The sequence below is a fragment of the Gilvimarinus gilvus genome (assembly GCF_030518155.1).
In the GTDB taxonomy this organism is placed as follows: Bacteria; Pseudomonadota; Gammaproteobacteria; order Pseudomonadales; family Cellvibrionaceae; genus Gilvimarinus; species Gilvimarinus gilvus.
On record NZ_JAULRU010000418.1, the window covers coordinates 288,358 to 336,881 of the forward strand.

A 48,524-nucleotide genomic window follows, 5' to 3' on the forward strand; every position below is an offset into this window, starting at 1 on the left:
CATCCACTCTTGCACAAAAATCAAATAAATCTTTAAAAGGGCCACCTTCACTACGCGCCGCAATAATGCTGTCCACCGGCCCTTCACCCAGCCCCTTAATTGCACCAAGCCCATAAATAATATTGTTGTCATCGTCGACGGTGAACTTGAGTTCGCCACGATTCACATCCGGCGGCAAGAGTGTCAGGCCCATATTGCGACACTCTTCAATAAAGGTAACCACCTTGTCGGTCTTATCCATATCCGAACTCATGGTGGCCGCCATAAAATGAGCCGGGTAATGTGTTTTAAGCCACGCGGTCTGATAAGAGACCAGAGCATAGGCGGCCGAGTGAGATTTGTTAAAACCGTAGCCGGCAAACTTTTCAACCAGATCAAAGATCTTCATTGCCAGCGTTGCATCAATTCCCTTGGACTTGGCACCCTCTTCAAAGCTTACCCGCTGCTTTGCCATCTCTTCGGGTTTTTTCTTACCCATTGCACGACGCAACAAATCAGCGCCACCGAGACTGTAACCGGCAAGCTCCTGCGCGATCTGCATCACCTGCTCTTGGTATACGATAACGCCATAGGTTGGCTTTAGTATTGGCTCTAAGAATTCATGCTGGTATTTCGCGTCGGGATAAGCCACCTCGGCCTTGCCGTGCTTGCGGTTCACAAAGTCGGTAACCATGCCCGAGTCGAGCGGACCTGGACGGAACAAGGCCACCAGGGCAATCATGTCTTCCAGGTTATCGGGCTTCAGCCGTTTAATCAGATCCTTCATGCCACGCGACTCAAGCTGAAACACCGCCGTGGTTTCCGCGCGCTTCAGTAATTTGAACGTCTCGGCGTCCTGTAAGTCAATTTCTTCAATGATTAGTGGGGGGAGGTCTTGTTTACCGCGCTGAGCATTAATCATCTCCATGGCCCAGTCGATAATCGTGAGTGTGCGCAGCCCCAAAAAGTCAAACTTTACAAGGCCAGCCTCTTCCACATCATTCTTATCGTACTGGGTGACCAACCCTTTACCGTTCTCATCACAGTACAGGGGGGAGAAGTCGGTCAACTTGTTAGGGGCAATCACTACACCCCCGGCGTGCTTACCCACGTTGCGGGTTAAGCCTTCAAGCTTAACCGCCATTTCCCAAATTTCCTGGGCGTCGGCATCGGTCTCTAGCATTTCACGAAGTTGTTCGACTTCTTCCAATGCGGCTTTCAGAGTCATGCCTGGTGTCGGGGGTATCAACTTGGAGAGCTTATCGGCCAAGCCGTAGGACTTACCCAATACCCGGGCGACATCGCGTACCACAGCCTTTGCCGCCATGGTGCCGAACGTAATAATCTGACTTACCGCCTCGCGCCCATACGCGTCCGCCACATAACTAATGACGCGATCGCGGTTCTCCATGCAAAAATCAACGTCGAAGTCAGGCATGGAAACCCGCTCAGGATTCAAAAAACGCTCAAACAGCAAGTCGTATTGCAGTGGATCAAGATCGGTAATTTTCAGGGAGTAAGCGACCAGCGAGCCCGCACCAGAACCCCGGCCAGGCCCGACAGGAATGGCGTTATCTTTTGCCCACTGGATAAAATCCATTACGATTAGAAAGTACCCGGGAAACCCCATCTGTAGGATAATATCAAGCTCGAAACGCAAGCGGTCCAGATACAATGCCCGCTTACTGTCTCGCTCAGGATCATCGGCAGCAAGGATCTTTTCAAGCCGTGCCTCAAGGCCGTCGTGGCACACTTTTTCGAAGAACTGGTTTTCCGTCAATCCTTCGGGAATCGGGTATTGTGGTAAAAAATACTCACCCAAATGAATATTGACGTTGCATCTTTTAGCGATCTCTACCGAGTTGGCCAGTGCTTCCGGTATATCACTGAACAGTTCCTGCATTTCTTCGCCACTTCGCAAGTACTGCTGATCACTGTAGCGCCGCTCACGACGTGGGTCATCAAGAGCTCGCCCCTCTGCAATGCATACGCGAGCCTCATGGACTTCAAAGTCATCCGCACTTAAAAACCGAACATCATTAGTCGCTACCACCGGGCACTGCAGATCAGTGGCTAACTCAACGGCCTGATGCAGATAATTTTCTTCGTACTCGCGGCCAGTTCGCTGCAGCTCGAGATAATAACGACCCGGGAATTCGGCCATCCAGCGTTCAGCTGTGGCTTTGGCTTGAGCTTTGCGACCGGCTAACAGGTCCATACCCACATCACCGATACGGCCACCAGACAACACGATAACCCCTTCGCCATGCTCCGTTATCCATTCGCGCTGAACAAAAGCCTCCCCTTGTTGCTGACCTTTCTGATACGCCAAGGAAATAATTTTAATGATATTTTTGTAGCCTGCGTCATCCATTGCAAGCAGCGTAACTAAAGAAGCCTTAGCCTCACTATCGGCGCCCATTATAAAGAAGTCGCTTCCCACAATAGGCTTGATGCCGGCGCCCTGCATAGCCTTGTAGTACTTGATTAATCCGTAGAAATTGGTCTGGTCGGTAATAGCGCAAGCTGGCATAGCCTGCTCTTGCAAATGAGCGGCTAACGGCTTAATCCGAATAAGGCTATCGGACAGTGAATACTCTGTGTGCAGTCGAAGGTGAACAAATGGAGTCGTCATAAAATTCGCTAAAACATCTCTAGCTGCTCAATTAGCCGCTTTACCGGGCCAAAAGAAGTGCGGTGAGTCGGACACGGCCCAAGCTTTTCCAAGGCGGCCATATGCACTTTAGTAGGGTATCCCTTGTGGCCGGCAAAACCATAGCCTGGATACTCTGTGTCCATAGCAATCATTTCGCGGTCTCGCGTGACTTTAGCGAGTATTGAAGCTGCACCTATTGAACTGACTCGTGCATCGCCCTTTACCACACATTCAGCACTGAAAGCCCAGTTAGGAATTTTGTTGCCGTCCACTAATACATGCTTGGGCTTAATGGTCAATCCTTCAACCGCCCGCTTCATTGCCAATAAGCTCGCCTGCAGTATATTAATACTATCAATTTCCTGTACGCTTGCCCGTGCTATACAGAAGCTCAGTGCTCTTTGCTGAATAACATCGAACAACAGCTCGCGCTTTTTTTCTGTTAGCTTTTTAGAATCACCAAGCCCCTCAATGGGCCGTACAGGGTCAAGTATGACTGCAGCTGCGACCACATCACCGGCCAATGGACCACGCCCTACTTCATCAACACCGGCGCACAAATCCCCGTTATAAGCGCTGACAAATGGCTCCATTAGGATTGTCCCTCGATTAATTCCACTAGAGCTGATGCCGCGCTGGCATTCGCATCGCACTTGAGTGTGTGATGTTGCCGCTTAAACTCGTCGATAAGCTCACTGGTTAGTTCAGGCGCATCGAAATACCGCAAAACAGCCTCAGCCATTTGTTCCGGTGTTGCATCAGACTGCAACAATTCGGGTACAAGTTCGCGATCGGCCAATAGATTCGGCAAAGCGACAAATCGCACAAGCGCCATTGCTTTCATAATTTGAAAAGACAGCCACGCCATTTTGTAACTGACAACCATAGGCTTTTTTAGCAGCATGGCTTCGAGCGCTGTGGTACCCGAAGCGAGCAACACCACATCGGCTGCAGCCATAACCTCTTGCGACTGTCCCTGTACCAATTTTACCGGCAGTTCGCTGTGAGGCCCTAACATTTGATGCAACTGTTTATAGCGCTGACCGCTGGCCGCTGGCAATACAAACGTCAGGCCGTGACGCTGTTTGAGCATCAATTTAGCGGCCTGAAAAAAAAGTGGGCCGAGTCGCTCCACTTCACTATGGCGACTGCCGGGCATTAAAGCCACCACGGCCGACTGCTCATCCAACTGAAGCTGTTGGCGCGCGGATTTCTTATCAGGCTGCATAGCAATTTCGTCGGCTAAAGGATGACCTACAAATTTAACCGGCACTTGATGTTGCTGATAAATGACATTTTCAAAGGGCAAAATGGTCAGCATAAGGTCGACAGCGCGTTTTATTTTTTTGATACGCCCAGAGCGCCACGCCCATACTGATGGACTAACGTAATGCGCCGTTGTCACCCCGGCCTTACGCAGTTTTTCTTCAAGCGTTAAATTAAAATCTGGCGAGTCGATACCAAGAAATAAATCCGGTTTGTGCTCAGTGAAGTGTTCAAATAAAAATCGACGGATTTTAAGTAGCTCAGGCAATCTCATTAAGGGGTCGACTAAGCCCATGACAGCCAAGCGATCTTGTGGAAAAAAAGAGTGAAAGCCTTGCTCGAGCATTTTGGGGCCGCCAATCCCTGAAAACTCGACATGCGGATAGTGATGCTTTAGCGCTTGTATTAAGCCAGCCCCAAGCAAGTCGCCAGAGGACTCTCCCGCGACTATAGCTATACGAACAGGTTCAGTCATAAAAATATCAGCGGACAATACCGCGCTTAGATTGTTGCAGTGAATCAATCAACATTTGTACATCAGAGCACTCTTCGGCAAGTACTTGTAGTTGCGCCAAGGCTTCGTCAACCGTTAACCCACGCCGGTAAATGATCTTAAAGGCCCGATTAATGGCCATGATCTGCTCTTTGCTGTAGCCACGACGCTTCAGACCCTCAGAGTTTATACTCTTAGCACCAGCCGGCGCTCCATTGACCATAACAAACGCAGGCACATCTTTGCCTATGGCACTTCCCATACCGGTGAAGCTGTGAGCTCCGATATTGCAATACTGATGAACAAGGGTAAAACCACTGAGAATGGCCCAATCACCGACATTCACATGACCCGCCAATGCCGTATTGTTAACAAGGATACAGTGATCGCCCAAAACACTGTCATGACCGATATGGGCATATGCCATAATCAGGTTATTATTGCCGATTGTTGTCTCTGACCGATCCTGCACCGTGCCGCGATGAATAGTAACACCTTCACGGATAACGTTATTGTCGCCAATAACTAGCCGCGTAGGTTCACCGTCATACTTCAGATCGGGAGTGTCTTCACCAACGGACGAAAACTGAAAAATCTCATTGTCGCGGCCAATAATAGTCGGGCCTTTTATCACCACATGTGACGCAATACGGCAACCCGGCCCAATACTTACCCCGGCACCAATTGTCGTCCAGGGACCGACCTCGACATCATCGGCGACGTCGGCATCAGGGTGTATAATTGCTCTGGAATCAATCAAGGTGGAATTAAACCCCGCAACCAAAGGTAGCTAGACCTTGCGGTCAGCACACAAAATAGTAGCCGATGCGGCCAATTCACCATCGACCGTAGCCTGGCAGGAAAACTTCCAAATGCCCCGCTTAGACGACACGACCTTCGATTCTAGTGTGAGTCGGTCACCAGGTATAACTTGTCGCTTGAAGCGAACATCATCAATACCTGCAAAAAGATATATAGAGCCGTCTTGTGGCTTCTTGTCCATCGTTTTGAAACCCAAAATTCCAGATGCTTGCGCCATAGCCTCAAGAATCATGACTCCTGGGAAAACCGGAAAATCTGGAAAATGGCCGTTAAACACATCCTCATTTACGGTAATATTTTTATAGGCGACAATCGACTCGCCCTCCACCAGCTCAACGACACGATCCACCAACAGAAATGGATAGCGGTGTGGTAGATACTGGCGAATTTCATTTACGTCCATCATTATCTTACGGCCTTTGCGCCATTGGCGCTCTTCAATGACCGGATTTAACCGGTGGATTAAGACTTTTCATTTTTGTTTTCCAGAGCCTTAACTCTGGAAGCCAGTTCATTCAACTGATTGAAGCGAACGGCATTTTTACGCCACTCTCTGGAAGGAGCGGCGCTGGTACCAGAGGAATAATTACCTGGCTCCAGTATTGATTTAGTCACCATCGTCATCCCTGTAATGTGCACATTGTCGGCGATTTCTATATGCCCTACAACGCCAACGGCACCGGCAAAGGTGCAGTTTTTTCCTACAACAGTGCTGCCAGCAAAACCACAATTGCCTGCTATCGCGGTATTCTCGCCAATGACGACATTGTGAGCAATATGCACCTGATTATCGATAATGACACCATCACAGATTACCGTATCGTCCAACGCACCGCGATCGATTGCCGTAGAAGAACCAATTTCTACCTGATTGCCGATCCTGACGGTGCCAAGTTGATGAATTTTGCGCCACCCACCTCGCTCCCGATCAGGTGAAAATCCGAAACCATCGCCACCAATAACCGTATTGCTGTGGACAATGCAGTGCTCGCCTATTATGACATCATGGTAAACACTAACGTTGGCAAAAAGTCTCGTTCCTGCACCTATTTGTGCTCTATCGCCAACCACAACACCGGGCCCTATACTAGCGCCGGCACCGACAACCACGTCTTCGCCAATCACAGCGTTCGCACTAATCTCGGCACCTGCATCTATCCTCGCCGTTCCCGCAACAACCGCCGATGCGTGGATACCGGCACTCACGGTATAACTTGAGTCAAACAACCGGGTTAATTTGGCGTAGGCGAGATACGGGTCCTCTACGATTAAGAGGTTGCCGGAAAACATATCCGCATCCTGCTCACGTAAGATAACAGCCCCGGCCTTACAGGTCGAAAGCTGTTGACGAAAACGTGATTGGGCGAGAAAACCAATTTGGTCATTTTTAGCGCGCCCCAAACCAGCAATGCCGGTTATGGTTAAACCGGCATCTCCTCTTAACGTCGCGCCTACTGTTTCCGCAATATCGCGGAGCGTATAACAAGTCACTCGTTTTTCCAGTATTGTATTACTCGGCGCTATTGAGACGCTCAACCAACTTAGCCGTAATATCGTGATCGGCGTCGGCGTGGAAAACAGACTGCGCATTGATAATCATGCCAATTTTTTCGTCTTTGATGAGCTGCTCGAGAATTGGAGGGATTTTTGGTGACAATTGTTGTTGAACACGCTGCAATACTTGTTGCTGTTCTGCTTGCATTTTTTTCTGCGCCAGCTCGTAATCGGCACGCAAGTACTCCACTTTTTTACGGTGCTCGGCCATTTTTTCTTCAGACCAAGTCATGCTGTCTTTTTCAGCTGTTTCCTGTAGCGCCTTCAGATCGGCAACTAGGCTCTCCACCTTGGCACGCAAAGCAGTGAACTCGGCATTTTTTTGCAGGCTCTCAACGGTATTTTTTGCCAAGTCACTGGCCATCATTGCGCGCTGCATATCCAGCGTAACCACTTTACCTTCAGCCAAAGCGCCAACACTTGCCGTCATAAGTGCCGTCGCCAGTAAAATTCGCTTAACTAAGTTCACAGTAAATCCCCTTAAAATTTTCGTAAAAAATGAATTTAAACTTTTCGTATTACCCTAAAACGACCGGCCGAGCGTGAAGTTAAAGGATTTCTCATCGTCGAACTCGTTTTTCTGTAATGCTTCAGATAACGAGAAAGTCATGGGCCCGAACGTAGAGATCCAGGTCAGACCAATACCCGCTGATACGCTCATTTTCTCCATAGCAAAGTCGAAGCAGTTTACCTGAGTTGCGCCACAATTGGTGTCAAAAACATTACCTGCATCAACAAAAAATGCTGCCTGGAACGAACGTTGATCTTCAATAAACGGTAGCGGGAAAATAACTTCAGCACTGGTCTCGATCAAGAAATTCCCCCCAAAAGAGCGGGTTTGATCGGTAACAGTACCACTGCGGCGCGTAATTAACTCGCCAGGTCGGCATGTAGTGCCGGCAAAGAAGCCTAAGGTCGGGTCCTCACACAAAACACCGTAATTGCCACTTTCCTCACCACTATCGACAAAGCCATCACCGTTCCTGTCATCCCACAACATTTCAGGCAGGAAAGAGGTTTCAGCGTAGGTTCCGCGAGGCCCTAAACTATTTCGCTCAAAACCGCGAACCGAGCCAAAACCACCGGCATAGAAGTGCTCAAAAAAGGGCAACTCTTCAGTTTTGCCATAGGAATCCGCCCAACCTAAATTCGTTCTTAAGCGCAGCGTTAGGTGACGCGTTAGCGGTTTAAACCACTGTGCATCATAAGTGATTTTGTAATATTCAAGATCGCCACCAGGTAATGCGAGCTCAACACCTAAGCGCTGCGATGAACCGCGTGTAGCAAGAATACCGCGGTTAAGTGTTGATTTAGCCCAAGCCAGGTTTGCCGTAAAGTCGTGGAATTCGGTACCGTGCACATCGAGGAAACCGGGCTCGCCACGAACACCGTCGACATCACTATCGAAGTCCGTCGGTATCGGCGAGGTATCGTAAACCATTTCCGGATTGTCGCTAACGTCCTGATTATCCAGCAACTCTATCCAATCGCTCTGTGAAATATACTCCAAGCCGGGCTGATACAAGGGCGTATTAATAATTTCCCGAACCGAGTAGGTGCTTGGCTTTACTTCAAGGTTGCGAAAGCCTACGTCAAAGCTTAACCGCTCGATATCGGAAATCGGATATCCAAACTGCACATTGCCACCGAAAACATCGGTACTGTAACCCGCCACATTCACCCGAGCATAATCACTCGCCTGATAGAAAATACTGAACCCTCTACTCACCCCGTCGGGGGTAAAATACGGGTCGTTGTAATTAAAGTTGTAACCCGTTTGGTACTGCGAGTGGCTCGCCGAAATACCCACCTGCTTACCCGTACCAAACCAGTTATTCTGCTGAATATTGCCTGACAGCAACAGTCCAGAATACTCAGCATACCCCACCTGTAATCCCATACTGCCCGATGGCTGCTCTTCGACACTGAAATCCACATCCACCTGGTCGGGAACACCGGGTACCTCAACCGTATCTACGTTGACCTCTTTGAAAAAACCTAAGCGCTCAAGGCGAACCTTGGAGTGTTCGATTTGCGCAGTGGAAGCCGATCCGCCCTCCATCTGCCGCATTTCGCGGCGCAACACATGGTCCTGTGTCGCGGTATTACCGCGGAAATTAATTCGTCTTACATAAGCTCGCTTTTTAGGATCGATAAAGAAGGTAACTTTTACCGTCTTATCTTCGTCATTGGGCTCGGGAATACCCTCCACTTCGGCGAACGTATAACCTTCATTACCCAAGCGGTTAGTAATATATTCAGATGATGTGGTCATGAGGGTCTGCGAAAAGGTTTGTCCTTCACGCATTAGAATCATGCGGCGAATGAAGCGCTCATCAATAGCCGGGTCCCCAGCCAAATCCACTTCGCTCACTGTATATACATCGCCTTCGCGAATGTTGAGCGTCAAATAAACTTTAGATTTATCCGGACTCAGTGAAACCTGAGTGGAGTCAAGACTAAATGCCAAGTATCCGCGATCGAGATAATAAGACTCTACCCGTTCAATATCACCGGTGAGTTTTTCTTTGTTGTATTTGTCATCGCCTGTAATCCAGGAAAACAAACCGGTTGTTTGCAACTCAAACAAATCGAGTAACTCTTCGTTGCTAAAATCGCTGTTACCAATTATGTTTATTTTTTTAATACGCGCGGTTTCACCTTCATCGATCGTCACCAGTACCTTTACCTGATTGCGCGGTAAATCTTCCACCTCCAGATCAACCGATGCGCCATAGCGGCCCTGACCAATATACTCGCGCTCAAGCGCCTGACTGATCATGTTCAAGGTTGCGCTCTGGTAAATCTGCCCCTCGGACAAGCCGTTCTCAGTCAGGCTTTCCATGAGCTGCTCAGTCTTAATGACCTTATTACCTTCGATGGTTATCTCATTGATTGCTGGTCTCTCTTTGACCATCAATACCAACACGTCGCCATCGCGACCAATCGATACGTCGGTAAACAGGCCGACCCGAAATAAATCTCGAATAGCGCGCTGAATATCGACATCGCTTAAGGTATCACCCACGCGGATAGGAAGTGCGCTAAATACGGTTCCTGCGGAAACCCGCTGCAACCCCTCTACCCTAATATCGTTAACCCGGAAGGTCTGCGCTTGAACGACCATAGAAAAGGCAACAACAGCGATAAGGCCGATCAATCGTGTAACAACTTGTGTCATATAATTCTTTCTATTTTTGAATTTCTTGTCTGCAGCAACACAGAGCCCAGGCCCACCGGCTTACTCGCTGGTGGCATCATGCTTTGTTTCCGGAGTTAGAGCCTCATAATGTCGTTATAAAGTGCTAACAGAGTCAAGCCCACGACCATAACCAGTCCAAGCTGGTATCCCACCACCTGCACCTTCTCTGATACCGGCTTTCCCTTAATCAACTCTGCGATGTAGTACATTAAATGACCACCATCCAACACAGGAATAGGGAGGAGGTTGAATACACCCAACATCACACTGAGCGCTGCTAGAAAGCGCAGAAAGCTGCGCCAGCCGTTTTCTGCTTCAGAACCCGCAACCTTAGCAATGGTGATGGCTCCACTCAAGTTTTTTGTGGAAATCTCTCCGAAAATCAGCTTCTTAACAGACATCAGAACAAAGGCAGAAGTTTCCCAAGTTCGGTCAACAGCGGCAATAAAACCGTTAACCAAGCCGTACTCCCAATGGCGGATAAACTCTTCTGGCCACTCATAAGGCGCGAACCCCATACCGACTCGGCCAAAAGACTCACCATTTTCGCTGACTTGTTCCGGCGTCATCGTCAGGTTAGTCCGCACTCCAGCGCGCAGCACCTCAACGTCGAATGTCTGGCCGGGGCGTGCTTTGACGAAATCAATCCAGTCCTGAGCACTGCCAATGGGGGCAATACCAGCCCGGACAATTTGATCGCCTGACTCCAACCCGGCTTGTTCAGCGGGCGAACCGGCCAAAATTTGCCCCGCTATTGCCGGTACCTCAGGAATATAAGGTTTGACACCCAAACCGGCCAGCGGTTGTGGATCTTCAGCGCCGCGCAGCCATTGGTCAAGCTGAACTTCAGACTGATATTGTAAATTTGAACTGGGGTATTTAACGGTGAAGCTAATCGGCCCACTCTCACCCAGGCGGCGCAACAGCTGCTTTTGTACCTGTTGCCAAGACGGCGTGGCCATACCATCAACCATCATCACTTCTTGCCCAACTTCCAGATTCGCCGCTTCAGCAACAGAGTTTGGGGTCACCTCACCGATGATAGGCGCCACTCCCCGCTCACCGCTCACCACCAGCAACAACCAAAAAATTAGTACAGCCAATACCAAATTAGCCACAGGCCCGGCCAGTACCACCGCGATGCGCTGCCAAACGCTTTTGTTGTTAAACGCTAAATGCTTCTCGCCAGCGGCGACAACCCCCTCGCGCTCGTCGAGCATTTTGACATATCCGCCCAGGGGTATTGCAGAGAAAGCGAACTCGGTGCCATGCTTGTCGCGCCGACTGAACAACACCTTGCCAAAACCGACGGAAAATCGCAGCACCTTGACGCCACAGCGCCTGGCCACGTAGAAATGGCCGAACTCGTGTATTGTCACCAAGACCATGATGGCAACAAAAAACCAAAAGACCATTTGTACTATGTTCACGTCGACCTCATTGTTTGCCACCTAAATGCTCAATGACCTCTTGAGCTCGCCGGCGCGAGCAGGCGTCGGCGCTTTGGACAACAGCCAAATCCGCCGGTTCAGTTGAATCAAATTTCTCAAGCACCCTGGCAATTACCCGGGCTATATCGTTAAAACGCAACCTATTTGCCAAAAAGGCAGCGACGGCCTCTTCGTTGGCCGCATTTAATGCGGCGGGCATAGTGCCACCCGCTTGGGCTACTTGCCTGGCCAAGGCCATACAGGGGAAACGCTCTTCATCCAGCGCCTCGAAATCAAGCCGGGCATTCGCCACAAGGTTGAGGCGCTCGACACCCGACACTAAGCGCTCGGGCATACCGAGAGCGTGAGCAATGGGCGTGCGCATATCTGGGTTGCCCAGCTGAGCCAAGACCGAGCCATCGACATATTCTACCATTGAGTGGATGACACTCTGTGGGTGAATCACTACCTCGACATCGCTCGCCGACGCGTTAAACAGCCAGCACGCCTCGATAAATTCCAGCCCTTTATTCATCATGGTCGCTGAATCAACCGATATTTTAGGCCCCATATCCCAGTTCGGGTGATTACAGGCCTGCTCTGGTGTTACCTGCCCCAACTGAGCAACCGGCAGATCCCGAAAAGGGCCACCGGACGCGGTCAGAATAATTTTACTCACGCCGAGCTGGGGCAACGCGATGCCCTGGCCCAGCGACACGGTCAAAGGCAAACACTGGAAAATCGCGTTGTGCTCGCTGTCTATAGGTAAAACCTGCGCGCCAGAGCGTTTGGCTTCTGCCATAAACAAGTTGCCAGCCATTACCAGCACTTCTTTATTGGCCAGTAAAACTCGTTTGCCCGCCTTCACCGCGGCAAAGGTCGGCAACAACCCTGCAGCACCGACAATGGCCGCCATTACACAGTCGACCTCTGCACAAGCCGCCACCTGCTCTAACGCCGCCGGGCCGCTCAGAACTTCCACCGCCGAGTGAGCCTCGTGCAGAGCATGCCTGAGCTGTTCTGCAGCCCGTGGGTCAGACATCACAGCATAGCGAGGCCCGTACTCCAGGCACTGATCACGCAGCGTCTGCCAGCGACTGGCCGCCGTTAGAGCAAACACCTCGAAGCGATCGCGATGGCGCGCCAGTACATCGAGCGTACTGACACCAATGGAACCGGTTGATCCGAGAATACTGACCCGCTGCATGGCGCTAACCTACCGTGTAATCAACGACGATCAGCGCCAAAGCGAATACCGGCGCGGCCGCAGTCAAACTGTCTACACGATCCAGTACACCGCCATGCCCGGGCAAGAGCGCACTGCTGTCTTTTATACCGCGCTCGCGCTTAATCATGCTCTCTAGCAAATCACCCAACACCGACACCAGCGAGGTTGGAATAACAAGCGCTACGATCGACAGTATTGCCTGCCCTGTCGTCAGCCAAATCACCAGCGCCAGACACAGATTGGCCGTCACGCCACCTAAAAAGCCTTCCCACGTTTTGCCGGGGCTTACACTGGGGGCCAACTTATGACGCCCCAACCGGCGGCCAACAAAATAGCCGCCTATATCGGCCGCCGCCACCACGGCGACAATCATAAGCACTAGCCATGCGCCCTGCTCTTGCAGCCGCACGAAGCTAAAAGCCGCCCAGGTGGGAACCAATACAAACAGCCCCATGACGGCTCGCACAGCGGTGTGACGCCACAACAGGGCGCTGCTCGGATACCCCTGCACCCAAAGCAGCGCTACCGCCCACCAGGTACACCCAATAATCAACAGATTGCGGTAGCGTTCCTCGGCCAGTGCACCTGTGGTGTCCACGGGTAAAGCACCGACATAATAGGCGGCAACAGCAATGACCACAGCCTGCAGAACCACATAGGCAGCCCGCCCCCACCAGGACCCAATCCCGCTTAGGTTCGCCCACTCCCACGCACTGATCAGGACAATGGTGGCGACAAACGCCGGAAACAGTGCAACAGGTAAGAAGAACAATACGCCTAAAAATACAGCGGCCAGAAGAATGGCGGTAATAACACGTTGTTTAAGCATGTTGACCGCCTTGTTTTAAAGGTTCAGCGCACTGTTCCTGAGTTTTACCGAAACGGCGCTGGCGCGAATAGAAATCGTCGGCCGCATTTTTTAGCGTCTCGCCACTGAAATCCGGCCACAATACGGGCGAAAAGTGCAGCTCGGCATAGGCCGCCTGCCAAAGGACAAAATTACTGATACGCTGCTCTCCTCCCGTTCGAACCAACAGGTCAATATCGGGTAAGTTGGCCAGAGCTGTGTGCTGGGTAAAAAGCATCTCATCGATATCTGCCGGCGCTATCTCGCCGGCAAGCGCTTTCTCTGCAAGCTTTGCCGCGGTATGGGCAATATCCCAACGCCCGCCGTAGTCGGCGGCAATCACCAAGGTGGTTTTAGCCTCGGCAACGTTGGTCAATTGTTCAGCTTTCGCAATGGCAGTATTCAGCGCCGGACTAAACTGACTGCGGTTGCCCACAACTTGCAATTTAACGCCACGCTTTTTGAGATCTTTAGCTTCACGCTTGAGGTAGACTTGAAAAAGTGACATCAAGGCATCTACTTCACGCTTGGGTCGCTTCCAGTTCTCGCTGCTAAACGCAAAAAGGGTTAGCACCTCAACATTCAGCTCCTGGCACGCCGACATCACCTCACGGATACGCTCAACACCTTCGCGGTGTCCCGCAACTCCCGAAAGCTTTCGCTGTTTTGCCCAGCGATTATTGCCATCCATGATTATGGCGATATGACGTAACTGACTGCCGGACACAACTCGCTCCTGGGCTGGTGAATCTCGCCCATATTATTTTAAGAAAAGCCGGACCGGGCTAAGTCCAGCTCTGTTCGAATAACCTTAAACGGTCATCAGATCCTGTTCTTTTTGCGCCAGAACCTTATCAATTTCAGCAATATATTTATCGGTAATCTTTTGCACTTCATCTTGAGTGCGACGATCTTCATCTTCGGTTATCTCTTTGTCTTTCAACAAAGACTTAACGTCAGACAACACATCGCGGCGAACGTTGCGAATCGCAACCCGCCCATTTTCGGCCTCAGCGCGCGCCTGCTTGATGTAGCCCTTGCGGGTTTCTTCGGTGAGCGCTGGCAGCGGAAGTCGAATATTATCTCCCGAGGTGGACGGATTCAGCCCCAAATCCGACTTCATGATGGCCTTCTCAATTTCGGGCACCATCTGCTTTTCCCAAGGCTTAACTGAAAGTGTGCGGGCATCTTCTACCATCACGTTAGCCACTTGCGACAGCGGCGTGTCGACGCCGTAATAAGAGACAGTCATGCCATCGAGCAGACTCGGGTGAGCCCGGCCGGTGCGAATCTTATTTAAGTTATTGCCCATTGCCACTACGGCTTTCTGCATGCGGTCTTCAGCGTCTTTTTTCAAATCATTCAACATGGGTTGCCCCCTCCTCAATCAAGGTGCCTTCGTTACTGCCCACCACAATGTTGAGCAGCGCACCACTTTTGTTCATGCGAAATACGCGAACTGGCATATCGTGCTCCCGGCACAGGCAGATCGCGGTTAAATCCATTACTCCGAGCTTGTCTTCGAGCACTTTGTCATAAGTGAGGCGGTCGTATTTAGTCGCGTCAGGCTCCTTCATGGGGTCAGCGCTGTACACGCCGTCTACCTTAGTTGCCTTCAAAACGATATCGGCCTCGACTTCGATACCGCGCAAGCACGCGGCAGAGTCTGTGGTAAAGAAAGGGTTGCCCGTGCCCGCCGCAAATATCACCACTTCACCCGCATTCAGGCAGCGAATGGCGTGTCGACGATCGTAGTGCTCGACGATACCGCTCATGGGGATAGCAGACATCACGCGTGAAGATATATTGGAGCGCTCCAACGCATCACGCATGGCCAGTGCATTCATCACGGTAGCCAGCATGCCCATATGGTCTCCGGTGACCCGATCCAGGCCCGCCGCATTCAGTGCCGCACCGCGAAACAGGTTGCCGCCGCCAATGACCAAGCCCACCTGAACGCCAATTCCGACCAATTGGCCGATTTCCAACGCCATCTTGTCCAGCACCTTGGGGTCGATACCAAATCCCTCTGCCCCCATCAACTCTTCACCGCTGAGCTTCAGCAATATCCGCTTATACTTTTTTTCACGAGAACTGGCCATGGGTGTGCTCCTGAGGAAGTGGTGACAAAAACGGGAGGCAGTTTACAACAAAAGGAGGCCGGATGGGTATCCGGCCTCCTTTTTGAGAGGCTTTATTCGAGTGATCGAACAAAGAAGCCGCTAGGCGGCGAAGATTTGATCAACCTTTAGAGGCAGCTACCTGAGCGGCAACCTCAGCGGCGAAATCAGTCTCTTCTTTCTCAATGCCTTCGCCCACTTCCAGACGTATAAAGCTAGACACAGAGGCGCCGGCTTCAGCAGCAAGTTTACCCACAGTCACTTCCGGGTTCTTAACGAAAGCCTGCTCAATCAAGCTGCCCTCTTTCAAGAACTTGTTGATGCGACCCATCATCATCTTCTCAACGATAGCCTCTGGCTTGCCTTCCATATCGGGCTGCGCCTTGATGATCTCTTTTTCTTTCTCGACGATCTCGGCAGGCATATCTTCCGGCTTAACAACCTGAGGGTTTACCGCAGTCACATGCATCGCAACATCACGCGCCAACTCAGAGTTACCGCCTTCCAGCTGAACGACAGCGGCAATACGGTTGTTGGAGTGAACGTAAGCGTCGACAACGCCACCCTCAACCACGTTTACACGACGGACATTGATGTTTTCGCCGATTTTCTGCACCAGAGTTTCACGGGCAGATTCCAACTCGCCCGCCATCAACGCGGCAACGTCAGACTGCTTGTCGGCAAAGGCCTTTTCCACAACGGTGTTAACAAACGCCAGGAAGCCTTCGTCGCGAGCAACAAAGTCAGTTTCACTGTTCACTTCAACCAGTACGGCATAGCTGTTGTCATCGGCCACTTTAGCGGCAACAACACCATCAGCTGCGGTGCGGCCGGCTTTCTTAGAGGCTTTCAAGCCGCTGGCTTTACGCAGGTTCTCAATCGCCAGATCGATATCACCTTCGGCTTCTTTCAGAGCTTTTTTACACTCCATCATGCCGAGGCCAGTGCGTTCACGCAGATCTTTTACCAATGAAGCAGAGATAGCTGCCATGTATCTATCCTCTCTATATTTATCCAAATTCGTTTGAAAAAAGGGGTAAACCGCCGGTTTACCCCTTGAGCGTCAATCTAACCTGTAAAGATGACAGGCCAGTGGCGCTTACTGCGCGGCGGCTTCGCCGTCAGCAGCTACGTACTCATCTTTATTCGGTACGCTTTGAGCCTGCGCTGCGCCTTCGGCACATGCATCGGCGATGGCAGTTACATACAGGCGGATGGCGCGGATGGCGTCATCGTTACCTGGAATGATGTAATCAATACCGTCTGGGTTAGAGTTGGTATCAACCACACCAATAACCGGAATACCCAGCTTATTGGCTTCCTGAACCGCGATACGCTCGTGATCAACGTCGATCACGAACAGCGCATCTGGCAGGCCGCCCATGTCTTTAATACCACCGATGGAGCGCTCTAGCTTCTCCATGTCGCGGGCGCGCATCAGCGCTTCTTTTTTGGTCAACTTTTCGAAAGTACCGTCGCGTGACTGCGCTTCCAGCTCGCGGTAGCGGCGGATAGAGGCACGAATGGTTTTGAAGTTGGTCAACATACCACCCAACCAGCGATGACTCACAAAGGGTTGGTTAGTGCGCTCGGCCTGCTCTTTGATGATTTTTTGAGCGGCGCGCTTGGTGCCAACAAACATGATTTTCTTCTTCTGCGACGCCAATTTCTGAACGTGCTCAAGAGTCTCATTGAATGCAGGTACGGTGTGCTCTAGGTTGATGATATGAATCTTGTTACGAGCGCCAAAAATAAAACGGTCCATTTTTGGGTTCCAGTAACGAGTTTGGTGACCAAAGTGGACACCGGCTTGCAGCATATCGCGCATGCTTACTGTAGGCATAATAAGTTTCCTGTAATCGGGTTAGGCCTCCATACACCCCGACAACCAACCCCGAAGGGCACCCAGGCTGAACGTGACGGTGCATGTGTGACGTTAAAGTTTAGTCTCTCGCACACCCCACTAAATGTCAGTGGCTCACCCCAAAAGGACGCAAATCCAGCCAGGCTTGCACGCAAGAGGCGCGCTTTATACCACAGCAAAGACACGGATTAAAGCTTTTTTACCCTTTTGTGGGTTTACCCGCGCCGCGCCGCGCCCTACTATAGCCCGCTAGACCCGAGGAGCCAGATACGGCCCCACCCACACAACGACAAGCAAACAAGCCCATAAAGAGGAAGCCATGAAAGAGACCTGGCGCTGGTTCGGCCCCCAAGACACAGTAACACTCGCCAATATCCGCCAGGCAGGCGCGAGCGGCATTGTAACCTCCCTTCACCATATCGCTACCGGCGAAGTCTGGCCGCGCGAAGAGATTAAAGCCCGCAAACAATTGATAGAAGCGGCGGGCCTGGAGTGGAGCGTTATCGAAAGCATTCCCCTGCACAATGACATTAAAACCCGTACCGGCGACTACGAGCGCTATATCGCCAACTACCTGCAGTCGCTGCGCAACGTCGCCGCCGAGGGAGTTTTCGACGTCTGCTATAACTTTATGCCGGTAGTGGACTGGACCCGTACCAACCTATCCTACAATCTGCCCAATCAGTCTCAGGCCTTGCGCTTTGAAATAAGCGACTTCGCCGCCTATGACGTCTACATTTTAGAGCGGCCCAACGCCGCAGCCGACTACGCGCCCGAGGTGCTCGATAAGGCCAAAGCGCGCCTCGATGCTATGAGCGGCCAGGAAAAAGATCTGCTGGAGAAAAACATCATCGCCGGCTTGCCCGGCGGCGAAGGCAGCTACGACCGGGACGGCATTCGAGCCGCCATCGAGCAGTTTATTGCTCTGGGTGACGAAGGTATGCGAACCAACCTATTCGCTTTTTTACGCGCTGTGGTGCCGGTTGCCGAAGAGGTGGGTGTGCGACTGGCCATTCACCCGGATGACCCGCCTTTCTCCTTGTTCGGCTTACCCCGGGTCGTATCCACCCAGGATGACGCCCGCGCCCTATTGGCAGCGGTCAAAAGCCCCGCCAACGGACTAACCTTGTGCGCCGGCTCCTACGGCGCCCGTGGTGATAACGACCTGGTTGATATGGTTCGCGAGTTTGGCGACAACATCTACTTTGTTCACTTACGCAACATTAAACGCGAGGCCGACGGCTCGTTCTACGAGTCTGATCACCTCGATGGCGACAACGACATGGTGGGACTAATTGGCGCACTGATCGAAGAAGAGTCGCGACGCCGCCAAAACAACAGCGCATTGCCTGCAATCGCTATGCGCCCCGACCACGGCCACCTGATGGGTGATGAGATTGGCAAAGCAGGCATTAACCCAGGCTACTCCTACGCTGGGCGTATGCGTGGTCTCGCCGAGTTGCGCGGGGTGATTCACACCCTGGAAACACTCAACAGCCGCGCCGCACTGTAGTCATTTGGCGCGATACGTTAAACTATAGGTTTGCAGCCACATGGGCGGCGCGTGGACGCCGCCCCCAAAGCGAGACATCATGACCGTATCCATCAAAACACCGGAAGACATCGAAAAAATGCGCATCGCCGGCCGCATGGCCGCCGAAGTGCTGGAGATGATTGGCGAGCACGTCCAGCCGGGCATCAGCACCGCAGAGCTCGACAAGCTATGCCATGACCACATTGTCAATGAGCAAAAAGCGATCCCCGCCTGCCTGGGCTACCGCGGCTTTCCCAAGTCTATTTGCACATCTGTCAATCATGTGATTTGCCACGGCATTCCCTCTGAGAAAAAAATTCTCAAAAACGGCGACATCATCAACATCGACGTCACCGTAATTTTCGACGGTTACCACGGCGACACCAGCAAGATGTACTTTGTGGGCGAAGCGGCGCCACACGCGAAACGCCTGGTAGAAGTCACCCAAGAGTGTCTCTACAAAGGCATCGAGCTGGTTAAACCCGGTTGTCGATTGGGTGATATCGGTGAAGTCATTCAAAAACACGCCGAAAAAAATTACTATTCAGTAGTGCGCGAATACTGCGGCCACGGCATTGGCACCGTGTTTCACGAAGAACCACAAATATTGCACTACGGTAAAGCCGGTAACGGTATGGAACTCAAAGAAGGCATGACCTTTACCATCGAGCCTATGATCAATGCCGGCAAAGCCCAAACCAAACTAAAACGCGACGGCTGGACAGTGGAAACCAAAGACGGCCGGCTGTCGGCGCAGTGGGAACACACCCTGGCGGTCACCGCCGACGGTGTTGAAGTGCTAACCGCCCGTACCGAGGAGTCTTTCTAATTCATGGCCGCTGAGAGCCTGCCCTACTTTACTCGCCCCCTCTTTTTCTTTGATCAAAGCCGATTCCGCAAGGCGCTTGCCAGCCAACCGGTGATTGGCGTTTTTAAAGACGCCATCACTGCCGCCAACGCGCAGTTCGATGTACGCTTTAAAGAAGGCGAAGACATTCGAGCGCTGATTCACGAGCGCGCCCTTTTCGTCGATTGCATACTGCACTACGCGTGGCATCAATTTGAATGGCCAGAAGGCATTAGCCTGGAAGCGGTAGGCGGTTACGGACGCTGCGAGCTGCACCCACATTCCGACATTGATCTACTCATCCTGCTTGACGAAAAAATCGAAAGCCAGTGTAAAGATAACCTCGAACGGTTTCTTACCTTGCTGTGGGATATCGGCCTTGAAATTGGTCACAGTGTTCGCACTATTGCCCAGTGCCTTAAAATTGCCGAGGAAGATATTACCGTTGCCACAAACTTAATGGAATCGCGCACGCTGGTGGGCGACGCCAACATGCGAGTGGAATTGGAAACCATCAGCACCGAACGCAATTTATGGCCTGCTGATAAGTTTTTCATTGCCAAATTTGAAGAGCAAACCGCGCGCCACCAAAAGTATAAAAACAGTGAATACAACCTGGAACCAAATATAAAAAATGCGCCCGGTGGCTTGCGCGACATTCAAATGATCGCCTGGGTTGCCAAACGTTATTTTGAGGTGCGCACACTGAAGCAACTCGACGGCAAAGGATTCTTCACCGAGGAAGAGTTTACCCTTTTACAAAATGGCGAAGAGTTTCTATGGCGCGTTCGCTACGGCCTACACATGGTCGCGGGGCGCCCGGAAGAACGACTTTTGTTCGACCATCAGCGTCAGCTCGCCAGTTTATTTGGCTACAAAGACAACGACGAAAGCCTGGCGGTCGAGCAATTTATGCATAAGTATTACCGCTTGGTTATGTCCCTGCGTGAGCTCAACGATGTTCTTCTGCAATTTTTGTACGAAGCTATTTTGCAGCGCGGCGTCAAGAAAACGGTTACGCCGATAAACGAGCGTTTCCAGCGGCGCGACGACTACATTGAAGTCACGCACATTTATGTCTTTGAAGAGTCACCTTCAGCCCTGCTGGAAATTTTTGTGTTGATGGCACAACACCCAGAGATTAAAGGCGTGCGCGCCTCTACAATTCGTCTGATGCGCGAAGGCCGACATCTAATCGACAAGCGCTTTCGCAAAGACCCGGAAAACCAACAACTGTTCTTACAACTGTTCAGCTACCCCAGCGACTTGGTGGAAATACTCAAACGCATGACGCGCTACGGCGTTCTGGGTTTGTACCTACCCGAATTTGGCCGAGTCACCGGACAGATGCAACACGATCTTTTCCATATTTACACAGTGGATGCACACACATTACTGCTGGTGCAAAATCTCTGTAACTTTTTACAGCCGCAAGCCAAAGAAGACTACCCTGTAGCCTGGCATGTAATGCGCCGACTGCCCAAGGTAGAAACGGTATTAATAGCCGGACTTTATCACGATATTGCCAAGGGCCGTGGCGGCGACCACTCGGAACTCGGCGCCGTTGACGCGCAAGATTTTGGCGAGCGCCATAACCTGTCGCCCCGGGAAACCCGACTTATAAGTTGGCTTGTTGAAAAGCATCTTTTAATGTCGGCGGTATCGCAAAAACAGGACATTTCCGACCCGGATGTTATTCATAACTTTGCACTAATTGTCGGCGATCAAGTTCATTTGGATTACCTTTACGCGCTGACCGTTGCCGACATTAACGCCACTAACCCCGACCTCTGGAACACCTGGCGCGCCAGCCTAATGCGCACCTTGTACCTGGAAACCAAACGCGCCCTGCGCCGTGGCTTAGAAAACCCAATTGACAAACAAGACTGGATTGAAGAAACCCAGGAAGGCGCCATTTCACGCCTGAGCCGGCACAACATCAACGCCCAGCAGTGTCGCTCGGTTTGGGAAGATGTCGATGAGGACTATTTCTTGCGCGAAAGCGTGCAGGACATTGCCTGGCATACCGAGGCCATTATTCAGCAAGAGGATTCCAGCAAGCCCTTGATTTTAATTCAGGAAACCTCGAGCCGCGAGCTCGAAGGCGCCACGCAAATCTTTGTTCGCGGTAAAGGCCGCGATAAAGTTTTTGTCACTATGGCCGCGGCGCTCGATCAATTGAACTTAAGCGTTCAGGATGCTCGCATTTACAGTTCGAAATCTGGGTTTACACTCGATACATTTTTTGTGTTAAACCAGGATGGCGAACCCCTAGGCACAGACCCGGCCGTACTGCAGCGCATTCACAAAACACTGATGTCTGAACTGGCGCAAATGGACGACGAACAAAAAACCAACTCGCGCCGTACACCGCGCCGACTCAAACATTTCACCATGCCGACACGGACGATTATCCGCAACGATATCGCCAGCGGCTACACACTGCTTGAAGTTATCAGTCCCGACCGACCCGGCCTACTCGCCTGCATCAGTCGAATCTTTATGGAGTTTGATCTGCACTTGCAAAACGCCAAAATTGCCACCTTAGGTGAGCGCGTCGAGGATATTTTTTACATTACCGACAACCAGGATCAACCGCTGGCGGACCCTGAATTGTGCCAGCGTTTGCAAAAAGAAATCTGTCGCCAACTGGATGATCGGGTTGATCAAACAGCGGGTTACTAACCGACTTGAACAGTTGAAAGAAACACCATGAACCCAGATTTACAGCAGTTGCACCCCTACCCCTTCGAAAAATTGGCGAAGCTAAAAGAGGGGGTTACACCACCGTCACAGCTCGAGCATATTGCCCTTTCTATTGGCGAGCCCAAACACGAGCCCCCAGCGTTTGTTTTGCAATCCTTTAAGGATAACCTGCAGCGCTTTGCCAACTACCCGGCCACCAAAGGTATGCCGGAGTTACGCGAAGCTATAGCGCGCTGGGCCACAAAGCGCTTTGAACTGAGTATGCCTTTATGTGCCGAGCAGCAAGTTCTCCCGGTAAACGGTACCCGCGAGGCGCTGTTTGCTTTTGCGCAGGCTGTGGTCGATCGCACGCAAAACAATCCACTGGTGGTCAGTCCCAATCCGTTTTATCAAATATACGAAGGTGCCGCATTTTTGGCCGGCGCAAAACCTCACTTTTTAAACTGCACAGCGGACAATCAGTTTATTCCCGATTTCGACAGCGTTCCCGACAGCGTTTGGCGCGATTGTCAGTTGCTTTATATTTGCACTCCGGGCAATCCCACAGGCGCGGTGATTAGTACAGAGCAGTTTCAACAATTAATCCAACTCGCCGATCAGTTTGATTTCGTTATTGCTTCAGACGAATGCTACAGCGAGCTGTACCAGAACGAGGATACGCCCCCGCCGGGCTTGTTACAGGCGGCAAAGGCCATGGGAAGAAATGATTTTTCCCGCTGTGTGGTTTTCCACAGCCTGTCGAAACGATCTAACCTACCCGGATTGCGCTCTGGATTTGTCGCCGGCGACGCCAGCTTACTGAGTTCGTTTTTGCAGTACCGAACCTACCACGGATGCGCCATGCCAGTACCCAACCAATTGGCCAGTGTGGCGGCCTGGAATGACGAGGCGCATGTACTGGCAAACCGCGACGCCTATCGACGCAAGTTCGACGCGGTACTGAACGAGCTCAACGGCTGCCTTGAGGTCAGTAGACCCGAGGCCGGCTTCTACCTTTGGCCTAAACTGCCCATCAGTGGTGAAGCCTTTGCACAAAAACTTTTCGCCGACCAAAACGTGACCGTATTGCCAGGGGCTTATTTATCGCGCGAGGCAGATGGCATCAACCCCGGCGCAAACTATGTCCGCATGGCACTCGTCGCCACTGAGGCCGAGTGCATAGAGGCGGCGCGCCGTATCCGTCAATGCGTGCAATCCCTATAACGGCGAGCCCTTATGAGCGAGTTAAAAAATCTCAGCAAAGCTGAGCGCGTCAGCTACATACAACAAACCCTGGATGAGCTGTACCCGGAGACGCCTGTGCCACTGGATCACTTCGACGCATACAGCCTACTGGTGGCTGTACTCCTTTCGGCGCAGTGCACGGATGAACGAGTAAACCAAATTACCCCCGCGCTGTGGCAAGTTGCCGACAATCCCTATGACATGGCCAAAGTACCCGTCGAGGAAATCCAGGCTGTCATTCGCCCGTGTGGATTATCGCCACAAAAATCAAAAGCCATATCGGTGCTGTCACAACGCCTGGTCAATGAATACGGTGGTCAGGTGCCGGCTGATATGGCCGCACTAGAGAGCCTACCCGGGGTTGGCCACAAAACCGCCAGCGTGGTGATGGCGCAAGCATTTGGCGTGCCGGCCTTTCCGGTGGATACCCATATTCATCGCCTGGCCCAACGCTGGGGGCTGACCAATGGTAAAAACGTCGTGCAAACCGAGAGGGATCTCAAGCGCCTGTTCGCCGAAAACCATTGGAATAAGTTACACCTGCAAATAATTTTTTATGGCCGCGAGTACTGCACAGCACGCGGTTGTGATGGACGCGTCTGCCCTATTTGCCGAACCTGCTACCCGACCCGCAAGCACGCCAAAAAAGTTCATAAGCCTTAGGCAACACTGGCCGACACTGGTAGCCAGCTAAATATTCAGAGGCGCCGCAGCTCGTGTTAGAATAGCCGCCCATTTTGAAATGCAAGATCAGCACTGCGCGATCGTGAGAGGAGTACGCTATGAGTGAGGTAACACTCTACGGCATTAAAAACTGTGACACCGTGAAAAAAGCCCGTAAATGGCTGGACCAGGCCGACGTCGCCTATCACTTTCACGACCTGCGATCCGATGGACTTAGCGAACGGCAAGTGCAAGGTTGGTTGGCGGCGGTTGGCACCGACACTCTGATCAACAAGCGCTCCACTACCTGGAAAGGCCTCAATGACATTGAAAAAGCGCAAGCATTACAGGCCGACAGTGCTACCGCGATACTGCTGAACAACCCAACATTAATTAAACGACCGGTGCTTGAATGCAACGGTAATGTGCATATTGGCTTTAAGGCCGAGCACTATCACACTCTCTTTTAATAGTAAGCAACAGGATTTCCCATGACTGACTTATACAGCGTCGGACTCGGCGTCGGCACCCAAAACAGCAAAGGTGAATGGCTAGAAGTTTTTTACCCAGCCCCACTGCTCAACCCAGATGCCGCCACTGGCGCCGCTATTATTGAAGCGCTCGGCGCGCAAGCGGGCAACCAAACCATCGCGCTCGACAGTGCCCAAGCCGACACTCTGGCCACCGCCCTTAGCAAGGCAGGTAACACCGAGCAGGCCGCCGTCGCCGCAAAGCTGGCCACCAGTGAACGTCCACTGGTAGCGACTATTCTTGCCAACGACGACGCGCCCACTAATGTGCCCGAAGGTTTCCTCAAGCTGCACCTTATTTCCCATCGCATGGTTAAGCCTCACGGCACTAACCTCAACGGCCTATTTGGCGCACTGAAGAACGTTGCCTGGACCAACCAGGGGGCCATCGACTTAGACGAGCTGCCAGAGCGCCAACTGGAGGCCCGCCTAAACGGTGAACTGCTGGACGTTGCCTGCGTGGACAAATTCCCCAAAATGACTAACTACGTCGTGCCAGCTGGCGTTCGCATTGCCCACACTGCGCGCGTGCGTCTTGGCGCTTACCTGGGCGAAGGCACCACCATCATGCACGAAGGCTTTGTTAATTTTAACGCCGGCACCGCGGGGCCGGGCATGATTGAAGGGCGTATCTCTGCAGGCGTATTTGTTGAGTCCGGGTCAGACTTAGGTGGCGGCAGTTCCACCATGGGCACTCTGTCAGGCGGCGGCAACATTATTATCAGCGTAGGTAAAGAATGCTTGTTAGGCGCCAATGCCGGTACCGGCATCCCGCTGGGCGACCGCTGCACCATTGAATCTGGCCTGTACATTACCGCAGGCACAAAGGTCACATTGCTCGATGACAAGGGTGCCGACGTAGAAGTGGTAAAGGCGCGCGACCTTGCCAACAAATCTGATTTATTATTCCGTCGCAATTCCAACAACGGCCGCATTGAGTGCCTTACGAACAAGTCCACCGTACAGCTGAACGAAGAGCTGCATAAAAACGCATGAGTATTTTTGGTCAACGCAATAAAAACCGGCCAGATGGCCGGTTTTTATTTTTCTCGCTATAGACCGACTATTCAGCCGGCATCGACAATCGAAACGGAAAACGCTGCTGATTTGATTCAGTCACAAGCGTTAACAACAGTTCATCAGGCATCGCCTTTAAGGGCAACTTGATAGAAGACTCTCCAAACATAGAATGAAACTCGGCCGCATCTGTGACCGACTCCCCATCTTTTAGCCCCTCAATGGCGACCACCGATGACAAATCGCCCGCGTAAGATAGATACGCTGCACCCGCCTCAAGCTTGCTGAGGGTAAGCTCGAGGTCACTACCGCGCCAACCGTCGCCTAACTGGAATGGCATGCTCTGCTGTTCGGTACTCACAGGCAAACTTAACATCACATAACCAACAAGCTCTTGCAACGCATCGGGCTTTAGCTCGCGATCGCGCCAGTCAACCCTTGCTTTTACCCAGCTGCTATCCTCATCTTTTTGATAAACACCGTTCATCCACATACCGCCATCCAACGCAAAAGACAGCGCAGACGATATTTCGGTGTCGATATTCTCTCCGGAGCCTGTCACCAGAGATTCAACGACAAACTGACCCGAACTCAATAAACTGGTGATGGGAAGATTGAATTCCAAAAACAATTCGCCGGTAAAGCGTGTGCCAAAATGTTGGCTACTTGAGGCCTCGTAAACCGCCAGGCGCATTGGGCCAATATCATTTTCAGCAATCGGTTTATTCCACCCATAAGTTACCTCGGGCGCATTCCCGGTATAAATATTTTGCCAGCTCTTCTGCGACCACTCTATCGGCTCTCTGGCGAAGCTGTAATCAGTGTCACTGTCCGGCTCAGGAATAATACTATCCACTACAAATTCGTAACGCTCATGTTGAACTTGTTTTGCCAAAATTACATTCACAGAAGCAACTTCACCTTTAATATCGACATTAGCAGTCTGTCCCTGACCGAAAAATGCACCACCCCACATCGCACCACCACTTTCCAGTGGCTGGCCTGCACTGTTTAGCGCGGCAACGTGTAATAATTTGCCCGGTTCACCCTGATATTGATAACTGATGGCATTGGGGCCCGCCTGGGTAAAGCGCAGACTAAAACCGTCCCGTTCAATGGTCTGACCTGCCAGAGGCTGCTGCAAGTTAATCGTTTCTACATCCAGAGTCAGTGGGTATTCGATATAACCGCGCAGCTGGTCCACATCGCTCGCGCTCGCGTAAGGTCGCAACACGTAGGTCGCCTTTGCGTTAACTCGCATTCCACTTACCGATTCACCGTCTACATAGTTGCTGTAGGAAATCGCCTGGCCAATATCAACCGCCTCCCGGTTTGTATCTGTTCCGCATTCAACAACGAGTAATAAGCTGTTGCCTTGAGTGTCTACAATATCCGTCAGCACCATCGTCGCCGCTGCACCGCGACTGGGTAAATTCGGTAAGTCATAGCCGCGACTTTCAAGATTTATCATCACTTGCTGCTCTGCGTTAACCTCGAGCGATTGCACACCTAACTGAAAGGGGCCTGCGCTGGTGCTGAAATAAAAGAACGGATCGGATTGTGCTGCGCTGCTGTCGTTTAGTTTAAGTGAATGCATGGAAGTTTGCGCATATACCGGTGGATTATCATCAATCTCTTCGGCAACCTCGGCGGGCCCGCTACCGCCAGCCGAAATGCTGCCGCTGAACATTGAATTGACCCACTGAGAAACTTCCGTACGCAAGTTTTTATCAAAGCGCACCGCTGCCTGCAAACCACCTTCGGTTCGCCTTACGCTAAGCCTGTCGTAGAATTTCAACGTTTCCGGATAATTGGCCTCGGCCGTAGCGCGCATATCCGCTAAGCGCTCATCAAACGACGTCTTGGCCTGATCAAGAAAGTCCCGGTTGACACTTTCGAGCAACAACTGAAACTCCACCCCCGGTGGCAATACCACCGACTCCACTCCCAGGTACACGCCGTCGGCGGCGGAAGCGGCCTCGCCCATACCGCCCAGCATCATACCCGCCAAGCCTGACACGGAATGACCGATGTTCTCTGGCGCAAAGATCGCAGCGGATACCAATTGCGATTCGCTCACGGCAAACCAGTGCTTAACCCGTTCGCTGACCGGGGTATTCTGCGCAATTCGCTCAAGTACGAGAGCAACGCGCTCTACATCACCGACCACGACGAGATTTTCCGACACAAAAGCCCGGATTAACTCACCCTTTTCACAGCTTGCCGCGTCCACCATTCGAAACACCGCGCCGTCACTGAGCGACTGCTCCACCTCGTAGCGCTCTGCTAGCCAGGCTTGCAAACGCTCGGCATCAAAACGACCACTGGCCAGCAACACGCTGCCCGGCTTGTCATCGGCGACGTAGCCTGCCAGCCAAAGCATATCCACGTCCGCGCGCACGTTAAGCCCGGCGCGCGCCAGCGAATCTAATAGCCCGTCCCCGACAGGCAGCGAGTTCAGGTCGACCCGATCGCCGGACAATCCCTCCAGTGCGTTGACTCGCCGCACATCTACACGCGCAATCGCAAAGCTGTCTTCGGTGACCATGGCGGTTCCCAGAGCTTGATCGCCCGCACTCAGCTCACCGATTTGCCACAGCGGCCGGGTAAACCACAGGGCGATAATAATGCCGCCGATCACCAGGTTGGCGGCAAAGCCCAGGCCAATATAAAAGCCCTTGCGAGACTTCTGGCGGACTTTCGATGGCTCGGGTTGAGGAGAGCTCGCGTCAGTTTGGGGCGACGCCTGTGCGGGTGCTTCTGGATAGGCCGTTGTACCTCCTGAAGGCGAGTCAGAAGGCGATTTCGACTCTGGTTGGGCCGCGGTGGCAGGATCGCCCTTAGCTTCAACCATGCCCGGCTCGTCGGGCACGATGTCGAGCACGGCACCTGCTTGGGCAAAGGCACGCTGCCATTTATTAGCATCGGCTTCGGTACTCACGCGCTTGAGGGTTACCGCCTTAGCGGGAAACAACTTTGCCTCAACCTGCGCTTCATCAAGTTTCAGCAATTTGGCTAAATTTGCCACGGCTTGCGGCTTATCAAAGCCCTTCGCCAGCACACCCCTGAATACCAGCTTACGCATGTCCCCTTCCCCTATTGATAACCGTTGCTATATTCGCGCCATTGCCAACACATTCAATAGCCTGCTCGCCAGTCACTTTTACGTAATCGGCCCAGGATTGCAAGCCATCGGCCGGTTGCGAACACGCCTGCGATAAACGACAAATCACAGCCCTCTACTTGGCCGCCCAAACTCGGTATAATCGCGCTCTTATTTCGTTATCATCTTTTAGGCACAGGTCAGAAAGTCCATGGATAAAACGTACCAGCCCCAAGCCATTGAATCTGAATGGTATAAAACTTGGGAAGAAAAAGGTTACTTCAAACCCCAAGGGGGCGAACAACCTTACTGCATTATGATTCCTCCACCGAATGTGACAGGTAACCTGCACATGGGACACGGATTCAACAATGCCGTCATGGATGCCATGGTCCGCTACCACCGCATGCAGGGCGATGACACCTTGTGGCAGATGGGCACCGACCACGCCGGTATCGCCACCCAAATGGTCGTGGAGCGCCAGCTCGCTGCAGAAAATATAAACCGTCACGACCTGGGCCGGGAAAAGTTTCTGGAGCGCGTTTGGCAATGGAAAGAAGAGTCTGGCGGTAATATTACTCGCCAGCTGCGCCGCCTGGGCTCATCGCTGGACTGGTCGCGCGAGCGCTTCACCATGGACGATGGCCTGTCCGACGCGGTAAAAGAAGCATTTGTGCGCCTGTACGACGACGGTCTGATATACCGCGGTAAACGTCTCGTTAACTGGGACCCAAAATTGCACACCGCCATTTCCGATGTGGAAGTGGAAAACCACGATGAGAAAGGTCACCTTTGGCATCTGCGCTACCCACTGGCCGACGGCGCCACCACCTCTGAAGGTAAAAATTATCTGGTGGTTGCCACCACTCGCCCGGAAACCATGCTGGGCGATACCGCCGTTGCCGTGCACCCCGAAGACGAACGCTATCAGGCACTGGTCGGCAAAGAGATTCTTTTGCCTTTAGTCGGACGACGCATCCCGATCGTCGCCGACGAGTATGTTGAACGCGAGTTTGGTACCGGCTGTGTGAAGATCACCCCAGCCCACGACTTTAACGATTACGAAGTGGGCAAGCGCCACAACATGGCCCTGATCAATGTGCTGGATCACTCCGCGCATATTCTGGCGCAAGCGCAAGTTTTTCATATTGACGGTTCGCTGCGTGACGATCTGGACACCCGCTTACCCGAAGCCTACGCCGGCCTCGACCGCTATGTTGCGCGCAAGCAAATCGTTGCCGACTTAGACGCACAAGAATTGCTGGATAAAATTGACGACCACGCCCTTAAAGTACCGCGCGGTGACCGCTCCGGTGTTGTTATTGAGCCGTGGCTTACCGACCAGTGGTACGTAAGCACCAAGCCTTTGGCAGAGCCGGCCATTAAGGCGGTGGAAGATGGCGACATACAATTTGTGCCCAAGCAATACGAGAACATGTATTTCTCCTGGATGCGCGACATTCAGGACTGGTGTATTTCTCGCCAGCTCTGGTGGGGGCACCGTATTCCCGCCTGGTACGACGACAGCGGCAAGGTTTACGTCGGCCGCGATGAAGCCGAGGTGCGCGCCAAGCACAATCTGGGCGAGACGGTTAACCTCAAGCAAGACGACGATGTACTGGATACCTGGTTCAGCTCGGGCCTGTGGACGTTCTCAACGCTCGGCTGGCCAGAACAGACCGAGTTTTTGAAAAAATTCCACCCCACCGACCTACTGGTAACCGGCTTCGACATTATCTTCTTCTGGGTAGCGCGCATGATTATGATGACCATGCATCTGGTAAAAGATGAAAACGGCCAGGGCCAGATTCCGTTTAAAACCGTTTACGTTCACGGCTTGGTACGCGACGCGCAAGGCCAGAAAATGAGTAAATCCAAGGGTAACGTACTTGACCCATTGGATATCATTGACGGTATTGATTTAGAAAACCTGGTCGCGAAACGCACTAAGGGCTTAATGCGCCCGAAAGACGCGCCTAAAATTGAAAAGCAAACCCGCAAAGAATTTCCCGCAGGCATTGAAGCCTACGGTACCGATGCCCTGCGTATGACGTTCTGCTCGCTGGCCTCTACCGGTCGCGATATCAAGTTCGATATGGGCCGCGTTGAAGGTTACCGCAACTTCTGCAATAAAATGTGGAACGCCACCCGTTTTGTTTTACAAAACACCGAAGCCGAAGACTGCGGGCAAGACGGTAGCGACAACTACGAGTTGTCACTGGCCGACCGCTGGATTATCGGTCGCCAGCAACAGGCCGAAGCCAACATGCGCGAAGCGCTCAATACCTATCGTTTGGATTTGGCCACGCAAGCCTTCTACGAGTTTTTCTGGAACGAGTACTGCGACTGGTACCTGGAACTTTCCAAACCCGTTCTGTGGGATGAAAACGCCAGCGCCGAACAAAAGCGCGGCACTCGCCGAACCTTGATTCGCGTACTGGAAACCAGCTTGCGCATGGCGCACCCGCTGATTCCGTTTATTACCGAAGAAATCTGGCAGCGTATTAAAACTCTGGCCGGTCAGAGTGGCGAGACCATCATGCTCGCGCCCTACCCTGAAAGCGACCAGAGATTAGTCGACGCCGAGGCCATTGCCGATATCGAGTGGCTCAAGGGGGTTATTGTCGGAGTGCGCAATATTCGCGGCGAAATGAACATCGCCCCAGGCAAGGCCATACCGCTCTATATGCAGCAAGGCAACAGCGAAGACCAAGCCCGCCTCGAAGCCAACCGGGTGTTTCTGCAAAAGCTTGCCAATTTGGAGAGTATTACCTGGCTCAACAGTGGCGACGAGGCCCCTCTGGCGGCAACCGCTCTGGTGGGCAAGCTGGAAATACTGGTACCTATGGCCGGCCTTATTGACGTAGACGCCGAAAAGGCTCGCCTTAATAAAGAGCTGGAGCGCTTACACAAGGAAAAAGGCCGCATTGCCGGCAAACTGGGCAATGCCAATTTCGTCGACAAGGCGCCCGCCGCCGTGGTTGATAAGGAGAAAGCCAAGCTCGCCGATTACACCAGCAGTATTGAGGCGCTGTCCGAGCAACTCAAAGCCATTGAAGCAATCGCCGATTAGTCATCGGCAGAGCACCGCAAAAAAAGCCAGGGGTTACCCTGGCTTTTTTATACCCGCCGATTTATTTCGGCAATATACCGCACCCGCCCTCCCCTTCAAATCGCTCCCACAAGACACAACAAGGCACATCAGCAAGCGTCACAAATTTGTCGTTTAAGCTCCCCAGCGCCCTGCCGATAGCCAAACGTCATAAGTCCATCGGGAAATATGCAATTACCTCCCTTATTCCCCATGGAAATAACCATTTGTTCAGTTTTTCATCAAATCCATAGCAAAATGATTAGTTACAGCTATTTTCAAGTGCAGTTTTCGGTGGCAGAATGCGCTCCATGTTTGAGAAGTTCATCACACTTGTTGAACAATTAACCAGATTAACTTGCTGCCCAATGTTCACAAGACCACTGGCAGCCACTGATGAAGACGGACTATCGCCATGAAGAAATCACTGTTTGTAGCTGCAATTGTTGCCCTGACCTCTGTACCTGCTTTGGCCTGTGAAATGCCACAAAACAAGCCAGCGATCCCCGATCCGACCACAGCGGTTACCGCGCAAATGGTGAAAACCAACAACGAGGTGAAAGCCTACGTTCGCGCCACCGAAGACTACCTGTCTTGCGCGAAGCTGAGCTCTGCTGACGCCCGTAAAACCGAAGACGAATTGCGTGATTACGCCGATGCGTTCAATAAGACCATCCGCGAATTCAAAAAACTGAACAGTTAGTAGTAGGAGCCTCGCGCTCCAGCCCTGTCGTGTTGTAAAGCTCTAAGTTTTTGCCCCGCTTTTGCGGGGCTTTTTTTTGGCTGGAATTTGGGGTACGGGGTACGGGGTACGGGGTACGGGGTACGGGGTACGGGGTACGGGGTACGGGGTACGGGGTACGGGGTACGGAATTGTAGCGCTGTAATAGTCAATTTACAGCACATTAAAGATCTATAACCACATAATATTCCATATTTTGGACATATGAATAATAATAGCTAATGTGCTATATTAGATACTCTATATGTATATACACATATTTTGTTCCATTTTTGTCACTTACCAGGTAACGCGAAGAGTATGATAAGTGCCTCAGATATTGGCGAGCGGTTAAAACAGGCCCGTCTCAACCTTGACCTTACTCAGATGGAGGCGGCTGAGCGCGCGGGTGTGACCCGTAAAGCGGTGCTGAATGCGGAAAAGGGCAAGGCCACCCTAGAGGTTTTTGTCGCCATAATGCTGGCACTGGGCCTGGAGGCTCAACTCAATAGCTTTATGCCCCCGCCTCCGGTGTCGCCTGTACAACTGGCCAAACTGCAAGGCAAAAAGCGCAAACGGGCCTCAGGCACGCGCAAAGAGAACGACGAGGAGCCCAACACATGGTGACAGAAGTCGTCGCGGTTACCTATTGCGAGTCGGGCCACAATCATGATGTTGGCGCTGTGAGCTTTGACACCGACACTGGTCTCGGTGCGTTTGAGTACAGCCAAAGCTTTATCAACACCGGCATAGAGCTGTCGCCTTTGAAAATGCCTCTGGCGCCGCGCATTTACACCTTTGCCGAGCTGGACTTTCACACCTTTAAGGGCTTGCCCGGGCTTATTGCCGACTCCTTGCCTGACGACTTTGGCAACGCCGTGTTAAATGCATGGGTGGCAAGCCAGGGCAAAAAGACCGCCGACATTACACCACTGCAACGGCTGCAATACACTGGACGACGCGGCATGGGAGCGCTGGAATATCACCCTGCCACACGTTTAAAAAGCCTCAACGCCTCAACCGCGGTTGAAATAGAAACGCTGGTTGCAATCGCACAAGAAATACTAGACCAACGCGAGGAATTTCGCGTAAACCTGCAACACGATGGCAGCGATGAACGCGAGGCCATGCTCGCCCTTCTGTCCGTTGGCATGAGTGCCGGCGGCGCACGGCCCAAGGCGGTACTTGCGTTTAACCAGGACTTTACTCAGGTGCGCTCGGGCCAGGCACGCGTCCCCGAAGGCTTTAAGCACTTCATTATGAAATTCGACGGTGTCAGTGAACACAACACCGACCGCGAAACCTTTGGCGACCCAATGGGGTTTGGCGCCATGGAATATGTGTATTACTTAATGGCTAAAAATTGTGGCATACAGATGATGCCATGCCACCTCATTGACGAAGGTGACAGGCGCCATTTTATTACCCAGCGATTTGATCGCGACGGCAACGACAAAATACACGTACAAACCCTAAACGGGCTCGCCCACGTCAACTACAAAGTACCTGGTTCGTTTTCTTACGCCGAGCTGTTTCAGGTTGCGCGCCAACTACAGCTGCCCGCGGAAGACGCCGACCAACTGTTAAAGCGTTTAATATTTAATATTGTTGCGCGCAACCATGACGACCACGCCAAAAACTTCGCCTTCACGCTACAGGCCAACAACTGGCGCCTCGCCCCCGCCTACGACATGGCCTATAGCTACAAACCCGGCAGCCGCTGGGTCAACAGCCACTGGATGAGTTTGAATGGCAAGCGCGATCATTTCACCCGCGATGACCTGCACAGTTTAAGCAAGATAAGCCGTTTATTTGCCCACAAGGTGATTGATCGAACTCTCGAGCAAACCTGCGACAATCTTCGTCAGTGGCGAAAACTTGCCACCGAACAAAACGTACCGCAAGGACTCATAGAGGAAATAGAGGCAAACTTTCGGCTGGATTGGTAGGTTTCGGGCAACGGGCAACGGGCAACGGGCAACGGGGAGCGATTAAACAACAACTAAACCCGCAGTGGCGAAAAATGTCTCTCGCAAAGGGGGAGCCTCCCCAGTAAACAGGTCAGCCCTCAGTAAACCACGATCGGGTTCGGTTAACAAAAAAGACCAGCGACAACATAACCGGCACCTCTACTAGTACACCCACCACCGTGGCCAATGCAGCGCCTGAGTGCAAACCGAATACCGATATGGCCACAGCGACGGCAAGCTCAAAAAAGTTAGACGTACCAATTAGGCAGGCGGGTGCAGCGACATTATGGGGAAGCTTTAAAAGCTTAGCGCCGCCGTAGCCGATTGCGAAAATACCGTAGGTTTGAATTAACAAAGGAATTGCAATAAGCACAATGGTTTGAGGTTGCTGCAAAATAGTTTGAGCCTGGAAGCCAAACAGCAGTGTTACCGTACCGAGCAACCCCACCACCGACCAAGGCTTAAGGGTATGCATAAAACGGTTTAAACGCTCCCCATCACCTACCGCCTCAAGACGCCTGCGGGTGAGAACACCGGCCAGCAGTGGCAGCACCACATACAACACCACCGAGAGCACCAGCGTTTCCCATGGTACGGTAATATCACTGACGCCCAACAACAAGGCCGCAATCGGGGCAAAGGCAAACACCATTACAATGTCATTGACCGACACCTGCACCAAGGTGTAATTCGGATCACCTTTGGTGAGCTGACTCCAGACAAACACCATAGCCGTGCAAGGCGCTACCCCCAGTAATATCATACCGGCGATATATTCGTTGGCGCTTTGCGGGTCTACCATTCCTGCGAAAAACACTTTAAAGAACAGCCAGCCTAAGGCCGCCATGGTAAACGGCTTAATCAGCCAATTAATTATCAGTGTTAGCAGCAAACCCTTGGGCTTTTTTCCCACATCTTTAATTGCGCTGAAATCGATTTGTACCATCATCGGGTATATCATTACCCAAATCAGTACGGCCACCACCAGGTTTACATGTGCCCACTCAAGGGACGCAATCCAGGCAAATTGCTCTGGAAGAAAGTTACCCAGCAATACGCCCGCCACAATGCACAAACCAACCCAAACGGATAAATAGCGTTCAAATATACCCATTAGTAATGCCTCGTTAGCGGGGCGAAATAGATAGGTAATCTAGCGATCACCATTGCTTGGTAGCACTGGCACTAACAGTAAACACCGACTTAACCGCATCAACCAATTCAATTTGCTCTTTGGTGGGCTCGCCCTCTATACGTGAGACTTTATCGAGCATATCCAAAAGTGATTGCTTGTGATTCGGTTTAAACTGATCAATGCTTGGAGCCAATATATTTTTAACCTCAGCAGGAAGATTGGAAACATCACTGAGCAAATAGGCCGAGGCCGAGAACAGCTCAGAAGCCTCCTGGTTTGTAATGTTAAATTCGTCTGTAAAGATGGCGACCGCCTCATACTTTTGCTCGCGGGTAACGACGCCGTCCAAGTGGACTGAACCGACAACAAGTGCGGCAGCTGCCTCCATGGGATTGGTTAGGCAATGAATAGGTTTGGCGCCGTATTTTTTTGCCCAGGCTCTGCGGCGAGCCCAGTAAAATGGGTTAAAAGCGTTGAGATCTAACCCGGATTCTTGCAGCCGGTACAGCGCCCAAGCCAATCCGCCAATAGCGGTCAATGCCGCGATAATAATATGCATATTTCGTCCCCTTTTTATTGGTAATTCAATCTATTCCTGGCAATACAGATATCAAATGTCTTTCTAAACCAATCTAACGACCGAACCGTGTCGCTCTTTGCTCTTTCTGGTAAATTTTTTCAAAAGCACCAAGCACACGTTTCGCTAAAAATTGGGGGGATTCGATTTTCAGAAGCGATCATATTAGTGGCGGCCTGTCTGAAGCCTTCGTCGAAGAGCAGTTCACGCAGTTGCTGTTGCGACTGTATATTATCTAGATTTTACGTACTGGTAAGGTCGAGATTAATCGCCCCACGACCCTAATAACCAAACACCCAAAACACGACGCCCCCTATCCAGGCCTACTGATCGCACGAGGCTTCAAACAAGAGTTACTACGTGCGTACGGCACTAGCCCGACAACCCAAACTAGAATGGATGCTTTTATCATACTTTACGCCCCAATTACGGCAAACAATCCCCTCTGCTACCAATATTAGCATCAAATATTGCGCAAATGTTAGCCACAAAGAGAACGGCGTAAGCCAACAAATGACATTTGTCATATTGAGCTCGTGACAAAGATGACTATTTTTTGTTCGGTCATTAGGGATAATGGATACAAAGCGGAGGCAACTATGCATCAGTCCATTAATAAGCCCTTAGTCCAGGTAAAAAATCTCAACAAATCATTTGGCGATGTCGAGGCATTGATCGATGTGTCTCTGGCCATTAGCGCCGGCGAAATTGTTGCGCTTCTGGGCGCTAATGGTGCCGGTAAGACCAGCTTGATAAACCATCTGCTGGGCAGGCTCAGGCCGAGCTCAGGCGAGGTTTGGATTAATGGCAACAAACCCGGCAGCATGGCCGCCCGCCAGAGTATCGGTGCCATTTTGCAGGCGACTCAAATGCCCGGCACCCTTACCGTTCAGGAACACTTAACACTGTTTCGCAGCTACTACACCAGCCCCATACCGCTTAATCAGGCACTGGCTACCGCAGGGCTAACGGACCTTGTAGATCGACGTTTTGATACCTTGTCCGGCGGGCAAAAACAAAGGCTGTTTTTCGCCATGGCCATTTGCGGCCGCCCCGACATAGTATTACTGGACGAGCCGACCGTAGGCCTGGATGCCGAGTCGCGGCGCGATTTTTGGACGTGTATTCGTACACTGCGCTCGCAAGGCACAACCGTTTTGCTCACAACACACTATCTGGAGGAAGCCGATGCTCTGGCTGACCGGATACTACTGCTCGCAGAGGGTTCACTTATGCACGAGGGCACTCCTGAATCCATAAAGCAGCAGCTCGGAGGCAAGCGCATTCGCTTTCGCACAACCGCCAATACAGCACATATTGGCGAGCTACTTCCCGGGCATACGGTTACGGAATATGGCGACTATATTGACGTTATTGCCCCGGACGAAGTCGCCACCTTGAAGGTTCTGCTAAGTGCACCGTTAGATGTGCGCGATTTATCGGTTGAACCCGTATCACTTGAAAGCGCCCTGATGCACCTCTCACAGAAATTTGCGGGCAACCAAAAACCCGCTGCCGCCCCCGTGCAAGAATCAGAGCAACAATCAGAACAAGAGACAACCAAGGAGGCCGCTCGATGAATACATTAGTGTCAGTACCCATCGCTCGCTTGGCAAATATTTACTGGCTTGAGTCCCGCACCGAGCTTATCAAAAACCTTCGTATACCCGCCTTTGCGATTTCGAGCATTGCATTTCCCGTAATGTTCTATGTATTTTTCGGACTGATCTTTAACAGGGATGGCATGTCCGGTGATATGCCAGCGTATATGCTGGCGACTTACAGCGTATTTGGGGTAATTGGCCCCGCCCTATTTTCATTTGGTGTGGGCGTATCAGTAGAGCGGGATCAGGGCTGGCTAGCGCTTAAGCAATGCAGCCCCATGCCCATTTCAGCCTACTTTGTGGCAAGGGTTTTTAGCGCTCTGGTTTTCGGGCTCGCGATTGCATTAATCTTATTTGCACTGGGTTACATATTTGGCAATGTGTCTATGTCACCCGGGCAGTGGACACTGACACTGGTGATACTGTTACTGGGAAGCCTACCATTTTCCGCCATTGGCTTATGGCTGGGGCTGTCACTCAAAGCACAAGTGGCGCCCGCAGTGGTTAACCTAATCTACCTACCCATGGCCTTTCTGTCAGGACTGTGGCTACCGATTCAATACTTCCCCGAAATCCTGCAAAAAGCAGCGTGGCTAATGCCCGCGTTTCACCTATCGCAACTGGTTCTATCGGTACAGGGGCTGAGCCTGGGGTTTAATAGTATTTTGCATATTCTGATTATACTGGTGACGTCCGCTGTATTTCTGGGCCTGGCCTTTAGGGCATTTATCAGGCAATCGATTAACTAATAAGCGCCAACCTTAAAACCTAAGCTACCAACAGGAAAATAGCAATTACCGGATACGCATTTTAGCCGGGGCACTATTTCCATTAAAAAACTTGCGAGAATATAGAAAAAACAAAGCGCTAAATATAAGCCCGAGACATCACCGCCATCGTATATAAGCGTTAGAATAACGGCGAAAAGGTGTAGAGCACCGTCGCATAACGAAGATCAATGACCTTTGCGAACGCGCCATCGAAGGGTTCGAATTTGTAACCGTAGCGTTTAAACGTCATAGTCAAACCAATGGCCAATCGACCGGGTATTTTTGGCTCTTAGCAAAGCCATCGAATACCGAGCCTATTGGCCGTTGCTTACGCTACTGCTCTGGATTGCGTTCCGCCTCTAGGTCGGCCGATAGCTCTGCAGCGATTGCCTGAATTTTGGGAAGCGCATTTTGAACCAGGCCTTGGGACATCTGCATTGAATCCTGCATAACGATAGGCATTTTCTGCAAAATCGATTGACCGGTTGGGGTTTTGTAGAAATTCAACATATCGGTAATTTCAGCTTCGTTAAAGTTTCGATCGTAAATGTCAACCGCAATGGGCCGCATCTTCTGCCAGCTGACTTCTTCTTTCAAAACAGCCGTCATTTTTCGGTAGTATTCATCAAAAATAGGTTTTTCACTGGGTGTTATTCCCATCTCAGTGGACATATTTTGCATCATAGATTCCATCTGGGAGTACATTGCATCCACCATGGAATCCATATCCATCACATTGACAAGCTCCATCAACTTTTCACGCTTTGACTCTTCCGAGGCATGCAAGCCAGATGACATCAGCAGCAAAGCCAGTATTATTATTCTCATGTAAATCTCCATTGGGTTTCAAATTAATCCATTTTGGATGTGTAAATTAGAATCTAGAGTTTACAGGATACGAATCAGAAAAACTGCCGGCGTGATTGATCTATAGATATAGCAAGTTGACTATTGCGCCAATTTTTCTTCTAACGCCATTTAGTCAATGAATAAAATGACAAGTATCAAAGCGCTCACCAAACTTTGTATATATAGTACCGCCTACTATCGCCCTCTATTGGAGTCCACTTTTCATAGGAGCCAACAATTTCTAGCCGAACCTTGGCCTCCTCAAGTATCCGTCGGGCTTGGGCTTGATGATCGAGGGACCCCATCCAACCGCAGCTAAAATATGCTGAAAAATGATCTTCGGTTTTATAACCAGGCACATCCGGAGTAGCTAAATCTATAACAGGATCAATATACGACGGCACTGTCAACGGAATATCTGTTAACTTTGCACCTCCCGATACGGCAAGCTCAGGAACCGCCATTTGTACTTGGGAAGTACTGGCGCACCCCACTAACCCTAAGAATATCAATAACACCAAAGCTAGTTTAGGCAACGTAACCTCCCGTTGAATCATAGACAACAATGTTATTCTAGCCTATTTAAAACGGAGTGTTGGACACTCGATCTACCGGCCACTTTAAAAAAGCGACAGAATACGAAGCTCGCTGCCATAACGCTAGAAGAACCCGTAAAAACGTCAAGGACATCCACCAATCAGACATAAATGTCCTGTATTTGTACTTCTATCTCCGGCAAGTCATATTTTGCACTGGAAGCACCAAACATATACATAGGGGCTGAATCAGACTAATAATTAGGTGCTAACGCAAGCACCAAACTGGGACGCTACCCAGCGAGAATTACACTAGAACTGATAAAACGCTGGCAGGAATAAGCAATGGAATTTTGGTCGTCACTGTTAATCGTTATCACTTTTGTCACCATCCACATTACACTCCCCTATTGGTCGGTTCTCAAAGGTCGACATTCACACACATTACTTAGCATTTGTTCTGGTACAGCGTTAGCCTATGTTTTCACTTATTTAATGCCAAAACTCGCGTTAGTCCAAACTAAGGTTACCCTAGGTTTGGATGAGGCCTTTCCAGTACTATATGGACACTATGTTTACCTCTTGGCATTGGCAGGGTTTCTGACTTTTTTCGCATTGGATCAGAAGATTGACCACTTACAACACAGCGAAGGGGGACCTGCGCCTCTTAAGAAGGCATTGGCGTTACAAATAGTCGGCTATGGCATATACAGCGCCCAAATTGGCTACTTAACAACAATCGCTAACGATCCAAACATTCAGTCCTATATTGCCGCCAGCCTAATTATAGGACTGCACGTAGTAGGCGTAAATCATTTCATTTTTCATCAAAATCCCGCGATTTTCAAAAGCACATTACGCTGGGTATACGCGGGATCGACAATCGTAGGTTGGGCACTAGGAACGTTTATCAGTTCATTAGAAGTGCCCGCACTACTATTGAACGCGTTTATTGCAGGCGGGATTATTATCACCGCGATTCGCGATGAATTGCCCGGCAGAAGCGACAAAAAGCCAAGAGTGTTTTACCTTTCTGTCATTTTCGGCTGCTTGGCAATATTGGCCGTTAAACACTGGCAACTTAGCTAACCATACCGAGCGTGTCACCACTAGCTCTGCTCAAGGGCACTCAAAAATTTGTCAATAACGGGTTCAAATTCGTACGGTTGGACTTGGTTGGGCTTACTACCTAAAAACTGACCGGACACCTATTATAATATCGAACGTCATTTCGACCACACGATTGGCCCCGCCACAAAACAAACAAACTGTACGAACCACTCCGCTTACATTGGGTACACGGCACTCGAAACTGATGAAAGATCTACCCGGCTACTGGACAAGCCAATCCACTGTTAAACGCTTTAATGCTCTCGTTGGGCATAAATTCCTATGCACGAAATTAGCAACCTTACTGGGCTCTTCGGCCTATTCACACCAAACCAATAAAATCGAAAACCTCTCGCTTTAAGCCTGACAAAGCACAGAGGCTTTCTATTTATGGACCATCGTATAGCTTTACCTTAGCGCCCAGCTCAACGAATAATTAAAGCGTAGTGCAAACTAAGCCTTACAGCTTTTATTAAAGCCTCCGAGAGTGGACCGATCCTTTACTTAAAAGACAACAATAAAGCATAAAGGATCGTCCATCAAACCAGTAACCCAATCACAAACTATTGTTGAATTTCAATTCCCGGTGGCTGCCAGCTTCCATCCAGGGCTTCATTTTTGGGCCAATAGAGTCGCATCACCATATAAATAGGTCCATCTGGTGCGGGCAGCCAATTGGCTTTTCCTTTGGCACTTTTCGGCTCTTCATTTTGAATAAACAAAGTGAGGGAACCATCGGAATTTTTTTGAAGCTCTTCCGATAGCATAGGGGAATTAACTAAATAGCGATTAATCGGATTTTTGATCAGTAACTGAGAGTCTCCGTCGTACATAGTTACAGACCAAAATGCATTAACCGGAGGATAACCATCAGCTGGAAAAGTAAGTGTGTAATTATGTTTACTTCCATCCAGCTCTACCCCATTAGCATCCACCTTAGTTAAGGGATAAAAAGCTTCTTTCGAATCGTTGCCATACAAGCCGACCATTGCAGCTGCCGCACGCATTAAGTAGTTATCTTGTAGCATTGTACGACTACCGAACAGCCCTTCAGAAATCTGCCAGCCGTTCACAAGATTCCCTACAGATGACTTTTTCCCCTTCGCTTTTTTGGCGCCTGATTCTATACCTGAAGCAATCGCCGCTTTTACGTCACTGCTCAACTCCACCGAAGGAAACGGTTTCCCTGGCTCTATACCAATTTTCGCGAATCGTTCACGAAGAGGGATTTCCACTTCTGCACTTCCTATTGCGGGTGCAAATTGAAGAATGAATGCTAAGTAGTTAAACGGATTCTCCTTTGCGGTAACTGGATCAAACTTAAGCCAATCCACAGCCGGCGCCTTCGCTGGCGGCGCAGTGTTATTATGCTCAGACAAGGTTTGTACCGAGTATTTGGCTTGCACTGCTTTCACTTGTTCCAAATCTGATTGGCCGAAAACCTGAGTCCGATAAATAGCGAAAGAGAACTCTGTTCCAGACTTGATCACAGTCTTGACGCCTTTTGGTGTCTCACCGTTCCAGCTTGGCCCCGCTATCGCATAACACCCAGCATCGTTACCCGTTGCCCGGCTACCTATATAACCATAGATGTAGGTATAGAGCGAAAGAAGCTGAATTGAATAGTAACGTGTGTCTTCAATTTTGGGCACACAAAGCACCACTGGCTCCGCGCGCAGATCCATCCAAACGAAAGAATAGACTGTGTCACTATTGGGTGTGACAATAGCAGTATCATCAGGAGAGGCCAGTTCAGCCTCATTATGAATTTGGTTAAACGGCGCTTTATACTGACTGCTCGTCTTGTCGACGGCGTACTGATATAAAACACTATAATTCATTAGCATGGGCAGACCGTATATCGTCGCCTCTTCAGCGATGGCCGAGGCTTCCGCTGCGGAAAGTTCTTCTGCCAGTGCATTTTTTGGCGCCAAAAAAGTGCTACACATTGCAAGCGCAGCCCCTAACCCGATAGACAAAATATTCCTTGAATACAACATGAGAGATTTCCTGTTTGATATTTGACAGATGATTTATTAAGAAGCTATTTAGCTGCTATGTACTAGTTTCTCAAACCAACATAAAGAGCTAGCAGACTGCTGAAGAGCCCCAAGCGTACTCAGGCTTTCAAGCTGGCTCGTAATCTAGGCGGCCTTTTGAAGGTGTGTGCCCACCCATCGAAAAAGGGCAACGACAAGTGCGGGCCAGCCTGTAAGCCCCGAAGGGCGTGACCTGAAGCGCACATCTGCTGCGCCTTGCCTCTAGCAAAGGGAACCACCCTGTCCGTCGAGACAAGACACAACATATGCACGCTTCAGGCTACGCTGAGCATGCATGGGGTTTTTCAACAGCCTGCTAGACAATTTCATTTCTATAATTTTTCTATTGTCGGGAACACGTAGCTACCATCGAGAACCGATTGCTCTGGCTCGTAAAGACGAACGCCATAGTTCCAACCATCCATAATCGGTAGACAATTAACCCGGCCATCATCACACCCACCAAAGTGAATAGTAATTGAGCCGTCAGAATTTTTCACAGCGTTTACGCTGTTATAGCTATAAGCATTCTTAGCGTTCTCCTGAAAATACCCCTCACTATTGTACAAACTTACCGACCAAAAGGCTCTGACCGGTACATCTTTGACCGACAATTTGTATTCACCGACCGGAAGCTCAGGATTGACATTGAGATAGAATGCATGTTTCTTAGGCAAACCGCCAAAACCAACTGCGGTACCGACTAGATGCCCAATCGGAGTGGTTTCTTCTTTGGATCCAAACCAGCCTTGTGAGTCAGCAACGCCTTTGCCTAACTCAAGTAGTGCATCCAACGTTTTTTTATAAGCGTCCATATCGTAATTTTTCACTACGAAAGGCTTCGCCGAATTTGCATTGATTTGAATTTCATCCTGCAACTTGTTGGCCTGTCTAACATCTTCGATTGAATTTGAATCAACCAACGTACGAATAACAATCCAGACATAGTCAGAATCAAACTTTTCTTTTGTAAGCAAATGACGGCCAGAATCAAGATAAACCTCATTAATGTAATTATCTTCGTTAACCACCATCATCGAGCGATAGCGCGAACCAGCATCCGGTAACGTAATTGTTGCTCCCTTACTGATATCTACTACAGCGAAGCTATAAATCGTATCCCGATTCATTCTGATCGTATCCTGCTTATCCAAAGGCACAGGCTCACGGATATTGAGCACCTTATTTATACCGCCGGCATTCTTTTGATAGGTCTCAAACTGCATAGCTGTTTGTGCAGTTATGTAATTTAGGACATCGACATGCACGGTCTCGTCACTGTTTGCGAAACAGCTAGCTGACATCAACGTAAATACTGCCGCAGCGATACATGTTCTAAACATACTTGTCATGATTTTAGGCCTTTAGATTGTTAATCGTATAGGTAGTAAGCGGGCATTAAAAGTACACCTAAATAGATTAAATAGTGTTTACGCTAAGCAGTGCGTATTCTAATGCCAAATTAAGTAGTGAATCACCCTTAAGATTCCTGTTACACAAATGGTTAATTGGACTCTTTGACCTCATTAAAGACCAGAGCTAGCGGTTTAGCTAAAGAGTGAACCTCCGATGCCTTTCCATGTACTTTTATATTTATATATAGGTGATGAGCCACTTTAAGGCTCTCACCTCCTGCTGTAATAGTGCCAACTAGTATATAAGTGCTCTTTTCGTCGTGAATCCGGGAAGTATAGATCCGTATACCTTACAAAAGTATGTATGCCAATTATGGCCGGACTGTGACCAATAACATATCTGCTCCTGTCCAGTTTCCCGTCAAACTTTTCAGAATCTACTACTGATACAGCTATTCCACCGCTGCCAGTGGACGCCCTGCATATAGAGTAATGGCAGATAAACACACCTGACACGCCACTATCTACGCATGCGACACCGCTCCACAGCTCCACTCCCCCTTTAACATGCAATACCTCCATCACGGCCTAACATCGAATTGGTGTTACTGAGGCATACTCCCACAGCAGCCTAATTCTGGCCGGGATAACTTTTGGACGAGACGGGAAATGTTTGGAAATACAGAAGAATTGGACATTGTTTAACAGCTCCCTGTTTGGCAATTATGCGGTTCAGTCGAAATAATACCGCAAGGAACAGATATTATCGATCAAATACGACAAAGCATCTAATACAGAGGTGTCCAACGTAAAAGACAAGGCCTTACTACGAAGCCCCTACGCCTTCCATCTTATTCAGCCGAGACGAGCTGGCATGTGGGTTAAATACAAAATTTGTGCGTCCTACAATCCTGCAGCTTGGATGAATATTGCGTCAAAAACATCATCTGACTCCAGTGCCCCCCGCTGCAACTTAACCACCCGATCCCGCACGCATCCCCAAGCTCCCCCTCCCTAACGCGGCTTTTAATACTCGGGCGTCCTATTTTCTGTATCTTAGCGAATTAAATATTCCATACGCTCTTTCGGCCTTGGAGTGGAGCAAAGAGGCCGAGGCGCATTGGGGTATTTTTGCTCAGTTAGGGCTAAAACGCTTTGCGTCCTAGTGGCGAGGAACCGCTGCGCGCCATATTAAACGCGGCGTAAACCCCAAGGGCGAGAAAAAGAAAGTCTAGCCAACTAAAGGAGGCTTTAAAAAACTCTGACGTGGCTACATGGCCATAGCGCTCGGCCAGTTCCTCGACGTTTTTTATCGACCCCACATCGCGCGCTTCATTTAAGTCCTCCTCCAGCTCTGCGCGAAACTCAGCGACGGTTTCGGCGGGGATATCCTTGGGCCCGACACCCACCACGTAGTTCTTGTCAACAATGTACTTGCGCAAAGCGTAATCACTGGAAAGAGCGCCCTCCAAAGGCACAATCTGGTCGCGCGCCACCGAGATAAATTCATCGAAATCTGCTTGGGTTGTTGCGCTATTAATCTCCGCCAGGTAAGTTTCGGCAAAAGACGACGCCACCCAGTATTTCCCCCCAAGTATGGCTATTAGCGCCAGGGCGCCACAAAGGTAGGCCGCACTGTCTCCTTCGGCGCCGTAATAGACCGCTGCGGCACCAATCATTCCGCCGATCGCCCAGGCCAAAAGGCCCAACTCCAGCTCAAAGGTGATGGCGATAAACTTCCACAGTAAGGCGCCAATGAAAGCGGCGGCACCAGCGGCGATAAAGATTTTTACGGTTGAAGGCGAAGTTGGGTCGTCGTCTTCTAGGGTGCTGGCTTCGTTGATGCGGTTCGAGGCTGTTGCGCACTCGCCTGGGAGTTGCGGTTCTATCGGTGAAACCGCTGGCTCCTCAGGCGGACCTTCAGAGACAGTGGCTTCCGACTCAGCCGAAATGGCGGTTGGCTGCATGGGCTCTAGGGTGAGGCCTGAACTAGTAGGCGTGGTGGCTTCAGTCGTGAAGCTCGATATTGATTCACCCTCGGGTGTAATGGTAGTTATCAGGCCTAGTTTTTCCATTTGTTGCTGCAAAAGCTTTGCGCGATCGCGGCTAATCGATTTTTTAATCGCCCGGCTATGCTGCACCAACTGCGCGGCCTTGGTCGTTTCTATTTTGGCGAGCTTGGCAAAGGCCGCAATAGCCGCCTTGAAGGAGTGCCCAGTTTTTACTTTGCCGGTGAAGTACACATCGAAAAGTGCTTCCTCTGTCATTGCTCGCCCTATCCTTAAGCCTTATAAATAATATTATTTAGTAAATTTTTTACGGTATTTTGATAATAATGGGCAATGATAAAGGTAGGCGTCGTTAGAGGCAATTATTGGGGTTTACTGCGCCCCGAATCACTCGCGATTCATGCCGCTCTAAACATTGTAGTGGCATAGTTAATTTGGCCACCTAATTAGAGGTGATATGATCACTTCTTAGACACATAGGTGACCAATGAGTAAACGAACAAGACCAACTTTTAGCCCCGAGTTTAGACTGGAATCGGCCCAGCTGGTAGTCGATCAAGGTCGGACAGTTAAAGAAGCTGCTGAAGCGATGGGGGTCGGGCTGTCTACAATGGACAAATGGGTTAGACAGCTTCGCCTGGAGCGCGAAGGCGGTAAACCCGCCGCGACACCCATGACGCCAGATCAGCGCCGGATACGAGAACTTGAACGTCAAATTCAGCGCATAGAGGAAGAGAAAGATATTTTAAAAAAGGCTACCGCTCTCTTGATGTCGGACTCACTGAACAATTCTCGATAATTGAGAACCTCAAGAAGAGCTACAGCGTTGCCCGAGTTTGCGAGGTGTTCGGAGTCCATCGCAGCAGCTACAAGTACTGGCAGGCTAAGCCCAAGACGCCGAGTTTGGAGCAAGTAAAACTACAAAGTGAAGTTCGTTTGGCACACGGCCTCAGCCAAGGTTCCGCAGGAGCGCGAACCATTGCCAGCATAGTCTCTGCCAGAGGGTTACCTTTGAGCCGGTACCGTGCGGGCAAGTTGATGAAAGCCCTGGAGCTGGTAAGTTGCCAGCTTCCCACCCATCGTTATAAAACGGGGAGCGAAGAGCACATAGCGATACCGAACACTCTAAACCGAGAGTTTTCTGTTTCAAAACCCAATACAGTTTGGTGTGGTGATGTCACCTACATATGGATTGGTGAACGGTGGGCGTACTTGGCGGTTGTATTGGACCTATACGCAAGGAAGCCGGTGGGCTGGGCGATGTCATTGTCGCCTGATAGTGAATTGACCGGGCGAGCCCTAGAGATGGCGTACGAGTCCCGAGGTCGGCCTGCTGGAGTGATGTTTCATTCCGATCAAGGCTGTCATTATACGAGTCATCAATTCAGGCAGCGATTATGGCGCTACAAAATTAAGCAAAGCATGAGTCGCCGTGGCAATTGCTGGGATAATGCACCAATGGAGCGTTTCTTTAGAAGCTTAAAAACGGAGTGGATACCGACAACCGGCTACAAAAGTTTTGGCGAGGCCCAGCGCTCGATCACTGAATACATCACTGGCTACTACAGCCAGGTAAGACCACACAGAAACAACAATGGAGTGAGCCCAAATGCAGCCGAGCTGTTGTACTGGGCCGCCTCCTAAACTGTGGCCAAATTTACTTGACCACTACA

Annotated in this window: 39 protein-coding genes (1 of these 39 running past the window's edge); 15 read left to right on the top strand and 24 right to left on the bottom strand. The window is 50.7% G+C overall.

Going from position 1 to position 48,524, the window contains the following annotated elements; all coding sequences use genetic code 11:
* From dnaE to rpsB, 16 genes are all read right to left on the bottom strand, one after another.
* Window positions 1–2,614, bottom strand: the 5' portion of a protein-coding gene (gene dnaE / locus QWI17_RS08025; RefSeq protein WP_302721997.1) for a DNA polymerase III subunit alpha. The gene continues 890 nt to the left of window position 1, outside the view; the window shows 2,614 of its 3,504 coding nt (coding positions 1–2,614); its start codon is at window positions 2,612–2,614; the stop codon falls past the left edge of the window.
* Window positions 2,615–2,622: 8 nt separating this feature from the next.
* Window positions 2,623–3,228 (bottom strand): ribonuclease HII, encoded by a 606-nt coding sequence (gene rnhB, locus QWI17_RS08030; protein ID WP_302721998.1) that lies wholly within the window; start codon window positions 3,226–3,228, stop codon window positions 2,623–2,625.
* Window positions 3,228–4,376 carry a lipid-A-disaccharide synthase gene (gene lpxB, locus QWI17_RS08035; RefSeq protein WP_302721999.1) on the bottom strand — a complete coding sequence of 383 codons (1,149 nt, stop codon included), beginning with the start codon at window positions 4,374–4,376 and terminating at the stop codon, window positions 3,228–3,230. Before lpxB ends, rnhB begins: the two co-directional genes overlap by 1 nt.
* A gap of 7 nt (window positions 4,377–4,383) precedes the next feature.
* Window positions 4,384–5,154, bottom strand: a complete 771-nt coding sequence (gene lpxA, locus QWI17_RS08040) for an acyl-ACP--UDP-N-acetylglucosamine O-acyltransferase (RefSeq protein ID WP_441294587.1) — start codon at window positions 5,152–5,154, stop codon at window positions 4,384–4,386.
* A 30-nt stretch (window positions 5,155–5,184) separates the two neighbouring features.
* Complete coding sequence (gene fabZ / locus QWI17_RS08045) at window positions 5,185–5,622, bottom strand: 3-hydroxyacyl-ACP dehydratase FabZ (RefSeq protein WP_302722001.1); 438 nt, start codon at window positions 5,620–5,622, stop codon at window positions 5,185–5,187.
* A gap of 56 nt (window positions 5,623–5,678) precedes the next feature.
* Entirely contained in the window at window positions 5,679–6,707 is a 1,029-nt protein-coding gene (lpxD, locus tag QWI17_RS08050; RefSeq protein WP_302722002.1) for a UDP-3-O-(3-hydroxymyristoyl)glucosamine N-acyltransferase, read from the bottom strand.
* 19 nt (window positions 6,708–6,726) lie between these two features.
* Window positions 6,727–7,239 (bottom strand): OmpH/Skp family outer membrane protein, encoded by a 513-nt coding sequence (locus QWI17_RS08055; RefSeq protein WP_302722003.1) that lies wholly within the window; start codon window positions 7,237–7,239, stop codon window positions 6,727–6,729.
* A 54-nt stretch (window positions 7,240–7,293) separates the two neighbouring features.
* Entirely contained in the window at window positions 7,294–9,951 is a 2,658-nt protein-coding gene (gene bamA / locus QWI17_RS08060; protein WP_302722004.1) for an outer membrane protein assembly factor BamA, read from the bottom strand.
* Between the two features lie 95 nt (window positions 9,952–10,046).
* Window positions 10,047–11,402 carry an RIP metalloprotease RseP gene (rseP, locus tag QWI17_RS08065; RefSeq protein ID WP_302722005.1) on the bottom strand — a complete coding sequence of 452 codons (1,356 nt, stop codon included), beginning with the start codon at window positions 11,400–11,402 and terminating at the stop codon, window positions 10,047–10,049.
* 7 nt (window positions 11,403–11,409) lie between these two features.
* Window positions 11,410–12,609, bottom strand: a complete 1,200-nt coding sequence (gene ispC / locus QWI17_RS08070) for a 1-deoxy-D-xylulose-5-phosphate reductoisomerase (protein WP_302722006.1) — start codon at window positions 12,607–12,609, stop codon at window positions 11,410–11,412.
* A gap of 4 nt (window positions 12,610–12,613) precedes the next feature.
* Window positions 12,614–13,459, bottom strand: a complete 846-nt coding sequence (locus QWI17_RS08075; RefSeq protein WP_302722007.1) for a phosphatidate cytidylyltransferase — start codon at window positions 13,457–13,459, stop codon at window positions 12,614–12,616.
* Window positions 13,452–14,168 carry a polyprenyl diphosphate synthase gene (gene uppS, locus QWI17_RS08080; protein WP_370659601.1) on the bottom strand — a complete coding sequence of 239 codons (717 nt, stop codon included), beginning with the start codon at window positions 14,166–14,168 and terminating at the stop codon, window positions 13,452–13,454. The genes QWI17_RS08075 and uppS overlap by 8 nt, the downstream gene beginning before the upstream one ends.
* A 120-nt stretch (window positions 14,169–14,288) precedes the next feature.
* Window positions 14,289–14,846 carry a ribosome recycling factor gene (gene frr / locus QWI17_RS08085; protein WP_302722009.1) on the bottom strand — a complete coding sequence of 186 codons (558 nt, stop codon included), beginning with the start codon at window positions 14,844–14,846 and terminating at the stop codon, window positions 14,289–14,291.
* Entirely contained in the window at window positions 14,836–15,579 is a 744-nt protein-coding gene (gene pyrH, locus QWI17_RS08090) for a UMP kinase (protein WP_302722010.1), read from the bottom strand. Before pyrH ends, frr begins: the two co-directional genes overlap by 11 nt.
* 139 nt (window positions 15,580–15,718) lie before the next feature.
* A complete protein-coding gene (tsf, locus tag QWI17_RS08095; protein ID WP_302722011.1) occupies window positions 15,719–16,588 on the bottom strand; it encodes a translation elongation factor Ts in 870 nt (289 codons plus the stop codon).
* Window positions 16,589–16,696: 108 nt separating this feature from the next.
* Complete coding sequence (rpsB, locus tag QWI17_RS08100; protein ID WP_302722012.1) at window positions 16,697–17,440, bottom strand: 30S ribosomal protein S2; 744 nt, start codon at window positions 17,438–17,440, stop codon at window positions 16,697–16,699.
* A gap of 340 nt (window positions 17,441–17,780) precedes the next feature.
* Here rpsB and uxuA point away from each other — a divergent pair, with 340 nt between their 5' ends.
* The 7 genes from uxuA to dapD all read left to right on the top strand — a co-directional run bounded on the left by uxuA (window position 17,781) and on the right by dapD (window position 25,961).
* Window positions 17,781–18,974 (top strand): mannonate dehydratase, encoded by a 1,194-nt coding sequence (gene uxuA, locus QWI17_RS08105; RefSeq protein ID WP_302722013.1) that lies wholly within the window; start codon window positions 17,781–17,783, stop codon window positions 18,972–18,974.
* Between the two features lie 79 nt (window positions 18,975–19,053).
* On the top strand, window positions 19,054–19,824 hold the full coding sequence (gene map, locus QWI17_RS08110; protein WP_302722014.1) for a type I methionyl aminopeptidase: 771 nt from the start codon (window positions 19,054–19,056) through the stop codon (window positions 19,822–19,824).
* A gap of 3 nt (window positions 19,825–19,827) precedes the next feature.
* The gene (locus tag QWI17_RS08115; protein WP_302722015.1) at window positions 19,828–22,527 is read left to right on the top strand and encodes a [protein-PII] uridylyltransferase; all 2,700 of its coding nucleotides are present in this window, start codon (window positions 19,828–19,830) and stop codon (window positions 22,525–22,527) included.
* A 27-nt stretch (window positions 22,528–22,554) separates the two neighbouring features.
* Entirely contained in the window at window positions 22,555–23,751 is a 1,197-nt protein-coding gene (dapC, locus tag QWI17_RS08120; RefSeq protein WP_302722016.1) for a succinyldiaminopimelate transaminase, read from the top strand.
* 12 nt (window positions 23,752–23,763) lie between these two features.
* Window positions 23,764–24,435 carry an endonuclease III gene (gene nth, locus QWI17_RS08125; protein ID WP_302722017.1) on the top strand — a complete coding sequence of 224 codons (672 nt, stop codon included), beginning with the start codon at window positions 23,764–23,766 and terminating at the stop codon, window positions 24,433–24,435.
* 119 nt (window positions 24,436–24,554) lie between these two features.
* Entirely contained in the window at window positions 24,555–24,905 is a 351-nt protein-coding gene (locus tag QWI17_RS08130) for an ArsC family reductase (protein WP_302722018.1), read from the top strand.
* A 21-nt stretch (window positions 24,906–24,926) separates the two neighbouring features.
* Complete coding sequence (gene dapD, locus QWI17_RS08135; RefSeq protein WP_302722019.1) at window positions 24,927–25,961, top strand: 2,3,4,5-tetrahydropyridine-2,6-dicarboxylate N-succinyltransferase; 1,035 nt, start codon at window positions 24,927–24,929, stop codon at window positions 25,959–25,961.
* A 67-nt stretch (window positions 25,962–26,028) separates the two neighbouring features.
* Here the strand turns inward: dapD and QWI17_RS08140 are convergent, their stop codons facing one another.
* Entirely contained in the window at window positions 26,029–29,067 is a 3,039-nt protein-coding gene (locus tag QWI17_RS08140; protein WP_302722020.1) for a hypothetical protein, read from the bottom strand.
* A 229-nt stretch (window positions 29,068–29,296) separates the two neighbouring features.
* Between QWI17_RS08140 and QWI17_RS08145 the strand changes: the two genes are divergently transcribed.
* From QWI17_RS08145 to QWI17_RS08160, 4 genes are all read left to right on the top strand, one after another.
* Complete coding sequence (locus tag QWI17_RS08145; RefSeq protein WP_302722021.1) at window positions 29,297–32,158, top strand: valine--tRNA ligase; 2,862 nt, start codon at window positions 29,297–29,299, stop codon at window positions 32,156–32,158.
* A 433-nt stretch (window positions 32,159–32,591) separates the two neighbouring features.
* Window positions 32,592–32,879 (top strand): hypothetical protein, encoded by a 288-nt coding sequence (locus QWI17_RS08150; protein WP_302722022.1) that lies wholly within the window; start codon window positions 32,592–32,594, stop codon window positions 32,877–32,879.
* 339 nt (window positions 32,880–33,218) lie between these two features.
* Window positions 33,219–33,524 (top strand): helix-turn-helix transcriptional regulator, encoded by a 306-nt coding sequence (locus QWI17_RS08155; RefSeq protein WP_302722023.1) that lies wholly within the window; start codon window positions 33,219–33,221, stop codon window positions 33,522–33,524.
* Entirely contained in the window at window positions 33,518–34,846 is a 1,329-nt protein-coding gene (locus QWI17_RS08160; RefSeq protein WP_302722024.1) for a type II toxin-antitoxin system HipA family toxin, read from the top strand. The genes QWI17_RS08155 and QWI17_RS08160 overlap by 7 nt, the downstream gene beginning before the upstream one ends.
* 112 nt (window positions 34,847–34,958) lie before the next feature.
* Here QWI17_RS08160 and arsB read toward each other — a convergent pair whose 3' ends face one another.
* Window positions 34,959–35,981: an ACR3 family arsenite efflux transporter gene (gene arsB / locus QWI17_RS08165; RefSeq protein WP_302722025.1), complete on the bottom strand. Its 1,023-nt coding sequence runs from the start codon at window positions 35,979–35,981 to the stop codon at window positions 34,959–34,961.
* A 46-nt stretch (window positions 35,982–36,027) separates the two neighbouring features.
* Entirely contained in the window at window positions 36,028–36,561 is a 534-nt protein-coding gene (locus QWI17_RS08170) for a tellurite resistance TerB family protein (protein WP_302722026.1), read from the bottom strand.
* A 617-nt stretch (window positions 36,562–37,178) separates the two neighbouring features.
* On the opposite strand from QWI17_RS08170, the gene QWI17_RS08175 reads away from it, so the two are divergent.
* Both QWI17_RS08175 and QWI17_RS08180 read left to right on the top strand, forming a co-directional pair.
* The gene (locus tag QWI17_RS08175) at window positions 37,179–38,159 is read left to right on the top strand and encodes an ABC transporter ATP-binding protein (protein ID WP_302722027.1); all 981 of its coding nucleotides are present in this window, start codon (window positions 37,179–37,181) and stop codon (window positions 38,157–38,159) included.
* Window positions 38,156–38,932, top strand: coding sequence for an ABC transporter permease (locus QWI17_RS08180; protein ID WP_302722028.1), 777 nt, complete (start codon window positions 38,156–38,158; stop codon window positions 38,930–38,932). Before QWI17_RS08175 ends, QWI17_RS08180 begins: the two co-directional genes overlap by 4 nt.
* Window positions 38,933–39,286: 354 nt before the next feature.
* Here QWI17_RS08180 and QWI17_RS08185 read toward each other — a convergent pair whose 3' ends face one another.
* Complete coding sequence (locus QWI17_RS08185) at window positions 39,287–39,781, bottom strand: DUF2059 domain-containing protein (RefSeq protein ID WP_302722029.1); 495 nt, start codon at window positions 39,779–39,781, stop codon at window positions 39,287–39,289.
* 185 nt (window positions 39,782–39,966) lie between these two features.
* A complete protein-coding gene (locus QWI17_RS08190) occupies window positions 39,967–40,338 on the bottom strand; it encodes a hypothetical protein (protein ID WP_302722030.1) in 372 nt (123 codons plus the stop codon).
* A gap of 345 nt (window positions 40,339–40,683) precedes the next feature.
* Here QWI17_RS08190 and QWI17_RS08195 point away from each other — a divergent pair, with 345 nt between their 5' ends.
* Entirely contained in the window at window positions 40,684–41,427 is a 744-nt protein-coding gene (locus QWI17_RS08195) for a hypothetical protein (protein ID WP_302722031.1), read from the top strand.
* Window positions 41,428–42,011: 584 nt separating this feature from the next.
* On the opposite strand, the gene QWI17_RS08200 is transcribed toward QWI17_RS08195, so the two are convergent.
* From QWI17_RS08200 to QWI17_RS08210, 3 genes are all read right to left on the bottom strand, one after another.
* A complete protein-coding gene (locus tag QWI17_RS08200) occupies window positions 42,012–43,448 on the bottom strand; it encodes a DUF1254 domain-containing protein (RefSeq protein ID WP_302722032.1) in 1,437 nt (478 codons plus the stop codon).
* 371 nt (window positions 43,449–43,819) lie between these two features.
* Window positions 43,820–44,839 carry a DUF1214 domain-containing protein gene (locus tag QWI17_RS08205; RefSeq protein ID WP_302722033.1) on the bottom strand — a complete coding sequence of 340 codons (1,020 nt, stop codon included), beginning with the start codon at window positions 44,837–44,839 and terminating at the stop codon, window positions 43,820–43,822.
* Between the two features lie 1,148 nt (window positions 44,840–45,987).
* Window positions 45,988–47,109 carry a hypothetical protein gene (locus QWI17_RS08210; protein WP_302722034.1) on the bottom strand — a complete coding sequence of 374 codons (1,122 nt, stop codon included), beginning with the start codon at window positions 47,107–47,109 and terminating at the stop codon, window positions 45,988–45,990.
* A gap of 229 nt (window positions 47,110–47,338) precedes the next feature.
* Between QWI17_RS08210 and QWI17_RS08215 the strand changes: the two genes are divergently transcribed.
* Window positions 47,339–48,495 (top strand): IS3 family transposase gene (locus QWI17_RS08215; RefSeq protein WP_370661378.1). Its coding sequence is split into 2 segments (ribosomal slippage): window positions 47,339–47,606 and window positions 47,606–48,495, totalling 1,158 coding nucleotides; the frame shifts between segments, so codons are not numbered across the junction.
* Window positions 48,496–48,524: the final 29 nt, after the last annotated feature.

Bases quoted from the DNA above. Each gene is read 5' to 3' on its own strand.
- tsf (WP_302722011.1), bottom strand. From the start codon at position 16,588: ATGGCAGCTATCTCTGCTTCATTGGTAAAAGATCTGCGTGAACGCACT.
- rnhB (WP_302721998.1), bottom strand. From the start codon at position 3,228: ATGGAGCCATTTGTCAGCGCTTATAACGGGGATTTGTGCGCCGGTGTT.
- QWI17_RS08200 (WP_302722032.1), bottom strand. From the start codon at position 43,448: ATGTTGTATTCAAGGAATATTTTGTCTATCGGGTTAGGGGCTGCGCTT.
- QWI17_RS08130 (WP_302722018.1), top strand. From the start codon at position 24,555: ATGAGTGAGGTAACACTCTACGGCATTAAAAACTGTGACACCGTGAAA.
- QWI17_RS08140 (WP_302722020.1), bottom strand. From the start codon at position 29,067: ATGCGTAAGCTGGTATTCAGGGGTGTGCTGGCGAAGGGCTTTGATAAG.
- nth (WP_302722017.1), top strand. From the start codon at position 23,764: ATGAGCGAGTTAAAAAATCTCAGCAAAGCTGAGCGCGTCAGCTACATA.
- QWI17_RS08175 (WP_302722027.1), top strand. From the start codon at position 37,179: ATGCATCAGTCCATTAATAAGCCCTTAGTCCAGGTAAAAAATCTCAAC.
- QWI17_RS08205 (WP_302722033.1), bottom strand. From the start codon at position 44,839: ATGACAAGTATGTTTAGAACATGTATCGCTGCGGCAGTATTTACGTTG.
- QWI17_RS08160 (WP_302722024.1), top strand. From the start codon at position 33,518: ATGGTGACAGAAGTCGTCGCGGTTACCTATTGCGAGTCGGGCCACAAT.
- map (WP_302722014.1), top strand. From the start codon at position 19,054: ATGACCGTATCCATCAAAACACCGGAAGACATCGAAAAAATGCGCATC.
- frr (WP_302722009.1), bottom strand. From the start codon at position 14,846: ATGTTGAATGATTTGAAAAAAGACGCTGAAGACCGCATGCAGAAAGCC.
- QWI17_RS08180 (WP_302722028.1), top strand. From the start codon at position 38,156: ATGAATACATTAGTGTCAGTACCCATCGCTCGCTTGGCAAATATTTAC.
- arsB (WP_302722025.1), bottom strand. From the start codon at position 35,981: ATGGGTATATTTGAACGCTATTTATCCGTTTGGGTTGGTTTGTGCATT.
- QWI17_RS08145 (WP_302722021.1), top strand. From the start codon at position 29,297: ATGGATAAAACGTACCAGCCCCAAGCCATTGAATCTGAATGGTATAAA.
- ispC (WP_302722006.1), bottom strand. From the start codon at position 12,609: ATGCAGCGGGTCAGTATTCTCGGATCAACCGGTTCCATTGGTGTCAGT.
- QWI17_RS08195 (WP_302722031.1), top strand. From the start codon at position 40,684: ATGGAATTTTGGTCGTCACTGTTAATCGTTATCACTTTTGTCACCATC.
- dapD (WP_302722019.1), top strand. From the start codon at position 24,927: ATGACTGACTTATACAGCGTCGGACTCGGCGTCGGCACCCAAAACAGC.
- QWI17_RS08210 (WP_302722034.1), bottom strand. From the start codon at position 47,109: ATGACAGAGGAAGCACTTTTCGATGTGTACTTCACCGGCAAAGTAAAA.
- rpsB (WP_302722012.1), bottom strand. From the start codon at position 17,440: ATGCCTACAGTAAGCATGCGCGATATGCTGCAAGCCGGTGTCCACTTT.
- dapC (WP_302722016.1), top strand. From the start codon at position 22,555: ATGAACCCAGATTTACAGCAGTTGCACCCCTACCCCTTCGAAAAATTG.
- QWI17_RS08170 (WP_302722026.1), bottom strand. From the start codon at position 36,561: ATGCATATTATTATCGCGGCATTGACCGCTATTGGCGGATTGGCTTGG.
- QWI17_RS08075 (WP_302722007.1), bottom strand. From the start codon at position 13,459: ATGCTTAAACAACGTGTTATTACCGCCATTCTTCTGGCCGCTGTATTT.
- bamA (WP_302722004.1), bottom strand. From the start codon at position 9,951: ATGACACAAGTTGTTACACGATTGATCGGCCTTATCGCTGTTGTTGCC.
- lpxB (WP_302721999.1), bottom strand. From the start codon at position 4,376: ATGACTGAACCTGTTCGTATAGCTATAGTCGCGGGAGAGTCCTCTGGC.
- uppS (WP_370659601.1), bottom strand. From the start codon at position 14,168: ATGGATGGCAATAATCGCTGGGCAAAACAGCGAAAGCTTTCGGGAGTT.
- QWI17_RS08150 (WP_302722022.1), top strand. From the start codon at position 32,592: ATGAAGAAATCACTGTTTGTAGCTGCAATTGTTGCCCTGACCTCTGTA.
- QWI17_RS08115 (WP_302722015.1), top strand. From the start codon at position 19,828: ATGGCCGCTGAGAGCCTGCCCTACTTTACTCGCCCCCTCTTTTTCTTT.
- fabZ (WP_302722001.1), bottom strand. From the start codon at position 5,622: ATGATGGACGTAAATGAAATTCGCCAGTATCTACCACACCGCTATCCA.
- QWI17_RS08185 (WP_302722029.1), bottom strand. From the start codon at position 39,781: ATGAGAATAATAATACTGGCTTTGCTGCTGATGTCATCTGGCTTGCAT.
- pyrH (WP_302722010.1), bottom strand. From the start codon at position 15,579: ATGGCCAGTTCTCGTGAAAAAAAGTATAAGCGGATATTGCTGAAGCTC.
- uxuA (WP_302722013.1), top strand. From the start codon at position 17,781: ATGAAAGAGACCTGGCGCTGGTTCGGCCCCCAAGACACAGTAACACTC.
- QWI17_RS08155 (WP_302722023.1), top strand. From the start codon at position 33,219: ATGATAAGTGCCTCAGATATTGGCGAGCGGTTAAAACAGGCCCGTCTC.